The sequence below is a fragment of the Lentzea flaviverrucosa genome, from assembly GCF_003350445.1.
Taxonomy (GTDB): Bacteria; Actinomycetota; Actinomycetes; order Mycobacteriales; family Pseudonocardiaceae; genus Lentzea; species Lentzea californiensis.
Map to the genome: position 1 here is coordinate 1,192,739 of NZ_QQAU01000001.1, position 57,671 is coordinate 1,250,409.

The following is a 57,671-nucleotide window of genomic DNA, read 5'->3' on the forward strand; positions in this document are numbered from 1 at the left end:
ACTGCAGTTCACCTACTGGCAGTGGCTGTCACTCACGCTCGCCGCACCCGTCGTGGTGTGGGGCGCGTGGCCGTTCCACAAGGCGGCGTGGACCAACCTGCGCCACGGCGCCGCGACGATGGACACCCTGATCTCGATCGGCGTCGGCGCGGCGACTCTGTGGTCGCTGTACGCGTTGTTCCTCGGCACCGCGGGCACGCCGGGCATGACGCACGCCTTCGAGCTGACCGTCCAGCGGATGTCGGGCGCCGGCAACATCTACCTCGAAGTCGCTGCGGGCGTGACCACGTTCATCCTCGCCGGCCGATACTTCGAGGCGCGGTCCAAGCGTCGCGCCGGTGCCGCGCTGCGTGCCCTGCTCGAGCTCGGAGTGAAGGACGTCGCGGTGCTGCGTGACGGACGCGAGCAGCGCATCAGCATCGACGACCTCAAGGTCGGCGACCGGTTCGTGGTGAGGCCGGGCGAGAAGATCGCCACCGACGGCGTGATCGAGGAGGGCAGCTCGGCGATCGACGCGAGCATGCTCACCGGCGAGTCGGTGCCCGTCGAGGTCACCACCGGTGACGCGGTCGTCGGCGCCACAGTGAACGCGGGCGGACGGCTCGTCGTCCGGGCCACGCGGATCGGGTCCGACACGCAGCTCGCGCAGATGGCCAAGCTCGTCGAGGACGCGCAGAGCGGCAAAGCTGAGGTGCAGCGCCTGGCTGACCGGATCTCCGCGGTCTTCGTGCCGATCGTGATCGCACTCGCCGTCGGCACGCTGGCGTTCTGGCTTGGTTCGGGCTCGGGCGCCTCGGCGGCGTTCACCGCCGCCGTGGCGGTATTGATCATCGCCTGCCCGTGCGCGCTGGGCCTCGCCACGCCGACGGCGCTGCTGGTGGGCACTGGACGTGGCGCACAGCTCGGCATCCTGATCAAGGGACCGGAGGTGCTGGAGTCGACCAGGCGGGTCGACACCGTCGTGCTGGACAAGACCGGCACGGTGACCTCCGGGCAGATGAGCCTGGTCGAGGTCCACGCGGCAGACAGCGTGACCGAAGAAGAGATGCTGCGGCTGGCCGGTGCGCTGGAGCACGCCTCCGAGCACCCGATCGCCAGGGCGATCGCCACGGGCGCCACCGAACGCGTCGGCGAGCTGCCTGCGGTGGAGGGCTTCCAGAACCTGGAAGGCCTAGGCGTGCAGGGCGTCGTCGGCGAGCACGCCGTCCTCGTCGGCCGCGCTCGCTTGCTGGAGGAGTGGAGCGTCCGGCTCAGCGAGGAACTCGCCACCGCCAAGAAGGAGGCGGAGGCCAAGGGCCGCACCGCCGTGCTGGTGGCCTGGGACGGCGAGGCACGCGGTGTGCTGGTGGTTGCGGACACAGTCAAGCCCACCTCGGCCGAGGCGATCGCCGGACTGCGTGCTCTCGGTCTGCGGCCGGTGCTGCTGACCGGCGACAACGAAGCCGTTGCCAAGGCGGTGGCTGCGGAGGTCGGGATCGACGAGGTCATCGCCGAGGTGCTGCCCAAGGACAAGGTCGACGTGGTCAAGCGCCTGCAGTCCGAGGGCCGCGTGGTCGCGATGATCGGCGACGGCGTGAACGACGCCGCCGCACTCGCCCAGGCCGACCTCGGGCTCGCCATGGGCACCGGCACCGATGTCGCCATCGAGGCCAGCGACATCACTCTCGTGCGCGGCGATCTGCGGGCCGCGGTCGACGCCATCCGGCTGTCGCGGCGCACGCTCGGCACGATCAAGGGCAACCTGTTCTGGGCCTTCGCCTACAACGTGGCCGCCCTGCCGCTGGCCGCGCTCGGCCTGCTCAACCCGATGATCGCCGGAGCCGCGATGGCGTTCTCTTCGGTCTTCGTCGTGAGCAACAGCTTGCGGCTGCGGGGCTTCCGCAGCGCGAACAAGCAGACCGTCTGACCGGTGGTCCGGCTCGCATATCCGCGAGCCGGACCACTTCCGTTCATCACCACTGAGGGGGCAGTGATGCAGGACAGCCATGTCACCAGGGCGGGCGCGAAGATCGCGTACGAGCTCACCGGATCCGGACCACTTCTCGGCTACGCCCACGGAGTCTTCCTCAGCCGCGCAGCGGTCCGGCGACTCCACCTTCTCGACTTCGACGCCCTCGCCGCGGATCGCCGGCTGCTGACCTACGACCAGCGCGGCCACGGACACTCGACGGGCCGCCCGATCGCCGACGACTACCGCTTCGAGAACTTCACCCTCGACCTGCTCGCCCTCCTCGACGAGCTGGATCTCGACGAGCCGATCGACTTCATGGGCTCCTCATTGGGCTGCGACGTCGCTTTGCGCGCCGCCATCGCTCAGCCCAGCCGCTTCCGCCGCCTCGTGCTGATCATTCCGCCGGTGGCGTGGGAAGAGGGCCCCAACCAGACGAGGCAGTGGTACACCGACAACGCCGAGGTGATCGAGTCACGCGGCGCCGCGCACTGGCGGCAGGAGTGGGCACAGAAGGCGCCTCTGCCGATCTTCGCCGACTACCCGGCCTTCGACATGACCCCGGACATCCCTGACGAGCTGCTCGCCCCGATCCTGCGCGGCATCGGTGAGTCGGACCTGCCGGCGCCTGAAGAGATCGTGACGCTGCCTCATCCGGCGCTGATCCTCACGTGGGACACCGACCCGTTGCACCCGGTGTCGACGGCGGAACGGCTTCACGAGTTGCTGCCCGACTCAACCCTGCACGTGTCGACAACCGTCGCCGATGTGCAGACCTGGACGAACCGCATCGCTGACTTCCTGGCTGATTAGGCCGCCGGCATGGCGCGGGTCAGCTCGTGATGTGTGGGCTGGACGCGGCGGTCGCGGACCGAAGGCTCAGGCGTGTCGATGAGCAAGCACCACTCCGCTGACCACTCCCGCCACGAGAAACAGCGCACCGATCAACGACACCACCAGTGCCTGCACACCGACGGCCTGGTCAAGAGGTTCGGCCTTCCTCAGCACATAGCCCGTGAGGAAGGTGATGGAGGCTGCGGTCATCAGTCCGAAATGGATCAAAGCCAGGCGGAACTCCTTGGTGCCTGCGGGAATCGACAGCGAATCGAGGAACCCTGCCACTGCGGCGACACCCGCGCCCAACAGCCCCCACCCGATCAGCGAGGTGGCCGCTCGACCATCTGATACCGGGTCAACGGCTGAGCGGGACGCGAAGTCCAGCACGAGGCTCGCCAACCAGCAGCTGACCGGAAGAACCCCGAGCACCGCATGCGGTCTGGCGTGCCGCCGCCACGGGCGCGACCTGATCGTGTCCGTCTTGCCGTCACTCCACACCTGGGCAAGCCTATCTACTCAACAGTCGAAGACAGGCGATTTCCTCGCAGCCCCTAGACGAGATCCTCATCAACGTCGGGCAGCGTCTTCCGGTCGATCAGGCGCGCGACGAGGCCGTCGGGCATGTCGGCGCGACCGGGCCCGCCCGCGGCAATCCACATGAGGATGTCCTGCGTCGCCTCCTCGGTGAGCACTCCACCGAACCAGACAGGACGGGCTCCCTGTGCACGCGCCGGCGCCGCGGGGCGAACGACCACGACGTTGGAGTAGTCGCATGAGTCAAGGCAGTTCGCGACGCTGACGTTTCCGGCCCCGACGCCCTCGCGCAGCGCTCGCAGCTGGCGTTCGTGGTCGATGCCGGGATGCTTCTCCGCGGTGCCACAGCAACAGCCTCGGCACACGGTCAGCTTGCTCGAGTCGGTCACATGTTCTCCAGGTCGAATGTCGCGAGCGCGGATATTATCTGTGGCTTCAGCTGCCACCGCTACGGTCCGCAGGGACACAACCGATGAACGACTATCCGAAATAGTGGGATCAGCGGGTTGGGCGTGAGCCGCCGAGATGTCCGAATGCCGTGATCTTCAGATCACCGCCGACTGGAACGAAAACATACGATCAACGGACGTACTAAGCCCCCTAGTGGACGAATCGATCCACGTTCCGTAACCTGGCCGCGACCTTCAGGCCCGCGGTAGTCCGCTCGGGTCTCCAACCGGGGTCGCCGCACCACACAGGGCGACGACCTCCGCGATGAAGGAGGAACACGCGACGTGGTGTCGCCCCTCTCAAGGCGCACGGTCCGTGGAGCGGTAGCGGCTGCAGCAGTGGTCGCGGCGGCGAGTCTGACTCCCGCCTCCGCAGACCCGGCTCTGCCGCCGAACGCCTCGGAAGCGTTGAAGAAGTACAACGACCTGGCCAAACAGGCCGAGAAGCTCAACGAGGACCATCTGCGCGCGCAGGAGGACCTCAAGGCCAAGCAGGGCGATCTCGAGAAGGCCAAGATAGACCTCGGTACCGCGAAGCAGGCCGAGGAGGTGCTGCGCGGGCAGGTCGACGTGATCACCGAGTCGACGTTCCAGGGCGCCAAGTTCAACCAGCTCTCCGCAATGCTCGTCAGCGACTCGCAGCAGGACTTCCTCAACCGGATGTCCGCACTCGGGATCCTCGCCGCCGACAACGCCGAAGCACTCGGCAAGTTGACGGACGCGGTCGCCCAGGCGGACGACGCCCAGCGCCGGGCTCAGGAGGCCAGTGACGGCGCGAACAAGGCCGTCGCGGACATCACCCAGCGCAAGGCCGAGTTGGACAGTCAGGTCACCCTCGCCCGCCAGCAGTACAACCAGCTCAACGCCTCAGACCGCGGCGTGCTCGGCAGCACCGGTGACATGTCCAAGATCGCCGTTCCGGCCGGCACAGCGGGCAAGGCGCTGGCGTACGCGCTCGCGCAGCGCGGAGACCCCTACGTGTTCGGTGCCAATGGACCCGACGCGTGGGACTGCTCGAGCCTGATGCAGGCGTCCTACCGGACGGCAGGGGTGTCGATCCCGCGCACCACTTACGGTCAGGCCGGAGTGGGCCGCACGGTGTCGCGCAACGAGGTCAAGGCGGGCGACCTGATCATCTACTACGCGGACCAGCACCACGTCGCGATGGCGGTGGACAGCGTCCGTGCGGTGCACGCCTCGACCGAGGGTGTTCCCGTGAAGATCGCCGACATCGACTCGATCGGCCCCATCAACGTCATCCGCCGCATCGAAGGATGACAGGACGCGCCGGGCGGTCTCTCCCGAGCCGCCCGGCGTGCGCTGGACATCGTCAGGACATCGGCGAGGCCTGGTAGCCGAGCTCTTCGATCGCGCGGATCACGTCCTCGGGAGTGCTCTGGCTCGGATCCAGCTCCACCGTACTGCGCCGCTGTTTGACGGTGGTCTGGGTGCTTTGGACGCCCGGCAGGTCTTCGAGAGCGTCGTCGATGAGCAGCGCGCAGCTGCCGCAGTGCATGCCCTCGACTCTGAAGACGTGTGTCGTGGTGGCCACAGTGGATCCTCTTTCAGACGATGGTGATGACGCCGGTGTACATGCCCATCCCGCAGGCGTAGTCCAGCTGTCCCGGCTGCAGCACGCCCAGATCGATGCGGGTCTCGCCCCTCACCGGTAGGACCTTCTGCTCGTCGCGGATGACGAAGGACCGCACGCAGCCCTGCGCGTTCTCCGACTTGACGACGAGCGTGGTCGGTACACCGGAACGGACCTGAACGTTGTCCGGGCTGTAGGAACCACTGCGCGCGGTGATCACCACCGTTTGCTGTCCGTCCACCTCGGACACGGTGGCAGTATCGGCAGGAGCGTCATCTGATCCGAAGGATTGCTCGATCTTGCTTGCTGCCAGCGGTGATCCGGCCAGTTCGAGGCCGCCGTTGAGCGTGTACAGACCCATGGCCAGCACCACCAGGCCGGTTACGACCGCGAGCCTGCCCTTCCAGGCGGTGGCTGCTTTGCGGGCGGCGTAGCCGAGGATGGCGAACAGCGGACCGGTGCCGAGCACGAACACCGCCATCGTCGCCGCTCCCGACAAGGCAGAACCGGACGCGAGCGCCAGCGCCTCAACGGACAACGTGACACCGCACGGGATCAGCACCGTGGCGAAGCCGAGCAGGGCCGGCGCCAGCGCGGCCTGCGAGCGGGCGCGGCTGCGCACGATCTTCATCCAGGACACCGGCGGTTCGATCACGACGCGGCGAAAGCCGGGAACCCCAAGCTGCGCCAGCCCGAACACGATGATCAGCAAACCGGCGCCGATCTGCAGCCACGTGCGGAGCCCGACCGACAGTTCGACAACGCTCCCGAGCGCGCCCAGCAACGCACCGAGCAGCGTGTGCGACACCAACTTGCCCGCCAGGAAGCCACCGACCGGAGCCATGTCGTCGCCCAGCTGGGCGCGCCAGTTCCGCCGCTCGGCGACCGCAGCGGCCTGTCTGTTCTTCCCGCCACGGGCGAGGGCGGCGGGTTCGGCGGTCCCCGCGCGCTGACGGGTGATCAATCCGGTGAGCAGGCCGCCCTGCACCGCGGCGCAGGACACACCACCGGCGAACAGGCCGGTGATCAGGACAGCAGCAAGATTCACGAAAGCTCCTCCAGATGGGACGGGAAAGGCCGAATGGCACGCCGGCCGAGGTGCCGATGCGCGTCGTTGCCCGTCATCTCGGCGTCGAGCCGAGGTACGGGCAGACCTCTCCTAAATCCGCAACAGACAGAGTGTCGCGAGACTTGGCGCCTGCAGCAGGACGACCGGGGTCAGCGCCACACGGGCAGGCCGCGGTGCTGCTGCTGAGCTGCGCAAACCGGGAAGCCTCAGCCCGGCGACGATGGCGATGACAGCCACGATGAGCATCAGACAGGCCGCGAGTGCACCGCCCATGTCGCTGTCACCAGGAGCATCCGCGTCCGGAGCCATGAGCATCCCGACCGCGGCCGGATGTTGTGCGGTGAGCTCGTGGCCGCCGTCCACCATGACGGTGTTCGCGCCATGTGCCATCGACATGCCGTCGGTGCACTGTGCGCCCACCACCAGAGCCAACCCGGCAAGCACGGCCAGAACGACGACCAGCCGCGAGAGGTGTCCTCGCGCGCCGTGCGTCCTGCGGTCCGTGCCGTTCATGGCCGACATCCTACGGAGCAGGTGTCAACATCGTGTTTGCCTGGGGGCGACACCTACTATTTGTGGGAGTAGATGATCGGAAGGTCGAGGCAACCGCGAACGCACGCCGCCGGGCCGCCTCGCGACAAACATTCGTCTGCGAAGCGGCCCGGCGGCGTGCGACGACCATCTCCGATTGCTAGCTGGAGGAGAACACCACGTCAACCCAGTAGTGGTTGCCGCCGTAGGACAACGTCGGGAAGCCGGAACCGACCTGGTACACGCCGTTGGCCGAGCCTTCCCCTGTGGCGGGCGCCGACAACGGCGGGCTGGTCACCGTGTATCCGGCGAAGTAGCCGGCGTTCACCGAATATCGGCCTGTTGTCGTTGTGTAGGAGGCGATGTAGGTCGTTCCGGCAGTCACCGCGAGCGGCGAGGAGAACGTCAGAGTCTGCCAGCCGCCGGCGGACTCGCCGGTGAACGTGCCGGTGGCCAACCGTTCTCCGGTTGCCGACCACACCGAGCCGGTGTGGGTCCCGGTATTGCCTGGCCCCTTGTAGAACTTGACGCCGGTGATGGTGCCGTTCACCGCGGGCAAGAACCGGACGCCGAGCTCGTAGGCACCGGTGTCGTCCGCCGCTGCGGTCGTCGGCACCGTCGCCGAGCTGAACAACGAACACGGACACGTCTGGCTAGCTGTTGTGGTGAAGGACCACGTGACCGCCTGCGCGGACAGGTTGCCGTTCACGTCCGCCGCACGCACGTTCGCCGTGTAGCGGGTCGATGCGGCCATCTGTGCCGACGGCGTCCAGATCACCGTTTGCTGGTCGGAGGACCGGCTCAGCGTGCCCGTCAGCATCGCGCCACGGGGATTGGCAACGGTGAACTGCGTGTTGGTCAGGTCGATCCGTTCGTCGAACGACGCGGTGACCGTGCTGGTCAGCCCGACCCCGGTCGCGTCCGTGAGCGGAGTGTGCCCGGTCGAGGTGGGCGCGGAGGTGTCGCTGTTGGGGCTGTAGTCGACGTCGACCCAGTAGTTGTTGCCCTGGTAGCTCATCGTCGGGAAGCCACCGCCCGGCTGGAAGACACCGTTGGGGGCGCCCTCCCCGTTCTTCGCCGCGGTGAGCGGTGGTGCGTTGACCCCGCTGGCCTGGAAGTAGCCGGCGTCGACCGAGTAACCACCGGTCGTGGTGGTGTACGAGGCGGTGTAGGTCAGGCCTGGTGAGACTGTCACGGGTGTGGCGAACGTCAGGGTCTGCCAGCCGGTCGCCGACTCGCCGCTGAACGTGCCGGTGGCCAGCCGCTGCCCGGTCGACGACCACAGCGAGCCCGTGTGGCTGCCAGTGTTCTTGGCGCCCTTGTAGAAGCGGACACCGCTGATCTGGCCGCTCTGCGTGGGGCTGAACCGCACGCCGAGTTCGTAGGAGCCGGTGTCGTCGGACGACGTGAGCGTGGGCTCGGTGGCCCTGCTGAACAACGAGCACGGGCACGTCGGCGTGGTGGTCGTCGTGAACGACCAGGTTGCGGTGTTCGCCATGGCGTTGCCGTTGGCGTCGGCGATCAGGACGCTCGCCGTGTACCTGGTCGACGGTGTGAGGGGCGCGGTGGGAGTCCACGTCACGGTTCGCTGATCGCCCGAGAGCGCCACCGTTCCGTAGAGCTTCGCGCCGCCGGGGTCGGTCAGCCAGATCTGGGAGCTGGCGGGGTCGACGGCTTCGCTGAACCGGATCGAGAGCGGTGCGTTCACCGCGATACCGGTGGCATCGACGGCCGGGGTGCGCGTGTCCACTGTGGGTGGTGTCGTGTCACCGTTGAGCCCGTTGCGGTACACGACGTCGACCCAGTAGTTCGCACCGTTGTAGCTCGAAGTCGGGAACCCTCCACCTGATCCGTAGCGGAAGAGGCCGTTGGGGCCGTCCGTGCCGTTGGCGAGTGCCCGGATCGCGCCGTAGCTCGCGGTCTGGCCGTTGAAGTAGCCACCGCTGACCGCGTAGGCGCCGTTGGGTGCGTAGTACGACACCACGTAGGTGGTATTCGCCTGCACGACAACAGGCGTGGCGAAGGTGAGGGTCTGCCACCCGGACGGGGACTCGCCACTGAACGTTCCGCTGGCGAGCAGCAGACCGGTCGACGACCACAGTGATCCGGTGTGCGTACCGGTGTTGCCGGCGCCCTTGTAGAAGCGCACGCCGAGGACTTCGCCCTTGCCGTTGAACCTGACCTTGGTGCCGAGCTCGATCGCCAACTTGTCGTCGGCGTTCTCGATCGTGGGGGTGGCGAAGTCGTCCCACACGGTGCACGGGCAGGTGGCGGGACGTGGCGAGCCGGTCTTGAACGACCAACTTGTTTGCGCGGTCTGGTTACCGGCGGCGTCCTTGACCCGGACCGTTGCCGTGTAGGTGGTTGCAGCCGTCAGAGCCTGCCCTGGTGTGAAGGTCACCGTCTTGCCGGTGCCTGTCACCCCGGTGGTACCCGTGACGGCCCCGGCCGGGCCGGTCAGGGTGAACTGCACAGAGGCCGGATCGACCGCTTCGTCGTAGGTTGCGCTCACCGCCGGGGTGAGGCTGACGCTGCTCGCGCTGTTCAACGGACTGGTGCTGGTCAGTTCCGGCGCACGGGTGTCCGGACCGGGGTCGGGCGCCCACTGCACATCGACCCAGTAGTTGCTGTCCTGGGAGCTGCGGTCCGGGAATCCGGGGCCACTGCGGAACACACCGTTGACGCCGTCGACCCCGGTTTGCAGGCCGGTCAACGGTTCCAGGTACCGGGACTGGCGGCTGAAGTACTCCGCGTCGACCGAGTACCCGCCGTTGGGCGAGAAGTAGGAGACCACGTACGTCGCGCCGCCAGTGACTGCGACGGGCACCGGGAAGGTGAGCGTCTGCCAGCCGGCCGCGGTTTCGCCGCTGAACGTGCCGGTAGCGAGCTGCTGACCGCTGGCCGACCACAAAGTTCCGGTGTGCGTGCCAGTGTTGTTGGCGCCCTTGTAGAAACGGACACCGCGAACGTAACCGTTGGTGTTGGCACGCCACTTCACGCCGAGTTCCAGAGCACTGCCATCGGTCTGGTCGACCACCTTCGGGGTGTCGGCGCTCGTCCACATGCCACACGGGCACGTTCGTGCGGAGACACCAGGCGAGGCGGTCACCGGGGTCGAGAGGTTCAGGGAATCATCGACCGACCGCACCCGGAGCTGCGCCGACCCCGAAGCGGACGGGGTGTAGGTGTAGGCCCAGGTGGTCTTCCCCGCCTCCCAGACCGCCGGGTGCCACCTGGTGCCACCGTCCGTCGACACCTCGACCCCGGCGACCTGGCCCGCGGCGTCAGCCACCGTGCCGGAAAAGGTGTAGGGCTGACCGACCGTCGACGGGGAGGGAACGTTCGTGATCGAGACCACCGGCGCTGTCCTGTCGGTGCTCCCGGTCGCCGCAACAAGGTCGCTCTGCAGCGTGGCGGGCTGCACGCCCATGTCGGCCAGGAAGTTGACGGTCGCCTGCTTCATCCGCACGTCAGACGTCGGGGTATTGGTGAGGAACGCGTGTTCGTCGTCCACGCCCCACGCCCATTGCACCGTGCCCGCACCGAACACCAGCGCCCCGGAAGCCGCCTTGTAGTAGGTGATCGCGTGTGTTTCGTTGCTCGAGCCGTACTGGTCGCCCCAGTTCTTGAGCGCGTAGTAGCCGTCGACGAACACCGTCGTGCGGGACAGTTGCGCCACGCCCGCAGGCTGATAGCCATTGTCCGGCACCGTGTTCCACTCATAACCCAGGGTGCCCGGCTGGAAGGTGTACGTCGAACCCGCAGGCATCGTCGCTAGCGGTGTGTTGCGCCACAAGCGCATCTTGCCGAAGGCCGCAGGAACCTGCATCGAGTCGTCCCGGCGGCCGTTGACGGTGAACCAGTTTCCGAGCAACTGGTTCTCCGGCCGGCCGCCGTCCTGCGGTGGGCTGTAGCGCGGGTCACGCCACGTGCCGGTCCAGTCGTTCAGGCCGTCGTTCTGGAGGCCCTTGGTCTCCTTGAAGCAGGCGATCGTGCGCCAGTCAGTCTGCGAGGAGTCGATGCTCTTCTCCCAGCGGGTCTTCCAGAAGATCTCGTTGCCCGTCAGAAACGCCATGTGCACGCCGGCATCACGCGCCGCCATGACGTTGTTCCACTGCTCGTTCGACCAGTACTCGTCGTGGCCGACCGCCATGAACACCTTGTGGTTTTTGATCAAATGCCCGCGCCGTGCGGAGTCCACATCGGTCGTGTAGCTCATGTCGTACCCGTTGCGCTCCAAGAAGCGCAGCATCGGGTATTCGGCGTTGAAGATGAAGTTCTCGTCGCCGTCACCTCCGGTGTACGGGCGGTTGTAGCTCACCTTGTACGACGAGCCGCCCTGGCCGGGGCCGTCACCGAAGTACAAGCTGTTGCCGCCGTAGCGGTTGTACGCGACCCAGGTGGCATCCGACGTCTGGAACAGGATCTTCGACGTGGACGTGTCGTCGCGGACGACAAACACGATCTCGTTCTGCACGCCGGTGTCGTTCCGTGTCGCTCGGGCGTAGTAGATGCCGGACACGGCATCGGACGGCACGTTCCACGTCACCGACACGGCCCAGTTGCCGCAGTCGATGAGTGCGGTAGGCCCGTCCCGCAGGCATGGCGGCTGGTTCTGCGGGGTGTTGCGGGAGACGGTGCCGATCTGACGTGCGCCCACTCCCCCGTACCAACCGAGCCGGAAGATGTCGAGGCGATACGCGGGCGCGCTGGTCAGCATCTTGAACTGGACCTGGCCGCCCGGCGTGACGCTGATGTCGGTGGTGTAGCCCAGGATCGTGTCGTCCCGGTAGGGCGCCTGCCAGTTCGGCGTTCCGGGCTTGGTGTTCTCGCACGCGACCTTGTTGACCACCGGAGCATCACACGGAGCCGCGCTGGCAGGCGGTGCCATCACCACGTTCGTCGTGACGAACGTGGCGGCCACGAGCACGCAGACGACGAGGAACCGCAGGACGAGCCGCGACCGGGGCTGCTGGGTCGACATGACGCTCCACTTCTCGAACTTCCGACCAGGGCGACGATGCCGTTCGACCGAAGCGGTCGACCCCCAGACCGCTTCGATCACCGTGACTCAGCGCAACACCGGAACTACTATTCGTCCTAGTAGGACACCGTCGTCTGCAACTTCGGTCGGCAAGACCGACTCGTTACAACCAATGCGTCGATGTGTCCAAAGATCACATCAGCTTTTCGAATGAAGCCAGGTTGAAGGCGATTACACACGCACACGTCGTGAGCCGGTCATGACAACGGCGATGGCCGCTGCAAGCGCGAGCAGTCCGGAGCCCGCGACAAACGCCGCAACATAGCCGTCTGTGAGGGTGTCGTCTCCCGAATCGCCAGACGGCACGCCATCCAGCGTGATCTTGGTGAGGGCAGCTCCGATACCCAGGCCGGGCCGATGAGCTCCTGCCGTCGTCGCTGAAGCACGTCCACCGCGTCATGGTCGGCGCCATCCGCCTGTTCCGGCGCGGCCAGAAACGCCTGGGTGACCAACTCCGCCATGTCCACCACGAGCACGGCGTCAACCGGATCGAATCCGTAATCGAGAAGGAGGACTCCGGTCTGGTTGGCGCGCTTGACCAAGGCAGGTCCTATGACCCGCAACGCCGTGATCTCTCTCGCCAAACCGATGTGCGCCGAGTAGAGGCGCCAATGTGCCCACGCCGTTTCCGCCAGGTAGGCACGCCAGTCCTCGCCGGGCTCCGGCCACTCGATCGCATCGACCGCTTGGTCGACTGCCGCGGCGGCGCGGTCGTTCCGGCTTCGGAAGTACCGATACAACGTGAAGTGCGAGATCCCCAGCCGCTCCCCTACCGCGGGCATCGTGAGCCGCGATAACCCGATCTCCAGTGCAGTCCGGATGATCGCCTCCCGATCGGCCAGGGGTGGTCGGCCCATCCGGACCGCAGCCTTCCCGTCGTTTGCGGTTTTCACATGCCGCGTACCAACGCCCACCCCTTCCGGAGACCTGTAGCCAGGGCGCGGACTGGCTCACGACGACGAGCCGGGCGAGGTGCTCTCGCCCGGCTCGCACCTCTCATCGCCTACGGTCCGGTGGCGAACAGGTAGAGACCGTCGTCCCGGTCGCTGCCCGCGACGTAGGTCTTGCCGTTGCGGGTGAACGTCTCGACGCCCCAGAAGTCGTTACCGCTGGGCGCGAGGTATCCGCCGCTCTCCACCAGTTCGCAGTTGTTCGGGCTGCTGCACTGGATCCGCAGTGAGCGCATTCCACCCGCGTAATACGACAGGTAGGCGCGCGTCGGGTCGTTGGGGTCGGTCGCGACCTCGTGCACGCTCAGGTCACCGAACCCGACCGCGTACGCCGGGTCCATCGCCTCGGGGATAACGAACGTGTCCAGCTCGGCGAACTTCTTGTTCGCGTCAACCTGGTTGCTGAACAGGTGCACGTAGCCCCAGCCGTCGAAGGCCGCGGTGGCTTCGATCCGCTCACCGACGGTGCCGATCGCCGGTCCGTCGGGGTAGGTGAAGCTGACCGGTGTGCCGAACATGTTGTGGTACGCCGTGTGGTTCGTGCACACGCCGACCACTGCGTCGACGAATCCGCCCGATCCGCAGAACGGCGGGTTCTCGGTTCCGCCGTGCCGCTGGACGAACACCACGGCGTCCCATCCGGCGAGCGCGGCCTGATGCGCCTTGTCGCCGGGGAAGCAGGCAGGTTCAGGCGCACTCGGGTCGCCCGTCGGACCGCGCTGCAGCGCCACGATCTTCTCCTCGCCAGCCTGCAGCGACGCCTCGTAGCCGGGAATCGAGGCAGGCGTCGGGATCGGCGCGGAGTCCGGGCACCCGTAGCCGCCGTAGACGACCGGTCCGTTGAGCTTGTCATCGGCAAGGGCGACGATCGGCGTGGAACCAGGCACTGGCACGGACAGGTACGACCCCGCGTTCGCGCCGCTGGTGATTGCGAAGTTCGTGGCTCCGTAGGGCGCGAAGTCCTCGTCTGTGCCGATGAAGTACTGGTTGTCGGCGGTGAACTCGGCTTGGTGCCCGTTGCCCTCTGCCGTGCGCGCCTCCCCCGTCGACTCCAGCAGTTGGGGATCAGGGTGATTGAAGTCGGTGTCGCCGATCAGCGTCGGATTGGCCGGATCGTCCACATTGAGCTGCACGTAACCGCCGTCCCAGTAGGACAGCAGCATCACCCAGTGCCCGCCGATGTTCTTGACGACCATGTCGTGCAGGTTGACCTCGGTCAGGCCGAGGTTGGTCTGGACGAGGTTGGGATATTCGGCGTCGACGTCGATCTCGCGGATCAGCCGCGGCCGCTTCGGGTTGGTGATGTCGAGGATGTCGACATCCGTGCCACCCGACTCGAAGTTGTCCGCCATCACCACATATGCCTTGCTGCCGACGTCCCAGGCGAACGCGCTGTGCGTGTCGTTGGAGTCGCCGCGCGCCAGATTCGCGCGGTCTCCGAAATGCTCGGAAAGCTTGACCGGCTTGCTGGGGTTGCTGACGTCGTACAGCGAGACGCCACCGCGGCCGTTCTTGCCGCACTGCTCGTTGTTCATCACGAGCATGGTGCCGTTGAAGAACTTCGTGTCGATTTGCAGCGCCTGCATGCCCTCGCCAGGCCGACTGTCCTGGGAGTGCGGGATGAACCCGATCTGCTTCGGGTTGGCCAGGTCGGTCATGTCGACGATGTAGGCGCCGGCATCGGGGTCGCCGTTCTCGCGGTTGGTGTCACAGGTGGCCTTGCCCCAGTTCGCCAGATAGGCGTACGTGGTACGCGGGTCGACCGCCACGTCGGCGATCAGGTCGTCGGTGTTGGTCAGGTCCGCTTTGCCCAACAGCTGCAGGTCACCCCATGCGCCCGGACCGAGCAGATGTCCTTCAGTGGGACCGTGTTGGCCGGGGTGTGCCGCCACGGGTGCCGCCATCGCCGCGGTCAGCGACGCCACGGCCAGTGCGGTGAAAAGTCGTCTGGTTCTCATTGGTTCTCCTCGTTGATTCCCCCTCGAACTGGGCCCGCCAGCGACTGGGCCCAACGATCTGGTGTCACCGCAGGAGGAACTCCTGCGTCTGCGGCTCAAGGCGACCGAGCCGGATGACGCCGCCGAGGTCGGGCGGCTGATCGCGGGCGGGTCGGACCAGCCGGCCGTTGGTGCCGCCTGGCCGACGCCCGGCTCGCTGACGGTGCAGAGGAACACCGGGTCGGCGAGGCTGCCGCCGGGACGCGCGTTCGCCCCGACATCGAAGACGTTGGCCGCGTGCACGCTCGCCGTCACTGGGATCGCCATTACTCCGGCGACGAGGAGGGCGACGGGTGGTCAGCCGCCGTAGTCGGTTCACAGCAGGCCACTCCCTTCGGGCAAGGACAGCGCCGTTGCTACCCCCATGAGGAGTAATCGACGCAAACCCCGACAGTGTGACCCGAGTCACCCCAAATGGCCTACTATCTTGCTTCGGACGTTTTCGAACGCACGACAGTTGTTCGTGGTTGTCAGATCAACCTGTCGCGCGGCGGTGACGCACGGCCACGTGTGGCGCCGAAGCGGAGTCAGGTAGTCGGGCGCAGGCCTGCGAGGGTGACCAAGACAAGCCGACGAACGGCAGCCTTGGAAGGCAACGTGCCGGCCGCGGCGAGTGCATGAACGCAGTACGCGGCGAGTTCAGCAGGTGCCACGTCCGCTCTGACCTCACCGGCAGCCGCAGCTTCGGCCAGCAGGTCACGGATCATGTGACGAATCTGTTGCTGGGCGTGACCGACCTGCTCGTCGCGGTGCAGGAGCGCCACCAGGTCAGTGTCGAAGTGGCCATGCGAGCCGTGCGAGATGGCAGCGAACGCTTCGAGGACAGCTTTGAGACGCTGAGCGGGCCCGGCCGCCTGGCCGCGAACTTCGGTCAGGTAGGCGAGATGGTGTGCAATCTGCTCGGCGTGCCAGACGTGCAGGATCGCCTCGACGTCAGCGAAGTACTTGTAGAGCGTCGCGCGGCCGATACCAGTCTGCTCCGCGATCTGCGACATCGTCACGTTGAGCAGGCCACGCTCGGCCACCAGCGTCGCGGTGGTGGCCAGGATCGCGTGCCGCACCTCGCGGCGGTGCGTCTCGATCGTCTCGTTCCACAGCTTCGGCACGAGCACATCCTACGGGACCAAGACACTGTGTCTTGATAAATACACTATGTCTCGTAAACTGCCGGACATGGCTGACACACCGCGTTGGGTGAAGATCATGGGCATCGTCATTGCCGTGGTGATCGTTTTGTTCCTCGTAGCGCTCGCTCTCCCCATCGAGCACGGCCCAGGCATGCACCGATGAAGCCACGCCTGCGCAAGCTCGCCCTGACCGCGCACATCGCGTCCTCAGTGGGCTGGTTCGGCGCCGTGCTCACGTTTCTGGCCGTGGCGGTCGTCGGAGTGACCACTCAGGACGATCGCGTTGTGCGTGCGGCGAATCTGATCGCGGAGCCGATGGTCTGGTACGTGGTCCTGCCGTTCGCGGTCGCGTCGCTGCTGAGCGGCCTGGTCTCGTCGCTCGGTTCCGCGTGGGGCCTGTTCCGGCACTACTGGGTGATCTTCAAGCTGGTGCTGAACGTGTTCGCCACCGCGGTGCTGCTCATCTACACGCGGACGGTGGACCGTTTCGCCGCTGTCGCCGCGGATCCCACCGCCGATCTGGAGCCGCTGCGGTCGCCGACATTCGTGGTGCACGCCGCGGGAGCGCTCGTGGTGCTGATCGTGGCGTTGGCGCTCGCGGTCTACAAGCCGCGTGGTGTGACCGGCCTCAGGATCTGAGAGCGGGCAGCAGGGTCGCCTCCAGCACGTCGGCGGCCTCCTCTGCCTTCAGCTGTCCCGTGTTGACGTCCTCGGCGGCCGCGTGCAGCAGGGTGTAGACGGTGGTCACGAGCCAGTTCATCGGCAGGTCGGTCCGGATCACGCCCTCCTCCTGGCCCCGCGCGAGCAGTCTCTCGACGTGGTCGACGACGTCGCGGTGCCGTTGCCGCAGCCGGGCCGGGCCGAGCTCGCGCTGGGCGAGGTTGAACAGCTTGCGATGCTGGTTGAGCACGTGCCAGGACGTCCGCAGCAGCCGCCGGAGCGCCTCGGTGGCGGCGCCTTCCTCGGGAGCGGCTTTCTTGATGACCTCGCCCGCTTCGGCGATCGTCCGGTCCAGCACCGCCTCCAGCAGCACCTCGCGGGACGGGAAGTGGCTGTAGAGGGTGACCCGGCCGACGCCCGCGGCGCGCGCGATCGCCACCATGCTCGACTGCGGTTCCTCGGTGAACAGCACCAGGGCGGCGTCGAGAATGGCGGCGATGTTGCGTTCGGCGTCGGCGCGGCGCCGAGTCTCCGTGGTGGCCACGACCGGAAGCCTACGGCCGGTCAGTGCGCGAACACCGGACCATCGGTCGCAGGCGGACGGCCCGCCGGAACCAGCAGCGTCGCCCCGACCGCGCTGACGGCGGCCACGATCGCCATCGCGGTGAACGCGGCACCGAAGCCCCCGACCGGACCGCCTTGCAGGCTCAGCGCCGCGACCGTCGACACGAACGCGATGCCGAGCGTGGCGCCCAGTTCGTGCCCGGTGTTGATCAGTCCGGACGTCGTTCCGGCGTCGTGCTGGCCGACGTGCGCCATCGCGGTGGTCGTCGCGGTGACGAACGTGGCGCCGAGCCCCAGACCGGAGATCAGGAAGCCCGGCAGGACGGCCAGCACCGCGTTCCCGGATGCGGGCACCTGCGCCAGGAGCACCGCGCCCACCGCGGCGAGGCCGAAGCCGATGGCGACCGCAGGTCGTCCGCCGAACCGGTTCACGACGCGGACGCCCAGGTGGGTGCCGAGCCCGATGACCAGCGCCACCGGCAGGAAGATCAGGCCGGTCTCGAGCGCGTCGAGACGCAGCACGTGCTGCAGGTACTGGGAGTTGAGGAAGAAGTTGGCCAGCAGCAGCCCGGAAGCGGCCAGCATGACCAGATTGCCCGCCACCACAGGACGCCGGGTCAGCAGTTCCAGCCGGACCAACGGTTCGGCGACCCTGCGCTCGACGACCACGAACACGACGAGCAGCACAAGGCCGGCGGCGAGGAGGTACGGCGTGCTGCCGCCGCCCCAGCCGGTGTCGCCCGCACGCACCAACGCGTAGATCAGCGCGCCGACGGCCGACACTGCGATCAACGCCCCTGGAACGTCGATCTTCCCCGATGATCGTCCACTTCGGCCGGACGGCACCAATCGCGGCAGCAGCACGGCCACGAGGACACCGACCGGCACGTTGATGAAGAACACCCACTCCCAGCCAGGCCCCGCGGTGAACAGGCCGCCCAGCAGGACCCCGGCCGCGGCACCCGCTCCGGCGATCGCCGCCCACACCCCGAGCGCACGGTTGCGGTCCGACCCGTGGAAGGTCGTGGTGACGATCGACATCGCCGCCGGGGACAGCATCGCCGCGCCGACACCTTGGGCGGCGCGCGCCACCACCAGCGCGGTCGCACTTCCCGCCAGCCCGGAGGCCAGCGACGCCACCGTGAACACGGCCAACCCGGTCAGGAACACGCCGCGTCTGCTGATCGTGTCGGCCAGCCGGCCGCCCAGCAGCATCAGCCCGCCGAAGCACAGCGTGTACGCGGTGACCACCCACGTCAGCGCGGCACGGTCCAGGTCGAGTTCGGTCGCGATCACCGGCAGCGCGACGTTCACGACCGTCACGTCCAGGATCACCATGAACTGGGCGAGGCTCAGCAGCACCAGCACCCACCAGTTCGTTCGCACGGCCGTCTGGCTCATGCCCGCTCCTTAAGTCGAACACTACTGTTCGACTTAAGGTACGCCAAGCCAAGCGGCAAGTCGAACAGTAGTGTTCGACTTGTCCTGCTCGTGGACGTCAGTGGTGGCGGGCGAGCTTGATCGAGGAGATCAGCAGCACGACAGCCAGCGCGGGGATGAGCACCAGATCGGGAACGACGCCGAGGAGGAGGCCGCCGAGCAGAGCGCCGGTGATCGACCCGGCGACCATGACGCCGGCGAAGCGCATGTTCTGGCGCAGGACGCTGAAGCTGTCGTCGTGGCTGTAGCGGGCGAAGGCGACAAGCATGGTGGGTAGCGAGACCAGCAGGGACAGGCTGCCCGCGGTCTTGATGTCGACGCCGTAGAGCAGCACGATCGTCGGGATCAGCAGTTCCCCGCCCGCGACACCCATGATCGCGGCGACGACGCCGATCCCGAACCCGGCGGCAACGCCGGAGACCGCTTGCACGGTGGGCGGCAGGTCGAGCGTGCCGAGGCTGACGTGCGTGAGCACCAGGACTGCGGTCATGAGAACCATCAGTGCCGCGAGGACCTTGTAAAGGGCGGCGATGCGCATCCGCACCGCCCAAGCCGCCCCTGCCCAAGCCCCCAGCAGGCTGCCAGCGAGCAGATTGACCGCGACCGCCCAATGCGCACCCAACTCGACGGCGGTGACGGTGGCCAGCCGGGCGGGCAACGCGGTGAGCACCACGACCAGGCTCATCGCCTTGTTCAGGATGACCGCCGAGAGTGCCGCGAAGCCGAACAGGCCGATCAGCAGCGGCAGCCGGAACTCCGCCCCGCCCAGCCCGATCATGCCGCCCAGCAGGCCCATGCCCGCGCCCGTGGCGAACACCATCGGTGCGCGCCGGCTGGCCTGGATCGGTGTCACGTTCTCCTCGACGGTCACGCGTCCGCCTTCCGCTCCCTGACAACTGGCGCCGTCCACGATTGCCGAGATTCCAGCACCGAGGAGACCGCGACCACATCACGGGACGCCGGGCAGGACGGGTGTTCCCGCGAAGGCACAGATCAGGAGGCGCGGTCCGGTGACGGCGACGACCAGGCATACTTCTCAGTCTGCGAAAGGGTGTGGGCGATGCGCGGACTGGGTGAGCTGGAAGCCGCGGTGATGGACGTGCTGTGGCACGCCCGAGAGCCGCTCAAGGTGCGCCAGGTGCTGGAACGGCTGGATACCGGCAAGCAACTCGCCTACACCACCGTGCTCACCGTGCTGGACAACCTGCACCGCAAGGACTGGGTCTCCCGCGAGTTGGAGGGCAAGGCCTACTGGTACCAGCCCACCATCAGCCGCGTCGAAGCCGCGACGAACGCCGTGCGCGACGTGCTCGTCGCCTCGGGTGATCCCGAGGCCGCGCTGCTGCACTTCGCACAGTCCGCGACCACCGAGGAGTCGGCGGTGCTGCGCCGGGCGTTCCGCAGGAAAGCCGGCGGAAAGTGACTGTCGCGCTGGCGCTGCTGCTCGGGTCCATCACGATGGGCTGGCTGGCACCGCGCCTGCTGCGGCGGCTCAGCGACCCGGTGGTCGCCCTCGTCGCCTGGCTCACCTCGATCGCCGCGGTCATGACGACCTCAGCCGTTGCCATGGTGCTGCTCCTGCTGCCCGAGCATGGCCTCGCCGCCCTCGACACCCTGCACCACTGCTGGGAGTCGGTCCGCCACGGCACTACCCCCACGATTGAGGTGATCAGCGGCCTCACCGGCGGCGCCCTGCTGATCGCTCTGCTCATTCGGTTCGCGATCGTTGGTGCACGCAGCGCTCGGCAACGAGCCCACGCCCGCGAGGAACACCGCTCGGTGCTGCGCCTCGCCGGACGACGTGAACCCGGAGCACATCCAACGGTGTGGCTCGACCACGACCGGCCTCTCGCGTTCAGCCTCCCTGGCAAGCCCGGTCTTGTGGTCGCCACGGAAGGACTCCGCCGCCACCTGACCCCTCAAGAGGTCGATGCCGTCCTCGACCACGAGCGAGCACACCTCAACGGACGCCATCATCTGCTGGTCGCCGCCGCGGACGCGATAGCCGCCGCGCTTCCGATCCTGCCCCTGTTCAAGCGGGCAGCGCGCTCGATCCGTGAACTCGTCGAGATGTCAGCCGACCTGGCCGCCGCGCGCACCCATGGCGCTGACACTGTTCGTGCTGCGCTGTTGCGGGTGTCGTGTCACGGCGCTCCCGACTCCGCACTCGCGATGAGCAGGGACGCTCTGGACGTCCGGCTGGACCGTCTGCAGTGGCGCCGCCGGATGCCGAACCGCACGCGCAGGCTGATGTCCAGCGGGATCGCGAGCATCACCGCCATGGCACTGCCCGTCGTCACCGCGTCTGCGGCGATGTTCGCATTGATGCTGCTGACCTGTTCGCCGAGCTGATGTTCACCGACGCCAGCAAACCGACCGCCGCACCGGTGAATCCAGCAAGCACGACCGCACCCGCCCACAGCGACACCGGCCAGCGCAGCGCATCCGCCATTGCGAGTCCGGCCAGCTGACCGCTCCACACCAACACCGGTACACCTCCGGCGACGATCGGCAGCGTGAAACGCCCACGTGCCAGCAGAAGGTCGGCAACGATCGCACCCAACGTCGCTCCGATAGCACCGGCCACTGGCACCCAAGAGAACCCGACGACGGCAACCGGTAGCCACGCGATCGGTCCGACGAGCACGGTCGCCGGTGCGGCGAACTGTTCCCGGCTGCGCAGGATCAGCAGCAACGGCAGGGTGAACAGCACTGTGGTGGCCAGATAGCCGCTCAAGCCGGCGATGACGACCATCTCGGCCTCGAGGTGTCCCGGCGTGCCTTCGGGAGTCGGGATGAACGACTCAACGACCGCCGGCATCGGGAACGGCGAGGTGTACTGGAGGAAGAACGCCACAAGGGAAGTGGACAGAACCAGCGACAGTACGGCGGTCGCCGGCCACGGTCTGTCCCCACTCAGCACCTCAATGGCCCGAAGAGGACCGCTGAGCATGAGCAGCCCGCCGGCGCCGAGCACCAGGTGACTCGGGCTGACCAGCGCGTCGACGGCCACCTCGATTCCGAAGACCTCGTGCCACAGCAGGTCAGCGACTCCACCCGCGCCGAAGACGAGCACGCCGACCGCAGCACCGCGATACCCGCGCGGCAGCCCACTCAGCACCGAGCTCTCCGCGCCGCGAGACCTCCACGCGAGCAGCCCGATCCACCCGGCCATCGCAGCGAACCCCGCGTAGAGCGCGCCGTGCCAAGGCGTGAAGAAACTCTCCAGCTCCGGCACGTTGAAGTGCGCCCAGCCGTCACTCACGAGCGCGACCACGAGCCACGTCCCGATCGCTCCGGTGATCAGGTCACGGCGTCGCTCATCACTCAAGACCGACATGCCGTCTCCTTCCGTTCGATACGGGCATGGGGTATCCCAGGCTTACCCCTACCAGGTATCCGGGTCAAGGAAAACGGTGATTAGATCGACTATCTGGAGTAGTAGATCGGCAGCCGGTGACGGCAGACAACTATAGCTGATAGTACGAATCTGGATCGTTGGCTATTCCATCTGATGCAGTACAAGACACTCGGCCGCGTGCATGTCAGGAGGCAAGAACCCTCACATCGGCCCTACCGCACGCGGGGCTCGTCATGAATTTTTACAGCCGCACCACCGCATGTAGTGACGTTCAACCCAACCCTGCATGGGAGAACCGAGCATGTTGAAGAGATCGATCTTGACGGTGCTGGCGACCTTCGCCCTAGCCGTTCCTGTGACCCCGTCCACCGCCGCCGCACCGGTCCAAGCTGCCGCAGCCGTCCCCTGCACGAACGGCATGGCGGGCACCTACCCGTGCCGCAACATCGACCTGCAGTCGAACCTGCCTCTGTCCGCCATGGGCGGCGGCTCCGGCAGCGGAGGCTGGGGCTGGACCGATTCGTCCACCGGCAAGGAGTACGCGATCGTCGCCCGCACGAACGGCACGTCGTTCGTGGACATCAGCACACCCACCAGCCCCGTCTACTTGGGCAACCTGCCCACGGCCACCGGCTCGTCCAGCTGGCGCGAGCTCACCGTCCACAACAACACCGTCTACATCGTCTCCGACAACAACGGCAGCCACGGCCTGCAGATCTTCGACCTCACCCGCCTGCGTTCGGTCACCTCTCCCCCGGTGATCTTCAGCGCGGACGCCCGCGACACCTCGTTCACCCGAGCCCACACCGTCAGCGTCAACGCACAAACCGGCTTTCTGTACGTCAACGGCTCCACCACCTGCTCCGGCGGACCGCGGGCCTACAGCCTGACCAACCGGCTCTCGCCGACGTTCGCCGGCTGCATCAGCGGCGACGGCTACTCACACGACTCGACGGCCGTCATCTACCGCGGACCCGACACCCGCTACCAGGGCAAGGAGATCCTCGCCGGGTCCAATGAGGACACGCTCACCTTCTTCGACGTGACCTCGAAGTCCAGCCCGGTGCAGCTGTCCCGCAAGACCTACACGGGCCGCGGCTACGTCCACCAGGGCGTGTTCACCGAGGACCACCGGTACTTCCTGCTCGATGACGAAACCGACGAGACCAGCAACGGCGGCAACACCCGCACCTACGTGTGGAGCGTCGCCGACCTCACCAACCCGGTGCTCGTCGGCACGTTCAACGGCCCCACGACCGCCTCGGACCACAACCAGTGGATCAAGGGCAACTACTCGTACCAGTCGAACTACAAGGCCGGGCTGCGCATCGTCGACCTGACCAACGTCGCCACCCCGACCACCATGTCCGAAGCCGCGTACTTCGACATCTACCCGTCCAGCAACACGGCCGGCTTCAACGGCACCTGGACGAACTACCCGTACTACCCGAGCGGCAACGTCGCCGTCTTCACCATCGAAGGCGGCCTCTTCGTGGTGAAGCCCAACCTCTCCGCCCCCTCCAACGACTTCACCATCGGCACGTCGCCCTCCTCCGGCTCGACCAACCCCGGCAGCTCGGTGGCCGCCACGGTGAACACGAGTGTCCGCAGCGGATCGGCTGAAACGGTGACGCTCACCGCGAGCGGTCTGCCTGCAGGAGCCACGGCATCGTTCAGCCCGAGCTCGGTGACCGCAGGCAACTCGTCAACGCTCACCATCTCGACCGGCGCCACGACTCCGCCGGGGACCTACTCGGTCACCGTCACCGGCACCGCGCCGTCGGCCACCCACACCGCCACGTACATGCTCACCGTCAACGGTGCGGGATGCGCGGCGGCCACCAACCCCAACGACGTTTCCATCCAGGACAACAGCACCGCCGAGTCCCCCGCCACGGTCTCCGGGTGCTCCGGCAACGGCTCCGCCACCTCGTCGGTCGCCGTCAACATCGTGCACACCTACATCGGTGACCTGATCGTCGACCTCGTCGCCCCTGACGGCACCGCCTACAACCTGCACAACCGCGGCGGCGGTTCAACCGACAACATCAACCAGACCTACACCGTCAACCTCTCCAGCGAACCCCGCAACGGGACCTGGAAGTTGCGCGTGCAGGACCGGGCGAACGCGGACGTCGGCTACATCAACAGCTGGACGCTGACCCCGTAATTCTCTTGGCACCAGGTCGCCTCTCGGTCCGGTCCGTTCAGTCCTTGAAGGACAGAGAGGCGACCCGCGCCCTCCTTTGATCGCGGCGAGGCTGAAGCCGAAGTTCGGATCCGACTGAACGACACAGGTCCCGAACCGAGTGGTCGACCGCAGCCAGCTGGACAACGGCCACAACGCCGGTCGGTGACAACGCAGCGTTGGCGTGGGTGGTGAGGTTCAACCTCCGCAGGTAACAAGATGCTCACCTGCTGCCGAGTTCCCGCTGAAGGCTGTTGTCTCTTCCTGCTGACCTACTCGCTCGCCATGATGGTCGCTTCGGTATGTCTGACGCAGCACCGCCGCACCGGCTCGAACCGGTGGAATCGATCAGCCGATCTACCCTGCCGACTCAATAACCCCCAAGATCGCGGCCTACACCAGTTCGCCCGAGCGACGGCCGCCATCGGCCCGCCCACCGACGCAGAGGCGGCCTTGGCCGGCACGGCTCGAATCGTCTGCGTCAAGCAGTCCTCTGAGGAGGTGACCGCTTGGCAAGCGCATCGATTGTCTGGTGAGACTCTGGCAGATCCGTGACCTGTGCCGGTGGAGACCAGGCTGGTTCGCGCAGGCAAGGGTGAAGCGGATGTCCACCTGTTGATTACCTCCGATAGAACAAAGCCGCCCCGACACTGGTCGGCGGGCCCGATGGTCGCTCAGTCGATCGCGTCATCGATCAAGCCGTAAGGAGGGTTGGTTCGGCTTCGCGTGAACCGCTTCACGACGTCGTCCGAAACGACTTCTGGAGGAGAGTTGTCGACGACGACGAGTTGGGCGCCAGAGCCTGGCCCGGCGAGCCATTGCTTGGCGTGGCGGTAGAAGTTCTCGACGAGGCGGGCGTCGGCGAAGTCGGGGTCGTTGGGATCCGCCGAGTGACCGAGGCTTTTCTGCGGGCTGTCGATGATGAGCAAGCCCGGCCGTCGGGCGTCCTGCTCGTGGGCGACCTCCCAGAGGGTGAGATACCAGGCGAGGCTGATCAACACCAAGCCACCGCTACTGGCAGCGCTGTACGGGAGTCCGCGCACGTGAGGCATCAGGTTGCCGTCGAGCCTCGGGTTGCTCAGCTTCGGATAGCCGAAGTCCGAGAGCACCTCACCGAAGCGCTGGGACAGCTGTCTGATCACGGCGGTGCGGTCAGGGCGCGCCCCAGCCTCGCGGCGCTCGGCACGCAGCCTTCTTGCTTGCCCTTCAAGACGATCGACGTTGTCGTCTGCCTGTTGCACCCGTTCCCACAACCGCAGACCCGCGGCCGTCTGTTGTTCCCGCAGCAAGGCTGCCGCGTGCCGCCGGGCCAGATCGTCGCGGCTGGCGAGGTACGGTGCTGGCACGTCGGCGACGCGATTGAGCGCTGCAGCCGCCACCTCGACCACACGATCCGCCTCATCACGCGCGGCGCGAAGAACGCTCAGATCATTGTCCAGGCGAGTCCAGTACTCGTTGAGTTCGTCGAGTCGCCGGGTCGTCGCCTTTAGCTCCGCCTGCAACACAACCGCGGAGCCCGTGCGGCCGGCAGTCGTTCCCTCTGCCGCAGCAGACTCACCCTGAGCTACACCAGCGTCTTCAGCCTCAACTTCATGCCCGCAAAGAGTGCACGCACCATCGACGAGCGCCGGCGGAGTGTCCAGTGCAGACAGACAAGCCGGGCACACGGCCACGTGCAGCGGGTCGAACAGCTGCTCGGCTTCCTTCAGGAAGGTCAGTTTCTTCTTGTCGTCCGCGTACTGGCCGCGGAGCGCGCCCAGACGGTCGACCAGGCTTTCACGGTTGCGCACTCGAACGTTCGCCCCGCGGGCCGCGTCCTGGGCTGCACTGAGGGCTTGCCTCAGTTCGGTGACCCCGCTCTGGCTGGCAAACCGTTCGTTGTCGAGTACGGCAAGCTGTGCCGCGAGCTCGGCGACCTCCCGTCGTGCGTTGTCGAGGTCGGTCTCCAACACGAGTGGTCCCAGCGGATGTTCTTCCTCGACCACTGCTCGCAAAGCCTTGGCCGCGCGCTCTGCGTCCCGCACGGCGTCGTTCGCCAGCTTGAGCCTACCGGCGATATCGCTGCCCACGGCGTCGTGCACGTCGAACATCACGTTGATGGTCTGCTGGAACTTCTGCCTGACCATGTGGTTGGAGTGTTCGAACACCAGATTCTTGTTGTCCAGGCGCTCGTTCGGCAGGCACATCACGCGGAACACGTCACGAATGCTGAGCATGTTCGTGGCCGACTCCGCCTGCGTCGGAGCGATCGGGAGTTCCACGTTGCCGAGACCGCAGGCGGCCAGCACGTGCTGGGACAGTCCAGTCGGATCTGATGTGGGCTCGATCGGCAGCCGCAACTCAGGAACGCTCTGCAGGCCCGACAACGGCGCTTGCCACATTGACGCGAACTTCGAGGACGGACCCGTGGCGGCGCGTTCAATCGTCGTCGTGGTTCCACCCAGCACCGTTTCCAGGAGGGCAGAGCGCACAGATGCGAGAACTTCAGGGTGCTGGGGATGTTCATCGTCCCCGAGGCAGTAGCGCGCGAAGTCGATGACGCTCGACTTCCCGGTCTGGCTCGGGCCGGCGATGACGGAGAACGGTCGCCACGAGTCCCCATCGGCCTCGCGGAACGAGACCTCGTAGGAACGGCCCGTCGCAGCAAGCCCACCAAGCTTCAGCTGAACCAGCCTGATACCACGGGTCGGGTCGTTGTCAGCCACGAGGCTCCCCCCTGTTTCCGCGATCCGTGGCGCCGGGCGTGGCTTCCAGGACGTCGTCCAGCACATCGATCAGCAGCCAGGACCGCCCAAGCCACTCTTCGGCAGACCGTTTCAAACCCCGGTCCGACAAGCGCTTCAATCTTCCAAGGACGACGCGCGCGCCCTCTCGGTAAGCGTCTGCATAGACGGAGATGAACTGTGAGGCGACCGCTCTCCCCGAGTCCGTCAGTCCGTAACCTTCGTCCTCGATCATGACCAGGCCGTAGGCCACCAACAGCGAGAGGTCGTGCTGAAGCCGCCGCAATCTGCTCGCGAACCGCTGCCCGGTGGACGCGTACGACAGCTGATGATCGCTGAATCCCGCGAGCCGCAGAGTCAGACGATCGGCGTTGTCACGCGTGGTGTCGCCGGAGACGACGACAAAGGGATTCGCAGAGAAGAAGTCATAGAAGGCAAGGCGGTCAACAGATCGGACCGGTGCGGCCTCCTCACCGGCGATCTGGAGGAGGAGGGTCAGCTGCGCCAGCCGGAACACCTGACGATCCTCGGGACTGTCGGGTACCGCCGCAGAAAGCGCAACGCTTTCGTCGAGATGGCCGCCTTCGAACGACGTCACGACACTGCTCCAGGTTGGTCCACTTCCAACTGCGTGGCGACGGTCTCGCTCGCCGCCGGGCCTTGATGGGAGGCCGCGATGTGACGCCAATGCCGTACCCAGCCCGCACGCGCGTCCTCGACAAGGCGGTGCACGACGCCCTTGCGATGTGCGGGTCGCAGCTTGAGACCTTCTGGATCGCAGCATTGCCCGGCCTCGAGCAGAACCTGGTCGATGAGGCCTTGCATCTTGCCTGCATCATCAGCACCAGCGACGCGAGCGTTGAAGTGCTGCTCCCACAACGACTGCACGTCAAGGTGCAGCTCGTTGAGCGCGCTGACGCCAGCCTTGTTGCCCGCCGCGGCCAGATCGCGTGCCAGCGCTTCGGCCGCAAAGAACAGACCTCGTGCAGCGTCCGTCTCGACGTTGCCGGCCGCTTCGAGCTGCCGCACGAAGAGTGCGTCACCCAGACAGCCGACGTCAGCCAGCGTTCTGACCGGCTCAGCTGACCGGGAATGACTTCCGGCGAAGTGAGTGCGGTACACCTGCTCAGCGTCTGGCTGCATGAGCTGACGACGGAGCTCGATCCCGTTCCACATGCCGATCTTGACGTTGTGCCTCCGGCCCTCACGCACCTTCCAGCCGTCGAACCACCGCTGTTCCCCAGGCGGAAGGATGCACGGCACGCAGAGCGTCCACGCGTCCACACGGAAACCTTCCGACTTGGCCTTGCCCAAGAGCTGCTTGAACGAGTCCCGAACTTGCTGCTGCTGGTCCTTCCCGCCCCAGGTCGGAAAGAACTTCGACTGCCACACCACGACAGAGTCGTCCAGCCGCCCGACGTAGGTGTCGATCCCCCAGTCGCCACCGCCTGGCCCGGCAACCTCGTTCGCAGCCGGATGCCGGACGCTCACCAGGTCGGTGACGAGCATCTGGAACGCTTCCCTGGCACCCCCCACAGTGCCGGCTTGGGCCTGGAAGAGAGCGAACAGCACATCAGGTGTCGGCAACACCACGCCCATCTCCACCGTCCACAGTGCATCGCTCGGGCCCGAACTCCGACAGCAAGCTACTGCCGCACCTCACGGCAGGTGTTCACATCATCGAAGCAATTCTCCTCCACGTTTCACATCTCACCCAAATGGGGCATAGCGACGATGCAGGCGATGCCATCCGGAAGCAACATCACTACACGTGGCCTAGCTGTGGTCGGCCTCTAGGACCGACCACAGGACGTCACCCATCCGAGGCCACGAGCTTGGTTGCGACCTCGCTCCGTAACACCGCAACCAACTTACGAGCAAGATCAGCACCGATCTCGAGTTCCTTGCGGAGAGAATCTGAGAAGATCGGCCGCTCGAGCGCTCATGCCGCGGGTCAGCGCGACGGGCACGTACCAGATGGTCTTGAACCGCTTGGGGAACCGCATCGTCTCATCGCCCGCAAGGGCGAGAAGAAGATTCGCGTCTGGCGATCAGCGGACCGACCAATCCGATTCTCTCCGCTCCACGAATCACTTGGACGAGTCGTTACCCGACCAGGAGGTTTCGGTGAGGCGTCAACTGAGTTTGCTCTTCGTGTCCACGGCTGCGGCACTGATGTTCGCGGGCGCCGCTCCGGCGGCATTCGCCCACGACAACGGTTCGCACCACGGCGGCGGGTCCGGCATCGGGCTTGGCCTGGATCTCGACCTGGACCTCGGGCTGGGTCTGGGCGGCCAGCACCGCTACTCCCAGCTCACCGGCAAGGCGGAGGTACCGGGGCCGGGCGATCCGGACGGGCGCGGTCAGGCCGCCGTGCGGATCTCCCGCGACAAGGTGTGTGTCAGCCTGACGGTGAGGAAGATCCAGACGGCGACCGCCGCGCACATCCACCGCGGCGCCAAGGGCGCGGCCGGACCTGTCGTGGTCAACCTGGCGGCTCCGTCCGACGGGACGAGCTACAGCTGCGCCCAGGTTGATCGTGCGCTCGCCAAGGAGATCGCGAACAAGCCCGGTCAGTTCTACGTCAACGTACACAACGCCGAGTACCCGGCGGGCGCAGTGCGCGGCCAGTTGCAACGCTAGCCGAACGCCACAGCGCCGGAGCCACGTCGGAAAAGTCGATCAGCTGTGGTCCTGCACGCGGCCAGAATCGTGCTGATCGTCTCGCTTCCATCGTGTTGTTGCCGCCCTCGCCGACGCCGTGGTTGTGGGTCGCGCGTGCTCTGGCGCTGAGTTCGGCTCCACTCTCGAGCCTGTTGTCCCTGCTGGCTACCCTCACCGGTGCCTGGCTTTGACGTGATCTTCGGAGCTGCCACTGCTGCGGCGCACATCCACGTCTCAAGTGCCCAGTGGAGACCCACCCGCAGAAGGTTCACGCCCTGTGGATCGGGACGTCACACCACTGCTGGATTTCATCGGCGGCTCACCCCTTGCTGCGCCAGAGCGCTAGGTGTGGGGTTCGCCTTCCACGCACGTCCGGAGCGCGCGCCCGCCAGGTTTGCCTTGTCACCGGCGCGCACCCCAGCCAGCGCAATCGGGGGGCCCGCTTACGGTATGCGCGAGATCCGTCGGCTTGCTCAACCCGATCTGCAGAGCCCTAAATCTGTCCGCAGGCGAGTGCGTACCGAAACGCTATGCAGCGTGCCGCGCAGCCTGCCGGACAAGCGGCTTCCTGCAGCCCTGCGGAGAACCGGAGCTGGGCGCGGACGGCTTCACGGGCCAGCCCGCCGCCGTAGGTGTGGTCCCACGCGGCGAAGACTCTGGCGGCGGAATGGATCTGCTCGATCTCGGTCTGCCCGATGCGAGCGGGTCGAGGCTGAGCAGGTCGAGGCCGAGCAGGTCGAGGGCCGCCGAGCTCGTCAACGTCGAGCCCAGGCAGCACGAAGACCAGGCCCTCACGCACACCCCAACCCCCCACAACGCACCCGAAACGCCCTGACCAGCAAAAATCACATCCCCATTCAACCCGAAAGACCCGGCACATCCCCGGCCGGAACCAGCCCGAACGTCACCGCGGTCAACCGCGGATCCTCCCGGCGTCGACCGGCTGGACGAGCGGGGGCCAGCAACCCGACCCGCCGGCGCCCGCTCCCGTGCCGCTGGGGTGAAATTCGTTTGCTTTTGCTACGACCTGCGGTGGGTGCGCGAGTCCGCCATCAGCCTCAAGTGGTCTTCTAGCTTCCCTGCACCCGGCCACGAGATCGGACTCGACGAATGAACAGCCCAGTTCCTCCCCCGCCGCAAGATGACGAAGCACTGCTGAGTCAGCGCAGCGCGCTGATCTTCCTCATCTCGATCACCATCGGCGGAGCCCTGGGTTACCTCACCCACGCTCAGCTCCACAGCACAACCGCGGCCTTCATCACCGCCATCCTCACGTTCGGCGGCTCCCTCCCCATCGCCAACAAGCTCATCCGCTGACAACCCGTCGACAACGCGCCGACAACGACAGCACCAACTACACCGACACCAAAGGCCGGCCCGCCATGCGCGTCGGCGCCACAACATCACCGCCTCAGGTGTTGCACACCGCGACAATTCCGCGACGTAAAGGCATGACCGCCTCCGAACCTGCGCGTTCCCGCTGGCCTCGCATGCTGACTTGGCGTCGCACGGCCCAGCGGCGGCCGAATCCGAATGATCGACTCGTCGACCGTCGGGAACATGACTGGGTGTCGTGGCGCGTCCCGGGGCCGTCGTGGCACGTCGCGGCGTGGGGATTGGTCATCCTGGTGCTCGCGGTCGGCGGGGCGTTGTGGTTCACGCTGGATTGGCTGGAACGGGCCGCCGCAGTGAGGACGGATCCGAACGCGGCGATCGGCGGCAAGGACGTCGTGATCGCGAAGCTGGACGCGGTGAAGATCGCGTTAAGCGCCGTGGCCGGCGGAGTGGCGCTGTTCGCGCTGTACCTCGCGGTGCGACGCCAGATGACCGCCGAGCGCGACCTGCGCGCCCAACTGCACGCCCAAGCACACACCCAAGACGATGCCAGAGCGCGGCGGGTCACCGAGCTCTACACCAAAGCCGCTGACCAGCTCGGCTCCGACAAGGCACCGGTCCGGCTGGCCGGCCTGTACGCGCTGGAACGCCTCGGCCAGGACAACCCAGACCAACGCCCTACGATCGCCAGTCTGTGGTGCGCCTACCTGCGCATGCCCTACATCCCACCACCCTCAACAGCCGCGACTTCCGCGCTTCCATCTGCGGGCGTGACTCGTCCGCTGCTGCGCGACCCCTGCCGACGTATCGGCATGCGGCCACGCGACCCCAACGCCGCAACACCTGGCCCCAAGGTCGCACACGCCGAGGCAGTGTTGGAGCGCGACGTCCGCCTCTCCGTACAACGCCTCCTTGCCAAGCATCTCCGCCCAAATCCAGACGACAGCAGCGAACCACACCGTGACTACTGGCCCGAGATCCTGAATCTCGACCTGACTGAGGCAACCCTGATCGATCTTGACTTCAGCGGCTGCACCCTCTCCGCGATCCGCATGGAACGCGCGACTTTCATCGGCGACGTCAGGTTCGACCGAGCGACGCTCACTGGCGGCGCCATGCTCGGTGGCGCGGCGTTGGCCGGCGCGACCTTCACCGGTAGAGCCTCTTTCATCGAAACGACGTTCGTAGGCGGCGCCGTGTTCTACGGCGTGACTTTCACTGGCGAGGCTGGGTTCTACTACGCAACGTTCACTGGCGGCGCCGTGTTTAGCGGCGCGACCTTCGCCAGCAACGCGTCGTTCAGCGGCGCCATGTTCGCCATCGGCGCTGGGTTTGGCGGCACGACGTTCGCTGGCGACGCCGTGTTCAGCGGCGCGACGTTCACCAGCAACGCCTCGTTCACCGGCGCGACGTTCGCCAGCCGCGCCATGTTCGACGGCGCGACCTTCGCCGGCAACGCCATGTTCGACGGCGCGACCTTCGAGTCGGCGCCGTTTCTACTTCGTGCGCGGGCTCGTCTTGGAGACTCCGGGCGACAGGCAGTGCGTGTCTGGCCACGAGCGTGGACGCTGGACGCAGTTGATTCGCAGGTCGATGGTGATGTTCGGTGGGGGCGGTTGGTTCCGGTTCCGGAGGTCCTCGACGAGTCAGGCCGTTGAACCGGCTGGCCCGAAGGTGAGCTGATCGAGCCGATCGGCGATCAAGTTGATCGAGCCGCTGTCGCGCTCGAGGATGCCGCGCACGAGTAGGGCGGCGCTGCGTTTGGCGATCTTGCCGTACCTGTTCCAGGTGCCGGGGCTGACGATGATGTTGAGCATTCCTGTCTCGTCCTCGATGTTGAGGAAGGTGGTGCCGCCGGCACTGGGTGGGCGCTGGCGGTGGGTGAGCGCCCCTCCGACGAGGACGCGGGTGCCGTGCGCGACGTGGGAGAGCCGCGATGGGGATCGCGTCGAGGGTGGCGAGGTGGTCGCGGACGAGCTCGATGACGTGGGTGTCAGGGCTGATGCCGGTGCCCCACAGGCCTGCCCACACCAGGTCTACGGTTCTCATGCCCGGCAGGGCGGGTGTGGTGTTGCCGATGGTGGTGGTGCCTGGGAGCTGGTCGGCGTGCTCGCGGTCCTCCACCGTGTCAACCGCGGCGTCGGGTGAGCACGACACCTGATCGTTGACAGCGGGGCGGTGATCTCTGGTCTCGTCCGCCGCACCTGCAGTTGCGGGCGCTTCTGGACGAACGGCATGGCGTGTACGTGTTCTAGCCTCACCTCAGCCTTGCTGACGTGGTCAAAGCCGAGCGTTCATACTCTGCTCGATGCGCTCGAAGATGTCGCTGTCTGTCTGCTGCCACCAGTCGGGCATGTCATCCCAGGCGGGGACGTGGGAGGGCTTCGGCTCGGCGACATGAGCGCGGATCTGCTCCCGCCAGCACACGGCGACGAACTGTCCCTTCTGGACGCGGGTCAGCTTCGTGGTGTTATCGCCGGCGGCGATGAACGAAGCGATCTGGTCGTAGACGGCGGTGGCGCAGGCCTTCTCCCACTCGGGTGTCTTGTCCCACGGTGTGATGTAGCTGTCCTTGGGCGTGCCTGGGAAGTGCTTGGTGATGCCTGCGATCCAGGCCTCGCGGAAGATGCGGCCGCGGTCGTCCTGCACGTATTTCTCCTCGTCCGGGTTCAAGCGATCCGTGACCGCTTCGCGAACTCCTTGAGCCCTGGCAAGGCTGGTCCCGAGGAGCGCAGTTGCGTTGTGAGCCGATGGGCCCATGGGCGCAGCCGTACCTCCTGTGGTGCGAGACGTTCGGCGGCGAGCAGGGCCTGGAACGCCTCTTTCCGTTTGCCCCAAGCTCCGAAGGTCAGCGCAACGTCTTCCCAGTAGCGGACTCGACGTTCCAGGACGGTGATCGTGTTGGGGTGGATCGCTCGGGCGGCGTTGATGGCGGTGCCATAGTCGCCGAGCTTGCGATGCACACTGATGCCGTAGAGCCCGAGGTAGTTGGCGTCCACTCCGGACGGTGTGATGGCGAGTCCGGGTTGTCCAGGCGTGCGTGATCGTGCTGCCTGCACGGCTTCGGCATGTAGGTCCAGTGCGGTTACGCGGTTACCAGCGATGGCCGCGGTGTAGGCGCCGGTCTCCAGCAGCATCGCGTAGGCGGCGGCGTTGGGGCCGTCGCCGATCCGGGTGTTGATATCGATCTTGTCCGCCGTGTTGACGACGAGCTGTTGGGCCTGTCCGGATTGCTCGAAGCGGCGTAGGACGACGGCGCCCATCTGTGCGACTTCCGCTTCGACGAGCAGATCGCCGGACTTGCGGGCGGCTGCCATCGCCTGTTCGGACAGGCCGCAGGCCAGGCCGTCCTCGCCCAATCGCAGTGCGAGCCAGGTGGCGTGCCGGTAGGTGGTGGCCAGCAGGGCTTCGGCTTGCAGGCGCTGGTCGGCGTCGATGGCATCGCAGGTGATCTGCGCTGTGCGGATGAGCCCCGGCAAGCAGCGAGACAGTTCCTGGTAGCGACAGGCTAGGTAATCGGACTGCGCTCGGTCCACCAAGATCCGAAGCTGGGCGACCGTCATAGGCTCAGTACCAGCTTGGGCCTCAGGCTTGCCGAGCAGGGCATAACCAGCTACTCCGAGTACTCCTGCTAGGAGCTCGCGTCGCAGCACCTCATCACCGCCCTCTAGTGGGTTTGCAGGCTCTACGTTATCCAGTTCCGCGGCGATGAGGCTCGGCTCGGTGAGCAGATCTTCGAGTTCGGTAATGGTGACCTGCAGGGTTTTCGCCAGGCGTGGCCGCATCCACGGCTGCGGCGCGCACTCGCCAGATTCCCAGCGCTGCACGGTGGTGCGGTCGATCTCCAGCGCTGCGGCCAGGAGTTCCTGGGTGAAGCCCTCGTTCTTGCGGCGTAGCGCAAACCCCCGCCGCTTTGCTGCTACCACTGCCCCTCCCCCTGCAACCCGGCCTGGTCGACGTCGAATCGCCGCTGGTCAAGCTGGCCAGTGCGGCTTAGATGCGGCAAACCTGCGGCATTGCCGCCGTGTTCGCCGCGCTCCGTGACCTGTTGTCTACACATGGCGACGAGACGTGACTCTCACAGTAGTGGAGGAAGCGGCGATGACCAGCATGAATGTCCCGATGATCGCCCTACAGGATGATCAGCTCGGCGAGATCGACTGCGGCGACGCACCCTCGGTAGTGCTCGGCATCCCGCGCTCAACCGCAGTGACCCGTGCCTGCGTGCTGGCATCGAACGGCGCGCACACCCACCCGGTGCTCGCGGCGGTCGCGGCTCTCGCTGGGCAGCACCAGCTGCGTGCGGAAGCGCACCGGAGCGCGTGTGACCCGTTCGCCGATGACCGCTTGGTGGCTGCGGCGACCCGGCTGGTCAACGCCGCTGACGCAGCGTGCGCGGTGCTGGTCGACAGGATCAACATGTGGGCGGCGATCGCGATCACCGATGCCCGTACGGCAGTGGTGCACACCGAGACGTTCGGTCAGCTGGTGAGTCGCCTCGTGGCTGCCTGGACGCAGTGGCATCTGCTCGACACCGCGACCGCGCTGGCGGGGAAAACGCAGGTGAGGGAGGCATTGCACCGCGTCAGCGAACTGTCCGTCGGCTATGACGACCTCGTCGCCGACCTGCACAATGGACGTCGGCGTCTTCCCCGCGTCGGCTTCATGACCGGCCCCGTGGTCGCCGCGTGATCGTGGGCGAGTTGCGGGACATCGTCGCCGTTGTCGTGCCTGCAGAAAGCCCTGCTGGCCGACTGGTCGAGGCGATCAGCACGCTGGCAGCGCACATGCCGCCAGTGGACCGTCCGACGGTGTGCCCGCTGTGCCCAACGCGGTCCTGGCCCTGTACGCGGTTCGACGCGGCGGCCCGCGAGGTTCAGGACGGCGGAGTCGCTATCGGCCCGTTCGTGCCGCTGGACCTGCATCAGCGCCTGTGGCCGCCTGCCGCCGCCGAATCGCACTGATGCGACAACGCCGATGGGATGAGGAGAAGCCGATGGATGAGGTCCTGGCCGGCACCCTGCGCAGCGTTGTCTACGAGCGGCTGGACTATCTGGAGCTGCTCGTCGCCAACGGGGACGCGGCGTCGCTCGCGGCCCTGGCGGAGACCGAGCTGGCCCGTCTCGCGAGTGCGTGGCGGGCCCTGCTCGCCCTGCACGAACCCAATGAGCGGGGCCGGTGCCCCCAGTGCTCCGGGTGGCGTCGCGGTCGCCTCTTCCCGTGCTCGGTCTGGGTCGTCGCCCACGACCACCTGATCTCTGCCGACCACGTCGGTCGGTGCGCCACCGTCGCCAACCACCACACGGGCGCGAAGGTGGCGGCCTCCTAGAGCGCGGAGGTGCATGAGCCATCCCTGGAAGGGGCTCATGCCCCTCCGCCCCGCTTCCTATCGACGCCTGATTCCGCCCAGGAGGGCAGTTGAGCAGCAACACCACAATCCCGTTGGGTTCCGCGTTGTGGTGACCGGGGCCGCCGGGTTCATCGCCTTCCACCTCGTTGACGCGCTACTGGCGGCAGGCCACGAGGTGATCGCGCTGGACCGCCACTGGGTCCGTGACGAAGAGGGGCGCAGCAGCCAACCTCACGTGGGCGCTGGACCGCAGTTATCTCCCGTTCGCATGTTGCGGGTTCACGGCCTGTTTAGCCCCGACACTCCGGTCGTGACGCCGCGTCGACCGCATCTCACGCCGTCCTCGACGCCGACACCGTGCTGCTCTGGTCGGCCCTGCCCGTGCAGAGCCCTACGAGCAGTGATCCGCATCCCTCTTCCTCGGGATGCGGGTCGCTCCATACGTGAACGGAGACGCCGACCATGTCCTTGCCCAACGCTGATCCTGCTCGATCGCCCGATGGCAACTGGGCACTCGAAGCGCTCGCCACAGATCCGTCCTGGCTGGCCGCTCGTGACCGACTCTCCGCGTCGATCCGCGCAGCGAGCCTTCCTACCTACGGCGGGCAGGCTCGCCTTCGCGGTGCTGCGCGCCAGGAGAACCTGTGAGCGGCCACGTCTGGTGGACCTCGCCGCTGGACAACCTGACACACGCGATCGGCGACAGCAGCGGTCCCGGCGACGGCACGGTGGATACCGAGTGCGGCCGGGTGCTCGACATCGAGAAGGCGGGCAAGTCTCCGAACGGCAGCTTCTGCGACGACTGCCTGCACAAGGTCGGGTCGAAGGCGGACGACAGCAGCCGCTGGCGGTAAGGGCAGTGGCCGCCCAGCACGCCTACCGCGAGGGCAACCAGTTGGGGCACGACGGTGCCCAACTGCTGCAGGACGCAGTCCCCGAAGGACGTCCGCTGAGCTGGATTGGAGCAAGGACGGCTCCACATGGGACTGACCTGGCGACACCTTCAACACCATCGAGATGCCCGTCATCATCCCGGAGATGCTCGCAGCCACCACGCTGGCCCGGCTCCAGAGGCCGACGCCGACACCGAGGAACTGGCCACCGCGACCGACGTCCTTCGGGTCGATCAGAGCTGATGGTTTACCGGTCCGGAGGGACCGCGATGACCGACCCCGCCCCTGGCCTTCCCCTGGTCCACTGACCGTCAACAGGCCCGCAACCAAGCACAACGCCTCTGAAAGAGTAATCAGGTGAACACTCTCCGACACGACGCCGCCACGGCCGCAAAGTTCCGCAATGCCCTGGTGGACACGCTCATCGACAAGAAAAAGATCATTTCACCGGAGGTGGAGCGAGCCTTCCGCACGGTGCCCCGGCATCTGTTCGTCGCCGAGGGAACGCCGCTGGACGTCACCTACAGCGTCGACAACTCGGTCGCGATCAAGCATGCCTCAGACGGCGTGATCATCTCCTCCACTAGCGCGGCCTATATCCAGGCCCGGATGATCGAACAGGCCGAGATCGGCGAGGGCATGAGCGTGCTGGAGATCGGATCCGGCGGCTTCAACGCCGCGCTGCTGGCCGAGGTCGTCGGCCCGGGCGGCTGGGTGGTCAGTGTGGACATCGATCCGGAGGTGACCGATCGCGCTCGTGAACTGCTGGAAGCGACCGGCTACGGCGACCGGGTAACCGTGGTGCAGACCGACGCCGAGAACCCGCTGCCGGGGTTGCGTGAACCGTTCGAACCGTTCGACGCGATCCTGGTGACAGTCGGCGCCTGGGACCTCGCACCGGCCTGGCTGGAGCATCTGGCCGAAGGCGGCAGGATCGTCGTTCCGTTGCGGATGAACGGGATCACCCGTGTCATCGCCTTCCTCCGCGAGGACGACCACCTGGTGAGCACCTCGGCCGAAGTGGCCGGGTTCGTCCCGATGCAGGGCGAAGGCGCCCGCGACGAACGGGTCTTTCTGCTGCCCGACCGCAACGGCAACCAGGTCAAGCTGCGCTTCGACGGAGACGTGCCGCAGGACATGGGCCTGCTGGACGGAGCGCTGGCGACCGACCGCGCAGAGGTGTGGTCTGGCGTCACGATCAACCTCGGCGTGTCCTTCGCCGACCTGCACCTGTGGTTCGCCGCGTTCCTGCCTGGCTTCTGCAAGGTGGCCGCGGACGAGGGCACCGATATGGCCGCCGAACGCAAGGACTGGTTCCCCTTCGCCGCCGTCCACGGCGACTCGTTCGCCTACCTGGCTGTCCGTCGCGTTCCCGAAGGCGGCGCGGTCGAGTTCGGCGCCCAGGCCTACGGAACGCACGGCGAGGACGCCGCGACCGCGATGGTCGAACAGATCCAGGCATGGGACCGCCACGGCCGCGCCACCGAGCCCACGTTCGCCTACTGGCCTACCGGCTCCCAGCTTCCCGAGTTCGGCGAGAACACGGCCGTGCTGTCCAAGACACACGGCATCGCCACGATCTCCTGGCCGTCCGCGGCGAACAACGCCGGCGACCAGGGTGCCCTGCAATAACCCGGAGAACGAGGAGTGAACACGAATGTCGGCAGCACTGGCCCCCGTCGCGGAGGCCCTGGAGAGCCCGGAATTTTTTGATGATGGGGAGTTCGAACTGGACATGCGCGTGGTGGAGTCCACCACCAGGCTCGTGATCATGTCGTGCGACACGAGCGACGGGTGCGGCGACACCTGCAACACCAGCGCGTGCGCCTCGGGCTCCAACGACCCGTTCTGATCCAACCCCGTCTGCCGCCGGTGCCCTGCCTGTCTGCACGCACCGGCGGCAGACGCTTCCCTGGCCACTGGGTGAGGAGAGCCGAACGCCATGACCATTTCACCGCGCTATCAGCACAGAGGTCTCGTCCTGGCCCGTGTGACCACCGACCCCGGTGATCTCGACCCACCGGTGCATCTGCGTCTGGACGACCTCGCCGCTGTCGAGCAGGAAGGCCGCGTGTGGCTGGCGAAAGTGTGGGCGCGCCCGGAGGTGCGCAGCGCGCTAACACTGGCCAGCCCCGTTCTCGGCGCCCGTCTCGACCAGATCCTGAGCGACGGCTCCACAGGGCACACCGCCAAAGAACTCCGCCGTGCCGTGCTGTCCGTCGCCTCCTACGTGCTGCGCTGGCAGCGCCGGGCCACCCCGTTCGGCGACTTCGCCGGAGTCGGGGTTGCCCACCTCGGCCCCGCAAGGGCCGAGGTGGGCAACCGGCACCGAGCCGCGACGCGGGTGGACGGCGAGTGGCTCGCCACAGTGATCGACCGGCTCGAACGACACCGCAGACTGCGCTCGAGGCTGACGGTGGTGGTCGACGACGCGAGGTTTCTGCGCGATGGGCGCGTGATCGTCCATCGGCGGGCCGAGGTCGGCGCCGCTGCTCCCGGACCGCTGAGGGAGTCCTCGGTGCGGCTCACCCGTCTCGTGCGGTTCGTTCTGGACACGGCCGGTTCGCCGATCCGCTTCGACACGCTGGCCGGCCTGATGACTGCCGCGTTTCCGTCCGCGCCCCCGGCCAAGATCGAGACGCTGCTGCACGGCCTGATCGACGCCGGTGTGCTGATCACGAGCCTGCGGCCATCGATGACCAGCATCGACGGCTTGTCCCACCTGCTCGGCGTCCTACGCGCGGCTGGAGCGGACACCCTGGACGATGTCGCCTCCGAACTGCGTGAACTCGACGCGATCGCCACCGACCTAGCCCGGCACAACGACATCGCCGATTCTGGCCAGGCCAGGGAGATCCGGGCGGCGGTCGCCGCCCGGATGAACGCTCTTGTCCCCGCGGTCAGCCACCCGCTGGCCACCGACGTGCGTATTGACGCGACGATCACCGTTCCCGAGCGGGTGCTCGACGAGGCAGCCCGTGCCGCCTCCGTGCTGCTGCGCACCACCACGCAACCCTTCGGAACGGCCGCGTGGCTGGACTATCACGCCCGGTTCCGCGCCCGCTATGGCCCCGGTGCGCTGGTACCGGTGCGCGACCTGGTCGCCGACTCCGGTCTCGGCTATCCCACCGGCTTCCTCGGCGCGCCCCGCGCCCGGCCCGCGTGGCGGGTGCTGACCGACCGCGACGCCGCCCTGCTGGCGTTGGTCCAGCACGCCGCGATGACTGGGACGCAGGAGATCGAGCTGACCGACACCGACATCGAGGCGCTGACCGTAGGAAAGCACACCGACGTCGTTGCGCCCCAGCGGGTTGAGCTGGGCGTCGAGGTGTACGCCGCGTCCACTGAGGCGATCGACCACGGTGAGTTCGGCCTTCGGGTCACCGCCTCGCCACGGTCCTGCACCAGCATGGCCGGACGGTTCGCCCACCTGCTGGACGAGGATGACCAGGCGAGGCTGGCCGCGACCTATGCCGCGGGCCCCGCGCAGCCAGCGTCCGGCCAGGACGGGCCGGATACGGCGGTCGCGAACGTGGTGGCGGTGCAGCTGTCCTTCCCGCCGCGCCGTCCCCACAACGAGAACGTGGTGCGGGTGCCGCCGCTGCTTGGCGACGTCGTCTCGCTGTCCGAGCACCCCGATCCGGCGCACCCTGACCTCAACGTCGTCGGGGTGGACGACCTGGCGATCACCGCCGACGCCGAACAGATTTACCTGGTGCAGATCTCCACCGGCCGACGGGTGATCCCCCGGATTCCGCACGCGCTGGACACCGCCGTGCAGAGCCCGCCGCTGGCCCGGTTCCTCGCCGAAGTCGCCGACGCGCGCAGCGCAGTGTTCCGCGGCTTCGACCTCGGCGCCGCCCGCGTCCTGCCCTACGTGCCGCGCATCCGCTACCGGCGCACGCTGCTCTGCGCCGCCCGCTGGATCCTCACCTCCGCCGACCTCGCCGCCCGGTCCGAAGCTCGCAACGAGCAGGAGGCGCTGCAGGCGTGGCGGCAGCGCTCGCGGGTGCCGGCACGGGTGGTGCTGGTCCACGGCGAGCTGCGGCTGCCACTGGACCTCGACCAGAAGCTCGACCAAGCCCTGCTGTCCGCCCGTTTGCGGCGAGCCGAACGGGTCGAACTGCACGAGGACGGCCCACCCGACGGACAAGGCTGGATCGGGCGACCGGCGGAGCTGTTGATCCCGATGACCGCGATCACCCCGTCCGCACGGCCCCTGCCCGCCACCGCCGCACCCGGCCCGACGTTGCAGCCCGGCGACTCCGCTGTGCTGCACGCGCAACTGATGGGCAACCCGGCGCGATTCGACGAGATCCTCACCGCGCACCTGCCCCGGTTCCTCGCCGAACTGCACGACCCATGTGACCCGAACGGCCCGGTCGGGTCGTGGTGGGTTCGGCGGCACCGCGACATGCTCCGGCCCGAGACCGATCAACACCTCGCGGTGTTCCTGCGCCTCAACGACTCCCGGGACTACGGGGCCGTCGCCGCCCATGTGGCGCGGTTCGCGGCCGATCTGGACTCCCGAGGATTTCCCGGACAGCTCACCTTCGTGCCTGCGCCGCAGCACCCCGCCCGCTACGGCGACGGCCCCGCGCTGACGGCGGCCGAGCGGGTGTTCGCCACGGACACCACGGCCGCCATCGCCCAGCTCACCGCCGCGCAGGAATCCGGGATTCCCGCCCAGGCCCTGGCCGCGGTCTCGATGGCGCACCTGGCCGCGTCCCTCGCGCCCGATCCGGCGACCGGCTTCCGGACGCTGCTGGACTGTCTGCCGCAGGAACACGGGCCGCTGGACCGGATGCTGCGCGACCACGCTCTCACCGTCGCGGACCACAGCCAGCAGTACCGGGGCGTTCGCGCACTACCGGGCGGTGACGCGGTCTCCGCCGCCTGGTATGCCCGAGACACCGCGTTGAACGCCTACCGCGATGTCCTCCTCCAGCAGGGGCGAGAGCAGGCCGGGGTGTTGCGCACGCTGCTGCACGAGCACCACGTCCGCGCCGTCGGCGTCGATCCGACATTCGAGAAGGAGACCGGACGTCTGGCCCGCGCGGTTGCGCTGCGCCTGCTCGCCACGGCCGGTGCCCGGTGACGCACGGCACGAACCCGGCCTCAGCGAGCGGCACGGTGTCGCTGACCGCCGATGAGGTGGCCCGCCAGTCCCTGGCGACAGGTGCGGTCGGACCCGCGCTGCTGGCCGTCGAGCGTGCCTGGACCGGTTTCGGCGACTGGACAACCGCGCAAGCCCACATCCGCAGCGTCGCCACGGGCAATGTCGACGCCGACGACGACACCGGCCTGTACTACGGGGCACCCGCCGTGGCGTTCCTGCTGCAGGCCGCCGCCGACCGTCATCCACGCCTCCGCGCGGCCAGCCAGACGATGGACGAGCACGTACTGCGGCTGACCCGCCGGCGCCTGGACCGTGCTGCCACGAGGATCGAGCGTGGCCAGCCTGCCATCTTCGCCGAGTACGACCTGTTCCACGGACTCACTGGCGTTGGCGCCCTGCTGCTGCGCCACCACCCCCGCAGCGACGAACTGGCCGGGATTCTGCGGTACGTGGTGACACTGGTGACCCGGCCGCGCCACGAGGACGGCGTCAAGCTGCCGGGTTGGTGGGTGGCGCACGACCCGGACAAGAACATGCCCACTCCCGGCGGGCACGCGAACTTCGGCATGGCCCACGGCATCGCCGGGTTGCTCTCCTTCCTCGCTCTGGCCACTGTGGATGGTCGCGTGGTCGACGGCCAACGCGAGGCGATCACCCAGCTGACGCAGTGGTTCGACCGCTGGCAGCAGGACGGGCCGGACGGACCGTGGTGGCCGCAGTGGATCACCCGCGAAGAACTGCACGCGGGCCGCCCGGCCCGCACACGCCCCGGCCGACCCTCCTGGTGCTACGGCGCGGTCAGCATCGCCCGCGCACTACAACTGGCGGCGCTGGCCACCGACGACCCGCAACGTCAGCACGCCGCCGAGGCCGCGCTGGCCGCGAGCCTGACCGACACTCAGCTCAACCGCATCACCGAGCCGGGCCTGTGCCACGGCATTGCCGGGATCTTCCAAACCGCCTACCGCGCCTCCCTCGACGCCCACGACCCCGGCCTCGCCAACCGTCTCCCCGCGCTGACCGAGCGGCTCATCCGGCACACACCGCCTGTCGTCGTCCAGAACGACGACCAGATGGACGCGGCAGGGCTGCTAACCGGACGCGCCGGAGTGGAACTGGCGCTCGAGACCGCGCGGCGTGGCACGCCGCCTCACACGGGATGGGACGCATGCCTGCTGATCACCTGAGCACCACCGGCCGGACCCTGGCGCCCGCCGATCTCGCGGCCGCCGTGCTGGCGGTTCTCGCTGGTGGCGATCCTGTAACCGTTGCAGCACAGCACGATCTGGATTGGAACGACTTCGAGGACGCTGTGCGCACCTACCAAGCTGCCGGACTCGCGGCGCTGGAACGGCGGAACGAAGACTCCTGGTACCAGGTGCGTGTCCAGTTCGCCGACTGGTCGACGGCCGAGGCGGTCGGAGCCACAGCACTCGGACCGGCCCTGGACCGCCTGCGCGCCGACGGCGCGGCGACCGGTTGGTGGTTCTTGCGCAAACATCCCTGCTGGCGGCTGCGGCTGTTTCACGCGGACACCGCGGCCGTCGACCGCGCACTCGACGAGCTGACCAGCACAGGAACCATCGAACGCTGGTGGACGACGATGTACGAGCCGGAAACCGCCGCCTTCGGCGACACAGCCGGCATGGACACCGTCCACGACCTGTTCTGCGCCGACAGCGCGGGCGTCCTGGACTACCTGCGACAGGACACCCCTGGGCTCGGCCGCAGGGAACTGTCCGTCCTACTGCTGGGCGGGCTCCTGCGCGCCGCCGGGCTCGACACGTTCGAGTGCGGCGACGTGTTCGACCGCGTCGCCCGGATGCGCCCGGCACCCGCCGATACCGACATGGCCCGCATCGGCACGCTGGCCGACAACGTGCGCGTCCTCCTGTCGATCCCCAACCTGGCCGACAGCGAGCTGTTCACGCCAGGCGGGCCGGTCACGCACGCCGCACCGTGGCTTGCCGGGCTGCGCACCGCCGGCGAGCAACTCGGTCACGACGCCGCGAACGGTCGCCTGGACCGAGGCCTGCGGGCCATCCTCACCCACGTGGTGATCTTCCACTGGAACCGGCTCGGACTCTCGGCCACCAGCCAGGGCCTCCTCGCCCGCGCGGCGGCCACCGCCCTGCTTCCCCGGAGCTGACCATGACCATCACCCCGAACCCGCCCACCCTGGCAGCTGTGGTCCGCCGCTTCCCGCTGCTGGGCCGCCCGAGGCCCTCCTGCCCGTCCCTGCCCGAGCGCGTCCAGCAGGTCGCCGACAGCGCCCGCGCCGCCGGGCACGACGGCGCCGACCGATTGTCCGAAGGCGCCCACGCCCTGAACAAGGCAGCACTGATCGCCAGCGACTGCGGCCTGCCGGACCTGGCCCGCGAGCTGTGCTGGCAGCACATCGACCTCTACCGCGTCCTCGACCGCCCACTCACCGTGCTCCACGCCCGCTACATGCTCGAACCCGTCATCAACCTCGTCCGCCTGCAGCTCCGCGCCCATAATGGTGACAAGGCTTTGCGGCTGCTCACCGAGATCTTCCGCGCCATCCGCTCCGGCACCGACCTGATCGTCGAGGAGCGGACCCTCCCGCTGACCGAACTCACCGGAGACCGCGACGAGCGGCAGAAACTGCACGAATGGGTATGGCTGCATCTGATCGGCGACGGCGTTCGCGCCTTGGCGCTCGCCGGGCGATGGGACGATGCGGTCACCCACGCCCAGACTCACCGCGGAATCGGCCTACACCTCATGGAAGGCCGCCAAGCCACGATCATGGCCCACCTCGTCAAAGGCGACCTGACAGGAGCGCAAGCGGCATTGGCGGAGAGCACCCCTCAGCATCCGTGGGAGCTCCAGGTCGCATCCTGCCTAAAGGTGATGTGCACCGACCCGGACAGCTCGTCCGCGCCGCGTGACGTCGCCGCGATGATCACGCGGTTCGGCGAACACCAGCCAGCATCCGGCTACGCGTTCTTCCGCGCGCAGCTCGGGCTCTGCGTGGCCACGCTCGCCGACACCGCCGACCGCGGAGCCGCCAGCCGGGTGCTCGCTCAGGTGGCCGACGAGGCCATCGAGTCGGGAGACGGCTACGGCGCTCGGGAAATACTGCGACACCACGACATCCACGCCGCAATCACGGAAGGGCAGTTCTCAGCCCTCACCGACCTGCTCACCGCCTCCGGCCTGGGAACCGGAGCAATACCGGAAACTCTCCGGCGAAACCTGCTCGGCTCGACGCGGCTAGCCGCCGCAGAACTGAGCGCATCGCTGCGGCAGCTTACGCAACCGGTGATGTGACCGCAGCCATCAGGTCGAATGGGAGGGACCGACTCCTACCAGGCTGAAGCCGCTCTGAAACTCACGGATCCGATCACTGGGTTTCCCGACACACACCTGCACCTCCACCCGGTGACCAGAGTTCCGCAACGCCTGATTCAGCCGGACGGAACGCGCTGGCCCAGCCACGCGACCTTCAGCCCGCCACAGTTCGTCTTCCGACCCGCCAGCGCACCTGCTCCAGACAGCGACCATCGACTTCAGCGACACTGGCAACTCCCTCACCTCGGCTGGGACGCGTGGCGATCGGTGTCTACGGCCGTCATGCGTCGCGGTCAGGTCGATGTGGTCGATTCGAGCCGTTAGGAGAAAGGGAGCTGCTCCTGGCGCCTGCCGCCTTGGGTGTGCGTCGAGAGACTCGCCTCGGACCATGGCCGCAGACGCCGCAGACCCAGACATCACCTGCAGGCATGGGAGATGTGGCGTCCTGGCAAACCCCACACCACTGCCGCTGATCCATACTGGCTCCCCTACGCCGGTCTGGGGTGCCGTACATCGCGGCGTCCCAGAGTCTCAACTCTCTGACTCGGGAGGTCTGCGCGACGCCGTCCTGTTGCTCAGCCAGGTCGCGGCATCGCTCACGTTCCCCTTTCCCAGTTCGGTCCAAGTCACTGGGCAGCGCGTGTCGGCTCCGTCTCTAGGCATCTGTGACGTGGACGGTTCGCAGTTAATGCCAGGGCCGTGCAGTATTACCGCAACCGGACCGGACGATCGCTCTGGTGGCCGTTCCCGCGAAAGGCGTTGACTTGGAATTACTCCCGAGCGGGCGATGAATGTCGGTGACGGCCCGTTAGTGATCAGCGGCATATCGAGGTTGACTAGGCCTTCAGTTCGGCTATTTCGACGGCTTTCTCCTGCTCCCTCTCGCTGCCGGTGCCAGATACGGCCGCGATGATTCGGGCGGCTAGCGGGCGCGCCGTAGCAGCTGGTCAAGATCGAAAATCAGCACGCTTCTGCCTTCGACTTGCAGCCAGCCGCGCCGGGCAAAGCCGGACAGGGCCCTCTGCACCGTCTCGCGAGTGGCGCCGATGTACTGCGCGAGCTCCGTCTGGGTCAGGTCGTGCACGAGCCGCAGCGTCCCACCTTCCATATGCCCGAACCGCGCTGCGAGCTGCAACAAGGCCCGGGCCACCCGACCGGGCACGTCGTTGAAGATCAGGTCGGCTCGATTGTCGTTCGTGCGGCGAACCTGCCGGGCAAGCGAACGCAGCATGTATTCGGCGAGGTGTGGCCGCTCGTTGATCCACTCACGCGCCGTGGCCAGGCCGATGCCGATGGCACGTACGTCGGTCACCGCGATCGCTGTCGATGTCCGTGGGCGCGAATCGAACATTGACAGCTCACCGAACATCTCGGCGGGCCCGTGGATCTCCAGCAGTTGTTCTCCGTCGCGCCCGGCGTTCAGGCAGGTCTTCACCTTGCCGGACCGGATGATGTAGAACTGGTTGTCCTGGTCACCTTGCGTGAAGATCACATCGCGCCGGGCGACCTCGATCTCTTCTCCGTAGGTGACGGCCAGGTCGGCAAGAACCGGGTCAGTCACGCAGGCGGCGGTGAACCTAGTCATCGTGGATTTCCAGATGTTTTTGAAGTTGATGGCTGTACCCGCTCATCGACCGCGCCGGGAAACGACGCGACGAATCGACGCACGTGAGACCAGACGAGGCTGACGACCACGGTCGGCATTAGGTCTGTGGTCTTCTCCATTGGGCGTGACGACTGCTGCGTTCCTCAGCGCGTCGTCGTCGCCGTGCTTCTTCCAACCGGCGCATCAGCTCGAGGGCGCGCCTGGTCGCGCCTGCGCCCATCCCGAGCTCGCTGGCCAAACGGCGCACGTCAGCTGAGGTGGGCAGCAACCTGCCGTTCTCGATCTTCGAAAGCTTCCACTGGCTGACGCGCGCGCGGCGCTCTACCTCGGCGCCGCTGATCTTGGCGTTGTTCCTGTGCTCGCGGATGATCTCGCCGAGCTCGTCGAGATCACGCTGGGCCCCCGGGTCGCGCTGCGCGAGAGGAACGGGGACCTTCGGGCTTCCCGTCGGTGCAACCGCCTCCTGCAGCCGACGCATCAGTTCAATGGCCTGCGCGGTCACGTCTTGGTCCATGCGAAGTCCGCGGGCCAAACGGCGCACGTCAGTCAGGCTCGCCCACAACTGGCCGGTCTCGATCTTCGATAGCTTCGACTGGCTGAAGCCGGCGCGGCGCGCAGCCTCGACGCCGCTGATCTTCGCCCCCTTCCTGTGCTCGCGGAGGAGGTCGCCGAGCTCGTTGAGGAGGCGCTGTACGGCTGCGGAGCGGGCCATCGGTTTCTGTTGTCCGTTCGGCTGTGCGTGTTCTGGTCAGCGATGAGTTCGCGGCGAACGAGGAGCCCGCGGTGGTTCGTCACTCGCTGGTCGGGCTCGCGTCACCGTCGTGCCGCCGTTGCCGATGCGCGGGTGCAGCTCACGGCATTCGGGTTTTCGCGTTACCTCGATGGTTGTGCTGGAATCAGCCTGGGGGCTTGGTGGTCGCGGCACCGTGAGCAGGCGCACCGCGCGGTGCCGCAACCACGACACGGCCGCCGGACGCGCTGCGGGCGCCGCTTGCCCCGCGCGCTGGCTGTCGTGCATGACCAGCGCTATCCCTCGACGGCGCTGGGGCCGCCGTGCCAGGAGGTCACGGGGCCATGAAGTCGTTGAGCCGTTCAGTTAGACGGCCACCAGAGAAGCGGGCCCGCTGACACGCCTCGGACTGTCGACGCAAAGGCCCCGCCTCCGAGGGTGCTGGGCCACGGTCCCCGCCCGGACTCATGCGGGTGTGGTGGATGACGCGAGTGCGCCGCGCGCTCTGGTCGACGGCCCCCGCGTCTGGGCGCTTTGGGCACCGCGGGCCTGTGTGTCCTGGCCCAGTTGGGAAATCAGCGCATTCGACTCGTCCTCCGTCAGGCTGGTGTCCTCAAGTGCGCGGATGACCTTCTCGTAGCCCGTGAGCGCGTCCTTCGCCTCGTCGAACAGGCTGGAGTTCTCCGTATCCACCCACACCAGCGGCTCGTACTTGGCGAAGGTCAGCTGAGTGAACGGCCCCGCCGTGCCGGCGTGCGCGCCACGTGCTGCGGGGACGATCCTGACGGTGGTGTGAGGCCGGTTCGCCGCGGCGGTGATGCGCTGCATCTGCTGCGCGTGTACCTCGGCACCACCGACCAGAATTCGAAGAGCCATCTCGTGAAGGAAGTATGCGCGCTTCACGTTGGGCGGCAACACCCTCTGCATCGTGAGGCGCGCTTGTACTCGGTCCTCGATCTCGTCGTTCGGCAGCGTTGCGGACGCCTGCAGTACCTCACGCGCGTAGTCGGGCGTCTGCAGCAATACCGGCACCATGTGCGGATTCCAGCTGACCAGCGTCGTGGCCTGCGACAGGTTCTCGACCGCCGTACGGAGGCGAAGGGGCTGGCACACGCCGTGCCGCTGCCACCAGCCGCGGTGCTCTTGCATCGGGAATAGCGCCATCAGATGCGCGACTTCAGCCTGCTCGACTCGGCATGCGCCCAGCAGAAAGGCGAGTTCGACCTGAGTGACACCGCCCTTGCCACAGACCAGGTCCGAGAGCTTTCCTTTGTCCCAGCCCACGATCTCAGCGACTTCGCCTGCGGTGCTGCCGGTGCCTGCGATCACTGCTCGTATTGCATCGCCGAACTCGCGGCCTCGAACGGTGGAGATCCTCTTGGGCATGTCGTCTGCTTCTCCGATGATCAGGTGATGATGTGCGGCGGGTGCGAGACCCGTTGTGAGACATGAAGGGCGCGGGCTTCGCGGGCCGTGAACGAGCGTCTGGCGTCCGCGGTGGGCTGGCCAGCTGCGAACCGGGTGGGCAACGCACGCACGACGCGTTGCCCACCCGGCCTTCCCCAGGCTCGGTGTTCGGGGTTGGAGGCACCTGCTGAGCACCGAGGTCACGAACCCGGCTTCCCGACAGTGCTGTGGGCTCTCGCCCTGACCCGTCTGCCAGGCGAGGCCGAGCCGCCGCATCCCAGGGAGCGGCGAACACGTGCGCGGGATCGAGTCCGAGTAGGTGGTTCGGCGCGCCGCTGGGGGAGGCAGACGCGCCGAACCGGGCCACCCTGCGATCAGTGTGGGTCATGGGCGCGTGACGGGCTTCGCTACGCGCCGGGTTTATCTAGCCGGCACCGCCGCAGGTGCCGCGTGCGCGCGCGGCATCGCAGGTGCCGCGTGCGCGCGCGGCGGTGATTGCCAGCTCCAGCCCGACGCCGCAAGGGCACTGGAGCCGGCGCACAACGGCCGCTGCGGCCCGCTGCTCAGCGAGGTACCGCGCCTGGTACTGGCAGGTCAGGCGGCACGGCGGGCCAGCAGCTCAACGGGGAACAGATCGTGTGCGGCTCATCGAGGTTCAGGTGCGCCTGGTGCACGAGCGGCGTCACCGTGGGCCGTGCGTGCGTCGGCGAGGACTCCACCAGGACCGGCGCGCTGGGAGCGATGGCCATGGATACGGCGACCGCCGCGGCCAGCGCCACGGCGGTCAATTCCGCCGCGAGCAGGGTTGCGTCGGTCATGGCCAAAGTGCGGGCGGCACCAGCATGGAGGTTCGTCACGCGTTTGTTCCTGTTCATAGCTCGGGGTCGGGTGGACGCAGGAGAGATGATGCGGCGCCCGCGGGCGTGGTGACGCAGTTCAGGTCACGCCTGGCTGTTGCCGGCTTCGTCGTCCGGTGGCGGGGGCAGCGGGTTGCGCCACATCGGGTACATGACGTGATCCGGGCCGGTGCCATGCCTGCTGGGCAGCTCCAGCACCTGATCGAGCATCTCGAAGCCGTGCCGCGCGTACAGGTCGCGGGAGCGTTCGTCAGCAGCGACGAGGTGAGCGCCAAGCGCGCGGCGGTCGAGCACTTCGAGGTGGTGGCGCAGCAGGGCGGTGCCTTGCCCGGATCCGTCCTGCATCGAGGCCAGGAACACGAGGAACTGGTGGGGGCCACGGTCGAGGGGGTGGTGCTTGTCGAACAGTTCGTCCAGCTCGGCGACGTTGTCGACGTACTCACCGCAGTCTTCGGCGATGCGTTCGTGGTACCGGTCAGGAAGCGGCACCGGCGAGGTGTCGGGTTCGTCGTAGTGCAGCCAGATCGCCGCTGCCTGCGGCACCTCTGTCTTCCGGACGCGGCCATCGGGCAGCGGCATGGTGGTGGCGATGTGGACTTCGCCGTGGACCAGCGCGTGCTCGGCCCACATGCCGACGTTCTTCAGCATGATCCCGCCGCGCTGGAAGCGGTCGGTGATGAGCCACTCGGTGGTGGCGAGCGACTGGAACCTGGCCGCGATCACGGCGGCGGCCAGCAAGCTCAGGTGCTTTTCGTTCGCGCCGAGATGCACGATGCCGTAGTCGATGTCCTGCACGACGCTCACCGCCCGGCCTTGGCGATCTCGTGGGTGCCGCCCTGTCCGATGGCCTGGTAGTCGGCGGGACGAGTGAACCTGAGCCACGTTCCCCACGTCACGCCGATCGCGCCGGCGGCGCAGAGCACGAGCGGGATGATGCGGGCGGGCAGAGAGCCCGGCTCGCTACCGAGCACCAGGGAGAAGTTCGACCCCACCTGAAACAGCATCCAGCTGATACCGAGGGCTCCCGCGCCCGCGACCACCCACCAGAACAGCGGGGTGTCGCGCGCGGTGCGGGCGAAGTACAACACCGTGGACCAGGCCGTGGCGGTCATCAGCATCAGCACGCCCAGCGCGCCGGCAGCGCCCGCCCAATAGAACAGGTACTGGACCGGGTCGATGTCGAGCACGGCGTAGAAGACGATCACCATCAGGGTGACGGCGCTCTGCACCCGCGAGGCGGCCACGGGAGCCCCGGTCCTGGGCGAGGTGGTTCCCAGCCAGCGCGGCAGCGAGTGTTCCTTGCCCAGCGCGAGCAGGTAGCGGGAGCCCGCGCCCTGGAAACCGATCATGGCGGCCACGACGCTCGTGATCAGCAGAAGCTTCATGACGTCGACAGCGTTCTCGCCCAGGTGCGGCAGCGCGAGCTGGAACACCAGGTCGGTACCGTGCTGGCGGGCGGCATCCACGATGCCGTCGAGCCCGGCCGCGACGCTGAGCGCCCATGACCCGCCCGCGTAGAGCACGGTGGTGGCGGCGATGGTGATCTGTGCCGCGCGCGGCACCGTGCGGCCGGGGTCGGCGCACTCCTTGGCGAACACCACCACCGCCTCGATGCCGACGAAGCCGATCACCGTCAAGGCCAGCAGCGCGCCCATCCCCGGCGTGAACAAGGTGCCGGGCAGCAGCGTCTCGGTGGTGATGACGCCGTCGGCAGGGTGCAGCAGGTTGGTCACGCTGAAGACCACGATGGCGCCGAGTTCCAGGACGAGAAGCACGGCGACGACGCGGGCGGAGTCACGCACGCGCCGGTGCCCGAGCCAGGCCACCGCTGCCCACGCGAGCAGCGCGAAGACCCACCAGGGTGCCTCCACGCCGAGCCACTTCTTCGCGAGCGGGCCGGCGGCGGTGCCGACGAACCCAAACAGGCCCCAGAGCAGGACGCCGTAGGACAGCAGCGCCACAAAAGCACCGCCGACGCCGGCGATGCGGCCGAGCCCGTGGGCGATGTAGCCGGAGAACGAGCCAGGATTGCCGATCAGCGGCGCCATCCGCGTGTACGCGGCGTAGAACAGGCTCATCAGCAGTCCGGACAGCAGGAACGCGGCGGGAATGCCTGTCAGGCCGGTCGCGGCGTAGCCGATCACGATGATGCCGGTGAACACCGTCATCGGCGTGGCCATCGACATGATGACCATGACGATGTAGGGGGTGTTGACCGATCGGCCGGCTGCGGAGGCTGTTCCGGGGCCGGCGGTGGAACCGATGGCGGGCATAACGAGCGTGGTCCTCCGGGATCGTCGGTGGGCAAGCGGGACAGGTCAGAGGGTCTGGGCGAGTAGCGCGGTGTTGATCAGGTGCTCGGTGTGGGACACCAGGACCCGAAGCGAGCTCTCGCGCGTCGCCCGTCGGGGATCGACCAACGTGGTGAGTCCGTTGATCCAGTCCGTGATCCGCTGGTCCAGTCCGGCAATGTCGGTGATGCGGGCGTGATGCATTTGGGTCGCCTGCAGCAGTCCCGCCAGGAACAGGTCCTGCAGCGTCATCACGCTGCGCCGCTGCAGCGCAAGCGTGAGGTGATCGCCAAGCTTGTGCGGCTCGTTGGGATCGTTCGGTACGAACCGCGGCTTCTTGTCCCAGAACTTCAGCCGATGCGGCGTTATCTCCGTGACCACGCCGGCCACCAGCAGACGGCGGGCGATCCACAATGGAGCTTGCGGCGCGATGTGCGTGATCCAGCTGCCCGGCGTCACCGCCGGAGCGCCTACGACGCGTCCCAGCAACAAGCGCTTGATCGTGGGCCGCTGCCCGTTCAGCAGAGGTGATCGCAGCAGCATCTGTCCTCGCTCACGAAGCAGCGCCTGCTCTTCAGAGAACTGTAGGTATTCCTCAATGACCAGTTCACCGAGTACCGCCGTCGCGCATCCAAGCTCGAGCGCACGTTCGTTCAGCTGTCGTTCTCCCCTGTCGTCGTGCGCGGACAGGTAAAACTGCTCGGCGGCACCGCGCGGCACCGGTGCCTTCGCGCTGAGGGTCATCGCACCTCCGCCTGCGTGGCGCGGGCGACTGTCCAAGGCTTGGAGGCAGGACGGCAGCGCTCAGAACGGCAGCCGAGATCGTGCATGATCGCCGCGTGAACGCCCGACCGGGTACGGGCGCTGACGTGAGAACGCCTCGTGGCCGACACCGAGGCGACACCGCTGTGGTCGACCGAGCGCGGACACCGGTCAGCGGACAGCAGCACAGTGCGCGAACTCGACGGATGGATCTCACGCGGTCGGGCGATGAAAGCTGTCATGCTGCTCTGCCGTCCTCGCAGCTCACGTGCCTCGAACATGGGGGGTGTAGGTGTTCATGCCACTCGCTCGAGTGGCCGTCAGGACCGGGGCCGGCGCCGTCCCAGGGAAGATGACGCCGGACCCAGCGCTCATGCGGCTCTACGCAGCCGCGAGAAGGGCGTCGCCCTGGCGCATCTGCTCGTTCAGCTCAGCACCGTCGGTCGCGCTGAAGCCGAAGATCGTCTTCACGATCCAGATGCGGTAGCCCGTGTAGTAGAGGTCCTGCCAGATCCCGGACCCCGCCTTGAGCTCCCCGCCCGGCTCGGTCGGCGGCGCGGTGGTGCACACGTGCGGCCGCATCTCGGCGTCGTCACCGTCACCGGTCGTGGCGCCCATCAGGAACCACCGCCCGAAGACCTTCTTGGCCAGCGGACCGCCCGAGTCACCGAAGCACGCCTGCTTCTTCAGGCCGTCGAGCGCCTTGATGCACAGCTCGCGGACCTTGTCGAAGAACGAGCACTGCTTGTCCGGCACACGCGTGGTATCCAGTTCCTGCAGCACACGTGGCGACTGCTTGCACTTCGCGTCGTTGACCAAGTCCGCGTCGCAGACCACGCCCCAGCCCATGATCCGGCTGGGCGAGCCCACCTTCGCCGGACGGGTGGTGAGCAGGATCGGCTGCTGTGGCACAGCCTGGTCCAGCTCGATCAGGGCGAGGTCGTTACCGGGCGTGTTCCAGTCGAACTGCGGATGCAGCACGACCCGACGGACGCCGGCGAGGGTCCCGCCCTCGGTCTGGTCGACCGAGCCGATCCGCACCTTCGTCACTCCGGGCACGACTCGGGTCTCGGAACAGTGATACGCCGTGACCACCCACCGGCGGTGGATCAGCGACCCGGTGCAGAAATGCCGCAACGAGCCGTCCGCCGCCGGATTCTGCAGGCTTGCCGCGAACGTGTAAGCCTCGGTGGCATCACGGCCGCCCACGATGAACGGCTCGACGACGCCGGTCCCGTCCTCGGTCGGCGCGGGAGCCGCCACGACCGCCGGGGCGTTCCCGAGGACGAGAGCCAGCACCACGCCGGCGCCGGCGAGGAGCCGTTGGATATTGCTTCTCAATGTGACTACAACCTCGATCCTTCTTGCGGTTCAACACAACCGGACCGTTCAACAGCCCGGTGTTCGTGATCGCGCAGGTGTGCGCGAATGGCAGTTAGCCGATCTGGCCATGTGAGTTGGTGGGGGCCGGGGCGACCGGAGACTCGTCATGGGGTTTCGTGCGGTCGGCGAGCGCTTCATCCAGGAGCTGCTGTAGCTCGGTAACTGTGCGGCGTTCGTCGAGGTGGTCCTTGTGCGTCTTGGACCTAGTTCCTTTGCGCGGCTCGGGAAGCGGCGCCAGGACGAGGCCGAACCGCGGCGACCTCGAGCCATGCTGGGGGCAGTCCCACTCGACGGGCGGATCAGCGTCGGCGGCGAAGGGCCGCTCGAACTCGTGCCCTCGCGGACAGCAGTAGCGGATGACCTGCTTTGCGACCGGCACGTCACGGTCGAGCGCGTGAAGGGTGGGCCCCTTGCTCCACGGCAACCGACCACCGCACGTGCTATACGCGACCACGGTTCCTCCTCGTCTGGTCCTGTGTGAAAGCTCGCTGCGGTCGTAGCGGCGAGGCGAAGAACGGGATCCGGCTGAGGCCTCGATCCGCGCGGGCTGAAGCTTTTTCGCCGAGTCCGCATCGGGCCAGGGACGGTGCGGGGCCGTAGTGGTCCGCAGGTCCACGAAGCGCCTCTACGTGCTGCTCCTGTCCGGCCTGATCTGCACGCTGGTGACCGCGCCGCGACAGGGGCTGCGAATCAGCGCCCGATGCGCGGATTCTGGGAAGCGCGGGTCACCGTGCGCCTGGTCGCCGCCGCTCCACGTTCCTGGTTCCGGACATCTCGCCGCGTGAACGCATCACGACGCCGGTCTCCTCCAAGATGCGGTGCACAAAGCCGTACGAGCGGCCGAGGCCCTCAGCCAGGGCGCGGACGCTGGCGCCCTTCTCGTACTTCGCCTGAAGGTCCTTGCCCAGCTCCGTGCGGGCAACACCCAGGATCTGTTTTCCTTTGGCGATCTTGTCCGCCATCTCGGTCAATGCCCCTCGTGTGCTTCAGATGACCAGTCGGCGTTCTCGTGCATGCTTGGCCCAACGGGCGGCGGCATCCGTCGAGTCGAGAATTCCATGACACGGCACCGCGGATGCGGTTTCTGAATGAGTTCATGCCACTCAGTGGTCCCCGATCGATGCACTGCCTAAGAAGTCTTGTCGTCATCGGAGCGTTGTAGCTAATGCGCTCACTGATGCGGCAGGAAGGATCATGGCGCGAGATAGCGTCAGTGGGAATACCTAATGCATGTGCGTTTTTTTGTCCGAAATTCCGCCCGAACGTTTCGGACGGACTTTCGGACAGACCTTCGGACAACGTCCGGACGCCGGGCGCGCGGCCGAGCGGCAGGACACCGCTGCCGGGTCACTGAGCGGGGGTAGTAGCTGAGCCAGGTTCAGGGTGGTCAGAACTCGCGCCACTGGCCGCGGTCGTCGGCCTTGATGCCGTCGAGTCGTTGCCGCAGCGCGGCCGCGAACGCGCTGCCGTGCCCGGCGCGGCGCAACGGCCCGGCCAGCTGCACGAGGTCACGCATTGCGAACAGGACCGGAAATCCGTCCCAGGAGGCCAGGTCGTAGCCGTAGGCCTGTGCGAACGCCTGCGCCCAGCGTTCGCCGCGGCCGTAGCGGACCGCGGCGTGCCAGGACGGGATGAGGTCCACCTCTCGCGGGCCGAAGCAGGCGGTGTCCCAGTCGCCCAGGAGCACCGGCTCGTCCGCGGACGCGGTGTCCCACAGCAGGTTGCCCGCCCACGCATCGCCGTGGATGGCCGTGTATCCCAGCGGCCAGTCCAGCACGGCAAGATCGCGCTGGACCTCGTCAATGCGGTTGAGCAACCACCGCTGGTCCTCGCGCGACAGCGCCGCCGCCCCGATCGGGCCCGCGGTCAACGCGTGCAGCGACTCCAGCGGCTGCCACTGGGGCAGCTCAACCGGGGGCGCGGGCAGTCGATGCAGCGCGCGCACCAGGCGCCCCAGGTGCGCGGAGTCCGGCGAGGCGGCGCCGGCCGGTTGCGGGTAGTACGTCCAGAACGTCACGACCGTGCTGTCGTCCACGACGACCGGTTCCAGTGCGGGCAGCGGCGCGGTCGCGGGATAGCCGTGGACTTCCGTCAGCCACCGCGTGACGTGCAGCGCTGTGCGCGCCCGGTCGTCCTGGCCCTCACGGTTGATGCGGGCCACGACCTGGTGGGCGGGCAGCAGGCACACCACGTTGGCGTAGTGGTGGATCAACCGCGCGCCCGCGTCGTCGAGACCGGCGCGCACGCACGCCTGTCGCAGCACAGCGGCCAGGTCCGGACCCAGGCGCAGAAGGTCCTTGGTCGGGTTGTCAGGCTCGGAGCGCGTCACATAGGCAAGGGTGCCCGAGACGGCCGCCGAAAATTTGTGATCTCAGTCCGGATGGTCTCGGCCGCGGCGGCGCCGAGGAAGCGGCGGGTACTCAGCACGTCGGCCAGGCGATCGAGCTGGTCGCGGACGGGAGCGATGCGCTGCGGATACGGCAGCGCCAGGACCGGCCGTACCGCGTCCAGCACCCCGTCAAGCTCACCAGCCGACAACCGCGCCCACGCCACAGTCACCTGCGACAACGCCACATCACCGTAAGAAAACTGCCGGGGCGGACCCGCGAGGTACCCGTCAATCGCCGCTCGCGCGTGCTGCTCAGCCAACTCGGCGTGGCCGAGCCTGAGATAAGGATCGGCGCACAGCGACGCCCTTTTCGGCTCGCCGAGACTCAGGATGCCGCCGATGACGTCGAGATCCGACGTCCCGATCGTATCCAGGGCTTCCGCTGCGTCTTCGCTGGCTCGGATCGCCGCGAGACCCCGGTCGCGCTGACCCGACTCGGCACTGAAGCGTGCCTCGTAACAAGCCAGGCGCACCGCGCCGCTGCCTGCCCGCGGTGATCCCCGCAGGGTGTCCTTGGCCTCCTCGATGAGCTGCAAGGCCGCACCGGCACCCTC

General features: G+C 67.4%; 52 protein-coding genes and 1 pseudogene (2 of these 53 running past the window's edge). 22 read left to right on the forward strand and 31 right to left on the reverse strand.

Annotated elements, in window-relative coordinates:
• Both DFR72_RS05360 and DFR72_RS05365 read left to right on the forward strand, forming a co-directional pair.
• Nucleotides 1–1,906: the 3' portion of a heavy metal translocating P-type ATPase gene (locus DFR72_RS05360; RefSeq protein WP_090064487.1), read on the forward strand. Its footprint begins 341 nt before the window's first position; the window shows 1,906 of its 2,247 coding nt (coding positions 342–2,247); its start codon lies off the left edge, out of view; it ends in the stop codon at nt 1,904–1,906.
• A 66-nt stretch (nt 1,907–1,972) separates the two neighbouring features.
• Entirely contained in the window at nt 1,973–2,761 is a 789-nt protein-coding gene (locus DFR72_RS05365) for an alpha/beta fold hydrolase (RefSeq protein ID WP_090064486.1), read from the forward strand.
• 66 nt (nt 2,762–2,827) lie between these two features.
• On the opposite strand, the gene DFR72_RS05370 is transcribed toward DFR72_RS05365, so the two are convergent.
• Together DFR72_RS05370 and DFR72_RS05375 are read right to left on the reverse strand one after the other, a co-directional pair.
• Nucleotides 2,828–3,283, reverse strand: coding sequence for a DUF2231 domain-containing protein (locus DFR72_RS05370; RefSeq protein ID WP_090063758.1), 456 nt, complete (start codon nt 3,281–3,283; stop codon nt 2,828–2,830).
• Between the two features lie 53 nt (nt 3,284–3,336).
• The gene (locus DFR72_RS05375; RefSeq protein WP_211335313.1) at nt 3,337–3,708 is read right to left on the reverse strand and encodes a hypothetical protein; all 372 of its coding nucleotides are present in this window, start codon (nt 3,706–3,708) and stop codon (nt 3,337–3,339) included.
• A gap of 399 nt (nt 3,709–4,107) precedes the next feature.
• Between DFR72_RS05375 and DFR72_RS05380 the strand changes: the two genes are divergently transcribed.
• Nucleotides 4,108–5,046 (forward strand): C40 family peptidase, encoded by a 939-nt coding sequence (locus DFR72_RS05380; protein ID WP_245982532.1) that lies wholly within the window; start codon nt 4,108–4,110, stop codon nt 5,044–5,046.
• A 52-nt stretch (nt 5,047–5,098) separates the two neighbouring features.
• Here DFR72_RS05380 and DFR72_RS05385 read toward each other — a convergent pair whose 3' ends face one another.
• From DFR72_RS05385 to DFR72_RS05410, 6 genes are all read right to left on the reverse strand, one after another.
• On the reverse strand, nt 5,099–5,320 hold the full coding sequence (locus DFR72_RS05385; protein ID WP_090063756.1) for a heavy-metal-associated domain-containing protein: 222 nt from the start codon (nt 5,318–5,320) through the stop codon (nt 5,099–5,101).
• A 13-nt stretch (nt 5,321–5,333) separates the two neighbouring features.
• A complete protein-coding gene (locus DFR72_RS05390) occupies nt 5,334–6,407 on the reverse strand; it encodes a sulfite exporter TauE/SafE family protein (protein WP_245982534.1) in 1,074 nt (357 codons plus the stop codon).
• 111 nt (nt 6,408–6,518) lie between these two features.
• The gene (locus tag DFR72_RS05395) at nt 6,519–6,941 is read right to left on the reverse strand and encodes a hypothetical protein (RefSeq protein ID WP_143086636.1); all 423 of its coding nucleotides are present in this window, start codon (nt 6,939–6,941) and stop codon (nt 6,519–6,521) included.
• 178 nt (nt 6,942–7,119) lie between these two features.
• Entirely contained in the window at nt 7,120–11,943 is a 4,824-nt protein-coding gene (locus tag DFR72_RS05400) for a DUF4082 domain-containing protein (RefSeq protein ID WP_090064483.1), read from the reverse strand.
• 257 nt (nt 11,944–12,200) lie between these two features.
• A complete protein-coding gene (locus DFR72_RS05405) occupies nt 12,201–12,860 on the reverse strand; it encodes a TetR/AcrR family transcriptional regulator (RefSeq protein WP_090063753.1) in 660 nt (219 codons plus the stop codon).
• A gap of 146 nt (nt 12,861–13,006) precedes the next feature.
• Nucleotides 13,007–14,911 (reverse strand): LVIVD repeat-containing protein, encoded by a 1,905-nt coding sequence (locus DFR72_RS05410; RefSeq protein ID WP_143086635.1) that lies wholly within the window; start codon nt 14,909–14,911, stop codon nt 13,007–13,009.
• Between the two features lie 61 nt (nt 14,912–14,972).
• Here DFR72_RS05410 and DFR72_RS05415 point away from each other — a divergent pair, with 61 nt between their 5' ends.
• Nucleotides 14,973–15,260: a hypothetical protein gene (locus DFR72_RS05415; RefSeq protein WP_090063750.1), complete on the forward strand. Its 288-nt coding sequence runs from the start codon at nt 14,973–14,975 to the stop codon at nt 15,258–15,260.
• 217 nt (nt 15,261–15,477) lie between these two features.
• Here DFR72_RS05415 and DFR72_RS05420 read toward each other — a convergent pair whose 3' ends face one another.
• On the reverse strand, nt 15,478–16,056 hold the full coding sequence (locus tag DFR72_RS05420) for a TetR/AcrR family transcriptional regulator (protein ID WP_090064482.1): 579 nt from the start codon (nt 16,054–16,056) through the stop codon (nt 15,478–15,480).
• A 180-nt stretch (nt 16,057–16,236) separates the two neighbouring features.
• Between DFR72_RS05420 and DFR72_RS05425 the strand changes: the two genes are divergently transcribed.
• Nucleotides 16,237–16,716, forward strand: a complete 480-nt coding sequence (locus tag DFR72_RS05425) for a DUF2269 domain-containing protein (protein WP_090063749.1) — start codon at nt 16,237–16,239, stop codon at nt 16,714–16,716.
• Here DFR72_RS05425 and DFR72_RS05430 read toward each other — a convergent pair.
• From DFR72_RS05430 to DFR72_RS05440, 3 genes are all read right to left on the reverse strand, one after another.
• Entirely contained in the window at nt 16,706–17,281 is a 576-nt protein-coding gene (locus tag DFR72_RS05430; RefSeq protein ID WP_170176127.1) for a TetR/AcrR family transcriptional regulator, read from the reverse strand. The genes DFR72_RS05425 and DFR72_RS05430 overlap by 11 nt on opposite strands.
• A gap of 20 nt (nt 17,282–17,301) precedes the next feature.
• Entirely contained in the window at nt 17,302–18,702 is a 1,401-nt protein-coding gene (locus DFR72_RS05435) for an MFS transporter (RefSeq protein ID WP_090063747.1), read from the reverse strand.
• A 97-nt stretch (nt 18,703–18,799) separates the two neighbouring features.
• Complete coding sequence (locus DFR72_RS05440) at nt 18,800–19,612, reverse strand: sulfite exporter TauE/SafE family protein (protein WP_211335314.1); 813 nt, start codon at nt 19,610–19,612, stop codon at nt 18,800–18,802.
• 189 nt (nt 19,613–19,801) lie between these two features.
• Between DFR72_RS05440 and DFR72_RS05445 the strand changes: the two genes are divergently transcribed.
• Both DFR72_RS05445 and DFR72_RS05450 read left to right on the forward strand, forming a co-directional pair.
• A complete protein-coding gene (locus tag DFR72_RS05445) occupies nt 19,802–20,164 on the forward strand; it encodes a BlaI/MecI/CopY family transcriptional regulator (RefSeq protein WP_090064479.1) in 363 nt (120 codons plus the stop codon).
• On the forward strand, nt 20,161–21,093 hold the full coding sequence (locus tag DFR72_RS05450) for a M56 family metallopeptidase (RefSeq protein ID WP_090063746.1): 933 nt from the start codon (nt 20,161–20,163) through the stop codon (nt 21,091–21,093). The genes DFR72_RS05445 and DFR72_RS05450 overlap by 4 nt, the downstream gene beginning before the upstream one ends.
• On the opposite strand, the gene DFR72_RS05455 is transcribed toward DFR72_RS05450, so the two are convergent.
• Nucleotides 21,038–22,081 (reverse strand): hypothetical protein, encoded by a 1,044-nt coding sequence (locus DFR72_RS05455; protein WP_090063745.1) that lies wholly within the window; start codon nt 22,079–22,081, stop codon nt 21,038–21,040. The genes DFR72_RS05450 and DFR72_RS05455 overlap by 56 nt on opposite strands.
• Nucleotides 22,082–22,403: 322 nt before the next feature.
• On the opposite strand from DFR72_RS05455, the gene DFR72_RS46235 reads away from it, so the two are divergent.
• Nucleotides 22,404–24,272 carry a choice-of-anchor B family protein gene (locus DFR72_RS46235; protein WP_211335315.1) on the forward strand — a complete coding sequence of 623 codons (1,869 nt, stop codon included), beginning with the start codon at nt 22,404–22,406 and terminating at the stop codon, nt 24,270–24,272.
• A gap of 692 nt (nt 24,273–24,964) precedes the next feature.
• Here the strand turns inward: DFR72_RS46235 and DFR72_RS05465 are convergent.
• The 3 genes from DFR72_RS05465 to DFR72_RS05475 are packed head-to-tail and all read right to left on the reverse strand — an operon-like array spanning nt 24,965 to nt 28,618.
• Complete coding sequence (locus DFR72_RS05465) at nt 24,965–26,995, reverse strand: hypothetical protein (RefSeq protein WP_090063743.1); 2,031 nt, start codon at nt 26,993–26,995, stop codon at nt 24,965–24,967.
• A complete protein-coding gene (locus DFR72_RS05470) occupies nt 26,988–27,611 on the reverse strand; it encodes a hypothetical protein (RefSeq protein WP_090063742.1) in 624 nt (207 codons plus the stop codon). Before DFR72_RS05470 ends, DFR72_RS05465 begins: the two co-directional genes overlap by 8 nt.
• Entirely contained in the window at nt 27,608–28,618 is a 1,011-nt protein-coding gene (locus tag DFR72_RS05475; protein ID WP_114773603.1) for a hypothetical protein, read from the reverse strand. Before DFR72_RS05475 ends, DFR72_RS05470 begins: the two co-directional genes overlap by 4 nt.
• Nucleotides 28,619–29,140: 522 nt before the next feature.
• Here DFR72_RS05475 and DFR72_RS05480 point away from each other — a divergent pair.
• The 3 genes from DFR72_RS05480 (at nt 29,141) to DFR72_RS05490 (ending at nt 32,670) form a co-directional block, all read left to right on the forward strand.
• Nucleotides 29,141–29,656, forward strand: coding sequence for a CHRD domain-containing protein (locus DFR72_RS05480; RefSeq protein ID WP_170176128.1), 516 nt, complete (start codon nt 29,141–29,143; stop codon nt 29,654–29,656).
• Between the two features lie 1,131 nt (nt 29,657–30,787).
• Nucleotides 30,788–30,994: a hypothetical protein gene (locus DFR72_RS05485; protein ID WP_090063738.1), complete on the forward strand. Its 207-nt coding sequence runs from the start codon at nt 30,788–30,790 to the stop codon at nt 30,992–30,994.
• Between the two features lie 251 nt (nt 30,995–31,245).
• Nucleotides 31,246–32,670, forward strand: coding sequence for a pentapeptide repeat-containing protein (locus DFR72_RS05490; protein ID WP_090063737.1), 1,425 nt, complete (start codon nt 31,246–31,248; stop codon nt 32,668–32,670).
• On the opposite strand, the gene DFR72_RS47680 is transcribed toward DFR72_RS05490, so the two are convergent.
• The 3 genes from DFR72_RS47680 to DFR72_RS05505 all read right to left on the reverse strand — a co-directional run bounded on the left by DFR72_RS47680 (nt 32,659) and on the right by DFR72_RS05505 (nt 34,938).
• Nucleotides 32,659–33,009, reverse strand: a complete 351-nt coding sequence (locus tag DFR72_RS47680; protein ID WP_342768633.1) for an OB-fold nucleic acid binding domain-containing protein — start codon at nt 33,007–33,009, stop codon at nt 32,659–32,661. The genes DFR72_RS05490 and DFR72_RS47680 overlap by 12 nt on opposite strands.
• Before the next feature lie 283 nt (nt 33,010–33,292).
• The gene (locus tag DFR72_RS05500) at nt 33,293–33,661 is read right to left on the reverse strand and encodes a hypothetical protein (RefSeq protein ID WP_090064478.1); all 369 of its coding nucleotides are present in this window, start codon (nt 33,659–33,661) and stop codon (nt 33,293–33,295) included.
• Nucleotides 33,662–33,681: 20 nt separating this feature from the next.
• Nucleotides 33,682–34,938, reverse strand: a complete 1,257-nt coding sequence (locus DFR72_RS05505) for a helix-turn-helix transcriptional regulator (protein WP_170176130.1) — start codon at nt 34,936–34,938, stop codon at nt 33,682–33,684.
• A gap of 175 nt (nt 34,939–35,113) precedes the next feature.
• On the opposite strand from DFR72_RS05505, the gene DFR72_RS05510 reads away from it, so the two are divergent.
• The 11 genes and pseudogenes from DFR72_RS05510 (at nt 35,114) to DFR72_RS05555 (ending at nt 45,671) form a co-directional block, all read left to right on the forward strand.
• On the forward strand, nt 35,114–35,704 hold the full coding sequence (locus DFR72_RS05510) for a DUF4254 domain-containing protein (RefSeq protein WP_143086634.1): 591 nt from the start codon (nt 35,114–35,116) through the stop codon (nt 35,702–35,704).
• Nucleotides 35,701–35,976: a hypothetical protein gene (locus DFR72_RS05515; protein WP_090063733.1), complete on the forward strand. Its 276-nt coding sequence runs from the start codon at nt 35,701–35,703 to the stop codon at nt 35,974–35,976. The genes DFR72_RS05510 and DFR72_RS05515 overlap by 4 nt, the downstream gene beginning before the upstream one ends.
• Before the next feature lie 32 nt (nt 35,977–36,008).
• Nucleotides 36,009–36,341, forward strand: coding sequence for a hypothetical protein (locus tag DFR72_RS05520; RefSeq protein WP_090063732.1), 333 nt, complete (start codon nt 36,009–36,011; stop codon nt 36,339–36,341).
• Between the two features lie 37 nt (nt 36,342–36,378).
• Nucleotides 36,379–36,555, forward strand: a pseudogene (locus tag DFR72_RS46715) (NAD-dependent epimerase/dehydratase family protein); the annotation flags it as partial.
• Nucleotides 36,556–37,006: 451 nt separating this feature from the next.
• Nucleotides 37,007–37,216: a hypothetical protein gene (locus tag DFR72_RS46720; RefSeq protein WP_090063731.1), complete on the forward strand. Its 210-nt coding sequence runs from the start codon at nt 37,007–37,009 to the stop codon at nt 37,214–37,216.
• A gap of 396 nt (nt 37,217–37,612) precedes the next feature.
• Complete coding sequence (gene fxlM, locus DFR72_RS05530) at nt 37,613–38,887, forward strand: methyltransferase, FxLD system (RefSeq protein WP_090063730.1); 1,275 nt, start codon at nt 37,613–37,615, stop codon at nt 38,885–38,887.
• 25 nt (nt 38,888–38,912) lie between these two features.
• Nucleotides 38,913–39,107 (forward strand): FxLD family lanthipeptide, encoded by a 195-nt coding sequence (locus DFR72_RS05535; RefSeq protein ID WP_090063729.1) that lies wholly within the window; start codon nt 38,913–38,915, stop codon nt 39,105–39,107.
• A 90-nt stretch (nt 39,108–39,197) separates the two neighbouring features.
• Entirely contained in the window at nt 39,198–42,353 is a 3,156-nt protein-coding gene (locus DFR72_RS05540; RefSeq protein WP_090063728.1) for a lantibiotic dehydratase, read from the forward strand.
• Nucleotides 42,350–43,561, forward strand: a complete 1,212-nt coding sequence (locus tag DFR72_RS05545) for a lanthionine synthetase C family protein (RefSeq protein WP_211335316.1) — start codon at nt 42,350–42,352, stop codon at nt 43,559–43,561. Before DFR72_RS05540 ends, DFR72_RS05545 begins: the two co-directional genes overlap by 4 nt.
• Nucleotides 43,543–44,523: a thiopeptide-type bacteriocin biosynthesis protein gene (locus tag DFR72_RS05550; protein WP_090064476.1), complete on the forward strand. Its 981-nt coding sequence runs from the start codon at nt 43,543–43,545 to the stop codon at nt 44,521–44,523. Before DFR72_RS05545 ends, DFR72_RS05550 begins: the two co-directional genes overlap by 19 nt.
• A 2-nt stretch (nt 44,524–44,525) precedes the next feature.
• Nucleotides 44,526–45,671, forward strand: coding sequence for a hypothetical protein (locus DFR72_RS05555; protein WP_090063727.1), 1,146 nt, complete (start codon nt 44,526–44,528; stop codon nt 45,669–45,671).
• A 943-nt stretch (nt 45,672–46,614) separates the two neighbouring features.
• Here DFR72_RS05555 and DFR72_RS05560 read toward each other — a convergent pair.
• The 12 genes from DFR72_RS05560 to DFR72_RS05615 all read right to left on the reverse strand — a co-directional run.
• Nucleotides 46,615–47,277, reverse strand: a complete 663-nt coding sequence (locus tag DFR72_RS05560) for a Crp/Fnr family transcriptional regulator (protein ID WP_090063726.1) — start codon at nt 47,275–47,277, stop codon at nt 46,615–46,617.
• 118 nt (nt 47,278–47,395) lie between these two features.
• Complete coding sequence (locus DFR72_RS05565; protein WP_090063725.1) at nt 47,396–48,010, reverse strand: helix-turn-helix domain-containing protein; 615 nt, start codon at nt 48,008–48,010, stop codon at nt 47,396–47,398.
• A 483-nt stretch (nt 48,011–48,493) separates the two neighbouring features.
• Nucleotides 48,494–49,414, reverse strand: coding sequence for a DUF5753 domain-containing protein (locus tag DFR72_RS05570; protein WP_143086633.1), 921 nt, complete (start codon nt 49,412–49,414; stop codon nt 48,494–48,496).
• 584 nt (nt 49,415–49,998) lie between these two features.
• The gene (locus tag DFR72_RS05575; protein ID WP_143086632.1) at nt 49,999–50,253 is read right to left on the reverse strand and encodes a hypothetical protein; all 255 of its coding nucleotides are present in this window, start codon (nt 50,251–50,253) and stop codon (nt 49,999–50,001) included.
• A 123-nt stretch (nt 50,254–50,376) separates the two neighbouring features.
• On the reverse strand, nt 50,377–51,096 hold the full coding sequence (locus DFR72_RS05580) for a GNAT family N-acetyltransferase (RefSeq protein ID WP_090063722.1): 720 nt from the start codon (nt 51,094–51,096) through the stop codon (nt 50,377–50,379).
• Entirely contained in the window at nt 51,093–52,565 is a 1,473-nt protein-coding gene (locus DFR72_RS05585; protein WP_090063721.1) for an APC family permease, read from the reverse strand. The genes DFR72_RS05580 and DFR72_RS05585 overlap by 4 nt, the downstream gene beginning before the upstream one ends.
• A gap of 45 nt (nt 52,566–52,610) precedes the next feature.
• Complete coding sequence (locus DFR72_RS05590; protein ID WP_090063720.1) at nt 52,611–53,327, reverse strand: GPP34 family phosphoprotein; 717 nt, start codon at nt 53,325–53,327, stop codon at nt 52,611–52,613.
• Between the two features lie 399 nt (nt 53,328–53,726).
• Nucleotides 53,727–54,686, reverse strand: a complete 960-nt coding sequence (locus DFR72_RS05595) for a S1 family peptidase (protein WP_114773604.1) — start codon at nt 54,684–54,686, stop codon at nt 53,727–53,729.
• 94 nt (nt 54,687–54,780) lie between these two features.
• Nucleotides 54,781–55,182: an RNA polymerase-binding protein RbpA gene (locus DFR72_RS05600; protein ID WP_170176131.1), complete on the reverse strand. Its 402-nt coding sequence runs from the start codon at nt 55,180–55,182 to the stop codon at nt 54,781–54,783.
• Between the two features lie 271 nt (nt 55,183–55,453).
• Complete coding sequence (locus DFR72_RS05605; protein ID WP_090064475.1) at nt 55,454–55,690, reverse strand: helix-turn-helix domain-containing protein; 237 nt, start codon at nt 55,688–55,690, stop codon at nt 55,454–55,456.
• A 425-nt stretch (nt 55,691–56,115) separates the two neighbouring features.
• Nucleotides 56,116–57,057 (reverse strand): phosphotransferase family protein, encoded by a 942-nt coding sequence (locus DFR72_RS05610; RefSeq protein WP_090063717.1) that lies wholly within the window; start codon nt 57,055–57,057, stop codon nt 56,116–56,118.
• Nucleotides 57,054–57,671: the final stretch of an NsdA family TPR-like regulatory protein gene (locus tag DFR72_RS05615; protein ID WP_143086631.1), read on the reverse strand. The gene runs 756 nt beyond the window's last position; only the last 618 of its 1,374 coding nucleotides appear in the window; its start codon lies beyond the right edge, outside the window; it ends in the stop codon at nt 57,054–57,056. The genes DFR72_RS05610 and DFR72_RS05615 overlap by 4 nt, the downstream gene beginning before the upstream one ends.

Bases quoted from the DNA above. Each gene is read 5' to 3' on its own strand.
- DFR72_RS46235 (WP_211335315.1), top strand. From the start codon at position 22,404: ATGTTGAAGAGATCGATCTTGACGGTGCTGGCGACCTTCGCCCTAGCC.
- DFR72_RS05570 (WP_143086633.1), bottom strand. From the start codon at position 49,414: ATGCCCAAGAGGATCTCCACCGTTCGAGGCCGCGAGTTCGGCGATGCA.
- DFR72_RS05605 (WP_090064475.1), bottom strand. From the start codon at position 55,690: ATGGCGGACAAGATCGCCAAAGGAAAACAGATCCTGGGTGTTGCCCGC.
- DFR72_RS05410 (WP_143086635.1), bottom strand. From the start codon at position 14,911: ATGAGAACCAGACGACTTTTCACCGCACTGGCCGTGGCGTCGCTGACC.
- DFR72_RS05455 (WP_090063745.1), bottom strand. From the start codon at position 22,081: ATGTCGGTCTTGAGTGATGAGCGACGCCGTGACCTGATCACCGGAGCG.
- DFR72_RS05575 (WP_143086632.1), bottom strand. From the start codon at position 50,253: ATGACCGACGCAACCCTGCTCGCGGCGGAATTGACCGCCGTGGCGCTG.
- DFR72_RS05520 (WP_090063732.1), top strand. From the start codon at position 36,009: ATGGATGAGGTCCTGGCCGGCACCCTGCGCAGCGTTGTCTACGAGCGG.
- DFR72_RS05565 (WP_090063725.1), bottom strand. From the start codon at position 48,010: ATGGCCCGCTCCGCAGCCGTACAGCGCCTCCTCAACGAGCTCGGCGAC.
- DFR72_RS05540 (WP_090063728.1), top strand. From the start codon at position 39,198: ATGACCATTTCACCGCGCTATCAGCACAGAGGTCTCGTCCTGGCCCGT.
- DFR72_RS05405 (WP_090063753.1), bottom strand. From the start codon at position 12,860: ATGGGCCGACCACCCCTGGCCGATCGGGAGGCGATCATCCGGACTGCA.
- DFR72_RS05585 (WP_090063721.1), bottom strand. From the start codon at position 52,565: ATGCCCGCCATCGGTTCCACCGCCGGCCCCGGAACAGCCTCCGCAGCC.
- DFR72_RS05425 (WP_090063749.1), top strand. From the start codon at position 16,237: ATGAAGCCACGCCTGCGCAAGCTCGCCCTGACCGCGCACATCGCGTCC.
- DFR72_RS05510 (WP_143086634.1), top strand. From the start codon at position 35,114: ATGACCAGCATGAATGTCCCGATGATCGCCCTACAGGATGATCAGCTC.
- DFR72_RS05485 (WP_090063738.1), top strand. From the start codon at position 30,788: ATGAACAGCCCAGTTCCTCCCCCGCCGCAAGATGACGAAGCACTGCTG.
- DFR72_RS05400 (WP_090064483.1), bottom strand. From the start codon at position 11,943: ATGTCGACCCAGCAGCCCCGGTCGCGGCTCGTCCTGCGGTTCCTCGTC.
- DFR72_RS05555 (WP_090063727.1), top strand. From the start codon at position 44,526: ATGACCATCACCCCGAACCCGCCCACCCTGGCAGCTGTGGTCCGCCGC.
- DFR72_RS05395 (WP_143086636.1), bottom strand. From the start codon at position 6,941: ATGAACGGCACGGACCGCAGGACGCACGGCGCGCGAGGACACCTCTCG.
- DFR72_RS05535 (WP_090063729.1), top strand. From the start codon at position 38,913: ATGTCGGCAGCACTGGCCCCCGTCGCGGAGGCCCTGGAGAGCCCGGAA.
- DFR72_RS05445 (WP_090064479.1), top strand. From the start codon at position 19,802: ATGCGCGGACTGGGTGAGCTGGAAGCCGCGGTGATGGACGTGCTGTGG.
- DFR72_RS05560 (WP_090063726.1), bottom strand. From the start codon at position 47,277: ATGACTAGGTTCACCGCCGCCTGCGTGACTGACCCGGTTCTTGCCGAC.
- DFR72_RS05435 (WP_090063747.1), bottom strand. From the start codon at position 18,702: ATGAGCCAGACGGCCGTGCGAACGAACTGGTGGGTGCTGGTGCTGCTG.
- DFR72_RS05365 (WP_090064486.1), top strand. From the start codon at position 1,973: ATGCAGGACAGCCATGTCACCAGGGCGGGCGCGAAGATCGCGTACGAG.
- DFR72_RS05550 (WP_090064476.1), top strand. From the start codon at position 43,543: ATGCCTGCTGATCACCTGAGCACCACCGGCCGGACCCTGGCGCCCGCC.
- DFR72_RS05590 (WP_090063720.1), bottom strand. From the start codon at position 53,327: ATGACCCTCAGCGCGAAGGCACCGGTGCCGCGCGGTGCCGCCGAGCAG.